40 protein-coding genes are annotated in these 50,073 nt (G+C 62.5%); 13 read left to right on the top strand and 27 right to left on the bottom strand.

What is annotated here, in order from left to right; translation table 11 throughout:
• The 10 genes from HMPREF2826_RS00755 to HMPREF2826_RS00805 all read right to left on the bottom strand — a co-directional run.
• A partial coding sequence (locus HMPREF2826_RS00755) for a helix-turn-helix domain-containing protein (RefSeq protein ID WP_148138287.1) occupies positions 1-211 on the bottom strand: 211 nt, incomplete at its 3' end.
• A gap of 674 nt (positions 212-885) precedes the next feature.
• A complete protein-coding gene (locus HMPREF2826_RS00765; protein WP_070638252.1) occupies positions 886-5,013 on the bottom strand; it encodes a Cna B-type domain-containing protein in 4,128 nt (1,375 codons plus the stop codon).
• A 601-nt stretch (positions 5,014-5,614) separates the two neighbouring features.
• The gene (locus tag HMPREF2826_RS00770; RefSeq protein WP_246824627.1) at positions 5,615-6,199 is read right to left on the bottom strand and encodes a hypothetical protein; all 585 of its coding nucleotides are present in this window, start codon (positions 6,197-6,199) and stop codon (positions 5,615-5,617) included.
• Positions 6,200-6,202: 3 nt separating this feature from the next.
• Positions 6,203-6,451, bottom strand: a complete 249-nt coding sequence (locus tag HMPREF2826_RS09525) for a hypothetical protein (protein ID WP_210388942.1) — start codon at positions 6,449-6,451, stop codon at positions 6,203-6,205.
• 396 nt (positions 6,452-6,847) lie between these two features.
• Positions 6,848-7,336, bottom strand: a complete 489-nt coding sequence (locus HMPREF2826_RS00780) for a DUF6998 domain-containing protein (protein WP_070638255.1) — start codon at positions 7,334-7,336, stop codon at positions 6,848-6,850.
• Entirely contained in the window at positions 7,324-8,637 is a 1,314-nt protein-coding gene (locus HMPREF2826_RS00785) for an McrC family protein (RefSeq protein WP_070638258.1), read from the bottom strand. Before HMPREF2826_RS00785 ends, HMPREF2826_RS00780 begins: the two co-directional genes overlap by 13 nt.
• A gap of 3 nt (positions 8,638-8,640) precedes the next feature.
• Complete coding sequence (locus tag HMPREF2826_RS09530; protein WP_083307156.1) at positions 8,641-11,997, bottom strand: AAA family ATPase; 3,357 nt, start codon at positions 11,995-11,997, stop codon at positions 8,641-8,643.
• Between the two features lie 54 nt (positions 11,998-12,051).
• Positions 12,052-12,759, bottom strand: a complete 708-nt coding sequence (locus HMPREF2826_RS00795; RefSeq protein WP_070638264.1) for a hypothetical protein — start codon at positions 12,757-12,759, stop codon at positions 12,052-12,054.
• A gap of 487 nt (positions 12,760-13,246) precedes the next feature.
• Positions 13,247-14,980, bottom strand: a complete 1,734-nt coding sequence (locus tag HMPREF2826_RS00800; protein ID WP_070638267.1) for an ABC transporter ATP-binding protein — start codon at positions 14,978-14,980, stop codon at positions 13,247-13,249.
• Positions 14,981-16,801 carry an ABC transporter ATP-binding protein gene (locus HMPREF2826_RS00805; protein WP_070638270.1) on the bottom strand — a complete coding sequence of 607 codons (1,821 nt, stop codon included), beginning with the start codon at positions 16,799-16,801 and terminating at the stop codon, positions 14,981-14,983.
• A 177-nt stretch (positions 16,802-16,978) separates the two neighbouring features.
• On the opposite strand from HMPREF2826_RS00805, the gene HMPREF2826_RS00810 reads away from it, so the two are divergent.
• Entirely contained in the window at positions 16,979-17,995 is a 1,017-nt protein-coding gene (locus tag HMPREF2826_RS00810; RefSeq protein WP_070638273.1) for a helix-turn-helix transcriptional regulator, read from the top strand.
• A 301-nt stretch (positions 17,996-18,296) separates the two neighbouring features.
• Here HMPREF2826_RS00810 and HMPREF2826_RS00815 read toward each other — a convergent pair whose 3' ends face one another.
• On the bottom strand, positions 18,297-19,658 hold the full coding sequence (locus HMPREF2826_RS00815) for a sensor histidine kinase (RefSeq protein ID WP_070638277.1): 1,362 nt from the start codon (positions 19,656-19,658) through the stop codon (positions 18,297-18,299).
• 4 nt (positions 19,659-19,662) lie between these two features.
• The gene (locus HMPREF2826_RS00820) at positions 19,663-20,364 is read right to left on the bottom strand and encodes a response regulator transcription factor (protein WP_070638279.1); all 702 of its coding nucleotides are present in this window, start codon (positions 20,362-20,364) and stop codon (positions 19,663-19,665) included.
• A gap of 131 nt (positions 20,365-20,495) precedes the next feature.
• Between HMPREF2826_RS00820 and HMPREF2826_RS00825 the strand changes: the two genes are divergently transcribed.
• The 3 genes from HMPREF2826_RS00825 (at position 20,496) to HMPREF2826_RS00835 (ending at position 22,788) form a co-directional block, all read left to right on the top strand.
• Positions 20,496-21,293 (top strand): ABC transporter ATP-binding protein, encoded by a 798-nt coding sequence (locus HMPREF2826_RS00825; RefSeq protein WP_070638282.1) that lies wholly within the window; start codon positions 20,496-20,498, stop codon positions 21,291-21,293.
• On the top strand, positions 21,290-22,015 hold the full coding sequence (locus HMPREF2826_RS00830) for an ABC transporter permease (protein ID WP_070638285.1): 726 nt from the start codon (positions 21,290-21,292) through the stop codon (positions 22,013-22,015). The genes HMPREF2826_RS00825 and HMPREF2826_RS00830 overlap by 4 nt, the downstream gene beginning before the upstream one ends.
• A gap of 65 nt (positions 22,016-22,080) precedes the next feature.
• On the top strand, positions 22,081-22,788 hold the full coding sequence (locus HMPREF2826_RS00835; protein ID WP_246824628.1) for an ABC transporter permease: 708 nt from the start codon (positions 22,081-22,083) through the stop codon (positions 22,786-22,788).
• Here HMPREF2826_RS00835 and HMPREF2826_RS00840 read toward each other — a convergent pair.
• The 4 genes from HMPREF2826_RS00840 to HMPREF2826_RS00850 form a co-directional block, all read right to left on the bottom strand.
• Positions 22,781-23,431: a restriction endonuclease subunit S gene (locus tag HMPREF2826_RS00840; protein ID WP_070638288.1), complete on the bottom strand. Its 651-nt coding sequence runs from the start codon at positions 23,429-23,431 to the stop codon at positions 22,781-22,783. The genes HMPREF2826_RS00835 and HMPREF2826_RS00840 overlap by 8 nt on opposite strands.
• Positions 23,389-23,709, bottom strand: a complete 321-nt coding sequence (locus HMPREF2826_RS09370) for a restriction endonuclease subunit S domain-containing protein (protein ID WP_168163956.1) — start codon at positions 23,707-23,709, stop codon at positions 23,389-23,391. Before HMPREF2826_RS09370 ends, HMPREF2826_RS00840 begins: the two co-directional genes overlap by 43 nt.
• A 1,060-nt stretch (positions 23,710-24,769) precedes the next feature.
• The gene (locus tag HMPREF2826_RS00845) at positions 24,770-25,900 is read right to left on the bottom strand and encodes a HAMP domain-containing sensor histidine kinase (RefSeq protein WP_070638290.1); all 1,131 of its coding nucleotides are present in this window, start codon (positions 25,898-25,900) and stop codon (positions 24,770-24,772) included.
• The gene (locus tag HMPREF2826_RS00850; protein WP_070638293.1) at positions 25,901-26,572 is read right to left on the bottom strand and encodes a response regulator transcription factor; all 672 of its coding nucleotides are present in this window, start codon (positions 26,570-26,572) and stop codon (positions 25,901-25,903) included.
• Positions 26,573-26,645: 73 nt separating this feature from the next.
• Here HMPREF2826_RS00850 and HMPREF2826_RS09760 point away from each other — a divergent pair, with 73 nt between their 5' ends.
• The 3 genes from HMPREF2826_RS09760 to HMPREF2826_RS00865 are packed head-to-tail and all read left to right on the top strand — an operon-like array spanning position 26,646 to position 28,731.
• Complete coding sequence (locus HMPREF2826_RS09760; protein ID WP_070638294.1) at positions 26,646-26,810, top strand: CD1871A family CXXC motif-containing protein; 165 nt, start codon at positions 26,646-26,648, stop codon at positions 26,808-26,810.
• Positions 26,803-27,705: a 4Fe-4S binding protein gene (locus HMPREF2826_RS00860; RefSeq protein WP_070638295.1), complete on the top strand. Its 903-nt coding sequence runs from the start codon at positions 26,803-26,805 to the stop codon at positions 27,703-27,705. The genes HMPREF2826_RS09760 and HMPREF2826_RS00860 overlap by 8 nt, the downstream gene beginning before the upstream one ends.
• Before the next feature lie 45 nt (positions 27,706-27,750).
• Complete coding sequence (locus HMPREF2826_RS00865; protein WP_070638297.1) at positions 27,751-28,731, top strand: TlpA family protein disulfide reductase; 981 nt, start codon at positions 27,751-27,753, stop codon at positions 28,729-28,731.
• 126 nt (positions 28,732-28,857) lie between these two features.
• On the opposite strand, the gene HMPREF2826_RS00870 is transcribed toward HMPREF2826_RS00865, so the two are convergent.
• The 4 genes from HMPREF2826_RS00870 to HMPREF2826_RS00885 all read right to left on the bottom strand — a co-directional run bounded on the left by HMPREF2826_RS00870 (position 28,858) and on the right by HMPREF2826_RS00885 (position 30,961).
• The gene (locus HMPREF2826_RS00870; protein WP_070638300.1) at positions 28,858-29,052 is read right to left on the bottom strand and encodes a helix-turn-helix transcriptional regulator; all 195 of its coding nucleotides are present in this window, start codon (positions 29,050-29,052) and stop codon (positions 28,858-28,860) included.
• A gap of 182 nt (positions 29,053-29,234) precedes the next feature.
• A complete protein-coding gene (locus HMPREF2826_RS00875; RefSeq protein WP_070638303.1) occupies positions 29,235-29,585 on the bottom strand; it encodes a cupin domain-containing protein in 351 nt (116 codons plus the stop codon).
• Positions 29,586-29,717: 132 nt separating this feature from the next.
• Positions 29,718-30,476 carry a hypothetical protein gene (locus HMPREF2826_RS00880; RefSeq protein WP_070638307.1) on the bottom strand — a complete coding sequence of 253 codons (759 nt, stop codon included), beginning with the start codon at positions 30,474-30,476 and terminating at the stop codon, positions 29,718-29,720.
• Positions 30,473-30,961, bottom strand: coding sequence for a flavodoxin family protein (locus HMPREF2826_RS00885; protein WP_070638310.1), 489 nt, complete (start codon positions 30,959-30,961; stop codon positions 30,473-30,475). Before HMPREF2826_RS00885 ends, HMPREF2826_RS00880 begins: the two co-directional genes overlap by 4 nt.
• A 322-nt stretch (positions 30,962-31,283) precedes the next feature.
• Between HMPREF2826_RS00885 and HMPREF2826_RS00890 the strand changes: the two genes are divergently transcribed.
• Complete coding sequence (locus HMPREF2826_RS00890; protein WP_070638313.1) at positions 31,284-31,793, top strand: PTS sugar transporter subunit IIA; 510 nt, start codon at positions 31,284-31,286, stop codon at positions 31,791-31,793.
• 57 nt (positions 31,794-31,850) lie between these two features.
• Here HMPREF2826_RS00890 and HMPREF2826_RS00895 read toward each other — a convergent pair whose 3' ends face one another.
• From HMPREF2826_RS00895 to HMPREF2826_RS09375, 3 genes are all read right to left on the bottom strand, one after another.
• On the bottom strand, positions 31,851-32,753 hold the full coding sequence (locus HMPREF2826_RS00895) for a diacylglycerol/lipid kinase family protein (protein WP_070638315.1): 903 nt from the start codon (positions 32,751-32,753) through the stop codon (positions 31,851-31,853).
• Positions 32,754-33,078: 325 nt separating this feature from the next.
• A complete protein-coding gene (locus HMPREF2826_RS00900) occupies positions 33,079-33,357 on the bottom strand; it encodes a (2Fe-2S)-binding protein (protein ID WP_070638317.1) in 279 nt (92 codons plus the stop codon).
• A 518-nt stretch (positions 33,358-33,875) separates the two neighbouring features.
• Positions 33,876-34,091: a hypothetical protein gene (locus HMPREF2826_RS09375; protein ID WP_168163955.1), complete on the bottom strand. Its 216-nt coding sequence runs from the start codon at positions 34,089-34,091 to the stop codon at positions 33,876-33,878.
• 118 nt (positions 34,092-34,209) lie between these two features.
• Here HMPREF2826_RS09375 and HMPREF2826_RS00905 point away from each other — a divergent pair, with 118 nt between their 5' ends.
• Both HMPREF2826_RS00905 and HMPREF2826_RS00910 read left to right on the top strand, forming a co-directional pair.
• On the top strand, positions 34,210-38,628 hold the full coding sequence (locus HMPREF2826_RS00905) for an InlB B-repeat-containing protein (protein ID WP_246824629.1): 4,419 nt from the start codon (positions 34,210-34,212) through the stop codon (positions 38,626-38,628).
• A gap of 3 nt (positions 38,629-38,631) precedes the next feature.
• On the top strand, positions 38,632-43,236 hold the full coding sequence (locus HMPREF2826_RS00910) for an MSCRAMM family protein (protein ID WP_070638320.1): 4,605 nt from the start codon (positions 38,632-38,634) through the stop codon (positions 43,234-43,236).
• 171 nt (positions 43,237-43,407) lie between these two features.
• On the opposite strand, the gene HMPREF2826_RS00915 is transcribed toward HMPREF2826_RS00910, so the two are convergent.
• The 3 genes from HMPREF2826_RS00915 to HMPREF2826_RS00925 form a co-directional block, all read right to left on the bottom strand.
• The gene (locus tag HMPREF2826_RS00915; protein WP_070638324.1) at positions 43,408-44,037 is read right to left on the bottom strand and encodes a lactate utilization protein; all 630 of its coding nucleotides are present in this window, start codon (positions 44,035-44,037) and stop codon (positions 43,408-43,410) included.
• Between the two features lie 144 nt (positions 44,038-44,181).
• Entirely contained in the window at positions 44,182-44,631 is a 450-nt protein-coding gene (locus HMPREF2826_RS00920) for a hypothetical protein (RefSeq protein WP_070638327.1), read from the bottom strand.
• Positions 44,632-44,688: 57 nt separating this feature from the next.
• Positions 44,689-45,141: a LytTR family DNA-binding domain-containing protein gene (locus tag HMPREF2826_RS00925; protein WP_070638331.1), complete on the bottom strand. Its 453-nt coding sequence runs from the start codon at positions 45,139-45,141 to the stop codon at positions 44,689-44,691.
• Positions 45,142-45,500: 359 nt separating this feature from the next.
• On the opposite strand from HMPREF2826_RS00925, the gene HMPREF2826_RS00930 reads away from it, so the two are divergent.
• The gene (locus HMPREF2826_RS00930) at positions 45,501-46,421 is read left to right on the top strand and encodes an SPFH domain-containing protein (RefSeq protein ID WP_070638332.1); all 921 of its coding nucleotides are present in this window, start codon (positions 45,501-45,503) and stop codon (positions 46,419-46,421) included.
• Positions 46,422-46,528: 107 nt separating this feature from the next.
• Positions 46,529-47,215, top strand: a complete 687-nt coding sequence (locus HMPREF2826_RS00935) for a class I SAM-dependent methyltransferase (RefSeq protein ID WP_070638335.1) — start codon at positions 46,529-46,531, stop codon at positions 47,213-47,215.
• Positions 47,216-47,326: 111 nt separating this feature from the next.
• On the opposite strand, the gene HMPREF2826_RS00940 is transcribed toward HMPREF2826_RS00935, so the two are convergent.
• Positions 47,327-49,381, bottom strand: coding sequence for a heavy metal translocating P-type ATPase (locus HMPREF2826_RS00940; RefSeq protein WP_083307184.1), 2,055 nt, complete (start codon positions 49,379-49,381; stop codon positions 47,327-47,329).
• Between the two features lie 241 nt (positions 49,382-49,622).
• On the opposite strand from HMPREF2826_RS00940, the gene HMPREF2826_RS00945 reads away from it, so the two are divergent.
• The coding region (locus tag HMPREF2826_RS00945) for a glycerate kinase (RefSeq protein WP_246824630.1) at positions 49,623-50,073 on the top strand (451 nt) is incomplete at its 3' end.

A 50,073-nucleotide genomic window follows, 5' to 3' on the forward strand; every position in this document is an offset into this window, starting at 1 on the left:
CGGGGGCCTCCTCAACGACGGCTTCGCCAAGCAGGGCGCTCACGGGAGTTTCAAGTGTTTCCGAGAGGGCGATGAGCATGTCGGCATCGGGCACCGACCTGCCCTGCTCCCACTTGGATACTGTTTGACGGACGACGTTTAGCCTGATGGCGAGCTCTTCCTGCGAAAGGCCCTTTGCCTTCCTGAAAGCCTTGATGTTCTCGTTCAACATACGAACGACCTCCTTTCCAGCTGTTCGCCGTCCTTTTTATATGCCGCACAGCCCCGTTGCCGCCAGCAACGGGTCTTAACATGCGTACATGTAACCGCACTACCAATATCCGCACGGCCTCGCCCGGGAGCGTCCCGATGCGAGGATCCACCGGGTCTCTCCCGATATCTACGAGCGCGGCATCGTCGAGGCGAAGTCCCCGGGAGGGGGCACCGTGAAGGCGTATTGCGCCGAGCGTGCGGTGGCCGACCTCATTTCCCAGAGGGCCTCCGAGGGGGGCGGATCCCCAGCTCGTCCGCGACGCGGTCGCGGGTTATTTCAAACGGAAAGACGCCGACCTGCCCGAGCTCGCCCAAAGGGTCACCATGGACATGGACACGACGGTGATCGGTATGATGCCTGCCTCGCGCTCGCATATGTCCTCGCCGGTGCCCGGGTGCATGAGGGCAAGGTGCGCGAGCTCGTGCGTGACGGTGAGGCGGGTGTGTTCCCGGTCCTGGCGGTCGTTGCGGAAAGTGACGGTCCTGGCGGGGTTGAAGTCGGGAGGGTAGGGGCCGGGCCCGATTGTGCCTCCTGACAATGTCCTGCTCGTAGTAAAAAAGGAGGGCCCTTGGGGCCCTCCCGGTCCTGCTTTTCTGTGGCGCTCGAGCCGTGTGGCGCCGGGTGCCTTGAGCCTATCTGATGCGCTTTGAGTTGAGGCGACGCCCCAGGAAGAGCGCACCCAGCGCGGCGGTGAGCGCCAATCCTGCCAGACCATAGGTGCTGGTGGTATCGCCCGTCTTGGGGAGGGGCGACTTCTCAGACTTCTTGGGCTGCTCAGGCGTACCGGGCTCATGAGGTTTGCCCGGCTCGGGAGGTTCGCCCGGCTTGGTATTGGTGATGGTAAAGCCCGCCCCCTGGTTGCCGACGATGGTGGATTCGTACCCTTCGACGGCGATCTCGTCCACCGTATAGACCACGGGGCTTCCGTCCTCATCGAGCACCGGGAGCTGCTCGAAGCTTCCCGTCCATCCGTGCTCGGCATCCAAAACCAGCGTCTTATCCGTGGGCTGGCCATTGCGGATCAGGGTGACGGTGATAGAGGAGGGGCGCTCTGCAGGGGTGTCGTTCTGCCACTGCTTGGTGACGGCGATGGTGGTCGTCGCGACCTTCTTGTTCTTCACCAGCAGTGGACTATCGAAGCTTCCCGTGCCTTCGGCGTCATCGGGCGCCTTCGTCACCTTGACGTCGTTGCCGGTCACCTCAAGCTGCAGCGGGTCCCTGAGCCTGAGGTACCCATCGGGAGCCGTCGTTTCGGTCACGGTGGTGGTGCCCTCGGCAAGTTTGATTACATAGAGCACGCCGTTGGCATCGCTCAACGAGTTGACGGTTTGTCCGGTGTTATCGGTGTACTGGAAGACGGCCCCTGCGAGCGGGTTGCCCTGCTCATCGACCTTCTTGATGACGGCGTAGGGATAATTCTGAATGGTGGCGAAGGCGGCGTATTTCTGCGTCTTCAGTTCCGCATGGCCGCTGGCGCCGGGCTTCTCCTGCTCGGCGCTGAGCTCGACGTGGTTGTTAATTACATCGGCGGTCAAATCGACCGGCTTGAGGATGGTCGCATACTCGAATCGGTAGGCATAGGGCAGCGCACCCTCGGGCGTCTCGGGCAGCGTGAAGGTGATGGTGTGCTCGTGCACGTCATAGCGAAGCCCAACCTCGCCGTCTTGCGGGGTGCCGGTCACCACGGTAACCGGGGTGTAGTTTTCATACTCGCCACTTGCGGCCAGCTGGTTGGATCGTTGAATGGTGAAATTCTCCAAGACGGCATTGCCCTTTTCGTCAATAGGAATGCCGATATTCTTGTCCAGCGTGTCCTTAATCACCACATCGTGAAGCGTGATGTCGAATGGCTTGTAATCGAAGCTCCACGCAAGGCGGTCTCCCACCACCTTTGGCGCCTGCTTGGAAAGCATAGTGGAGGTAACCGAGGCAGAGCCTGTTGCCGATGCGAGCTTTTGGTCGCCTGCAGTGAGGGTTACGCTGTTTTTGAAAGTAATCTCCTCGCCCTGAGGCGTGCTCTTCATAAGCTTCTCAAAGACGTCTTCCGACACCTTGGCGCGCATGACGATGAAGTAAGGCGTTCCGTCGTACTGATTGAACGTCCAAGTCATGTTCGCCTTGTCGAACGTAAGCTTGGCCTGGTCAGGCGTCAGCTTCTTAACAGCCTTTCCTGGAGGCATGAACGAGGCAAACGGCGCGCTGCCCGGGATAACGACACCGCCGTAGTCGATGAAGCCAGGTGTGCCCGGCTCGGCCTGATAGAGGTAGTAGTCAGGCCCGCCATCCTCGACAGGCAGCAGCGTGAGGCCGTCTTGCAGGGAGTCTTGAATCGTGAGCTTGGTGAAGTCGCCCGCAGGCTTGGTGCCCCCAAGCTGGGCGAGGTAATCGCTCAGGTTGAGCCCCTGTGGGTTCACGTCGATGCGAAAGAGGATGGTGCGGTCCTTGTGGTTGAAGGTCTTGGTAGGGTCCACCTCAGGTATCCCGGTGATGAAATCCCGCCACGAGCTCTTCCAGCCGTTCTTGCTGACATCGTCCATCTTGTCAAGCTTGGCGTCATATTCCATGGCGAACTTGTCGAGGAGATTGCCCGGCAGTTCGTATCTATCGACAGCGGAGAGGGTCTTGAGGGTCGCGCCGCTGCCCACGGCGAGCACGGCGGTGTTCTTATACCTGAGTTCAAAGGACCCATTCAGTGTCTTTTGCAGATGCTCGACGATGTTTTGTGCCCGCGTGTTGAGGGTAAAGGTGTACTTCTTGATGTGCGAGAACCCGCTGATTTTGACGATTTCACCCACCTTGGTGCCGCTGGCATTCACGATGGGAAGCACCGTCTCGGCAAGCTGTGCGCCCGGCTGGCCTGCTGTGGCGTTCTCGTCCTTGTAGCTCAGCGAGCCCGGCACATACGCCTGATTGAAGTTGAAGAAGGTCTCGTTCCGCTCGCCTGCAATCAGCTTTTTCAGCAGGTCCTGGTCAAATGAGCCCTGCACCTGGAGGGCGTTCTTCTCTGCATTGAAGGCGTCTTCGCTTCCGTAATAGAAGCATTCATAGGCAAAGCGCTCGTCAGACGGAAAGACGTTGGTGAAGTCCACCGTCACCGACCACGGCAGCAACCCCTGGTTTAGCACCGTGGATGTATAGCTTTTTGTGGCGTGCTTTTCGATGGTTGCCAGACCGCTGTAGACGGGCGGGTTCTTGGGATACACCACATCGGCGCAGGTGTGTATCTCGGCATCATTCTTGAGCGGTCCGATCTCAGTGTTTGCGTCATATATCTGTTTGACGGTGATGCGGTACAGGCCACTGAGACTCTTGATGAAGAACCAACGGTTCTCGATGGGCTTGTACTCATCGTTTGCTTGCTTTGGCTTGGTGGGCTCATGCCATCCGGTGCCGAGCTCATACAGTTCTGCGCTGTAGGCAGATAGGTCCGGACACGTCTTGTCTTCCCCCTCTGGAAACTTGGGAAATGACGTGGGATCAGCGGGCTTCTGTACATCGGTGACCTGCCTCCAGCTGCCGTCTTCCCCGGTCATGCTGTGTTCATAGGTGACGTCCACGCGCTTGGGTGCCGCCTGGTTGTCAAGCGACCCACTGAGGATGTCCCCGACCCAGGCCGGCCCGTAGCTCTCATATGGGGCGCCGGCAACGATGGTCCAGATGACCTCGCGCTCGCCGGTGTCCTTGTTGACGTCAATCTTCTGGAGGTTTTTCTTGAGTTCGAGCGGGTGATGCACGACAACCGTGGTCTTGTCCCGCTTTTCTTCGGTATTTGGAATCTTGAGCGTGGCCTCGTTGGTCACCGAGGCGGTGGTTGCAGGGTCGGGCACCTTGGTTTGAAAGCTAATCTTGGCGGTTGAGCCTTGGAAGTCATTGGGGAAGACGTACGTCACGGTCTTGGTCGCTGCGTCATAGACCAGGGCATCATCAATGGCCCGGTTATTCACGGTAAAGCTTCCCGCGACGTACTCACCAACAGCCGAGAGGTCGTCGGTAAACGTCTCTCCGCCAAGGCTGGTGGCTCCGGCGCTGGACGTCTTTTTTACAGTGCTTATCCAGGTGATGGACTCTTTGGTGGACGCATCGTCCAGGACGCCCGCTTTAGTGAGGTTGTACTGAATCTTCTCTTCTACGGTGGGGAAGTGGTAGGTCTTATCGAGCACTTTGACGAACCGGTTGTTGCTGCCGGGCGTTTGCGAGGACTGTTCGGAAGCTTGGTAATGGCCGGTAAAGTGGACCGTGAGGTCCCTTCTGCCATCGCTTTCGAACTCAAACTGCCCGTTGGGGTCATGGAAGGTCATGCGAGCCGTGACAGGGCCGTCCCCGTCCTGAGTGAGCGTGATGGTGCCAACCTGCTTGCCGTTATCAGGGCTGCCTGGCGCCTGCAGGTAGACGGGAACGGAGTGGCCGGACGCATCGGTCGCTTTAAAGTTCTCGCCCAAGCTGAATTCTGCATAGTCACCATCGTTGACCTGCTGGGATGCATCAGTGATGCCTCCTGCCGCAGGCGTCCCAATCATAGTATCTTTGATAATGGGGAAGCTGAAGGTGACGTTCACATCAAAGGGCTGTTTGGGGTCCACGGTGTCAGTGACCGGCTGACCGTTTTGCGAGACCACGCCCTTCAGCGTGGGGCTGATAAGTGCCGTTCTATCTTGTGAACCGGCAGCGCGTGCGTAGTTTGGTAGCACGATGGACACTGCGCCCACGAGCAGTGTCATCATCGCCATGGTGAGCATCGAGATGCGACGTTTGAGTTTCATTGCAGCTCCTTTTCAGGCAAATGATAGGCGCATTGTAACAAAAACCGCATCTCTCGGTGCTGAGCTGGGGGATGAGTCCCTGCACTTATTCGGCGAGGGCGAAGATGATGGGAACTATGAGACGCTTTGGGCGTCGCCGTTGGTGCGAGCGAACTATGACGCTATTTCCTACTTTGGAGCAGCTACGATGACTCTTATGCCAAATTTGCTCTGTGAGCTTTCCTGCAGATTGAGAGGGAATCACGCAGGCAAAATGACAATCTCAACCCAAGAATATTCGCTGTTAGACGCTGCATGTTGGTCGCGGGGGCAGGATTTGAACCTGCGACCTTCGGGTTATGAGCGGCATTTAACGACATGACAGAAGGCGACACGATACGTCACTAGTGCTCCTAGCAGGCGTTTCTTGATGACACTGGTACCGCTGGGGGACATTGGGCGTCACTGGTTTTTCTCCCAATGTCTTCCAGAAGTCTTCCAAGATTCACCCGCGACCTCCGGGTTTTGCACGGAGGGGGAAACGAAAGGATCGCCGATATGACCACCATGATGAACGACGAGAAATGGACCGAGTTCCAGCAGGCCGAGGACATGGCCTACTTTAAGGCCGACCTCTGTCTGTACTCGCCCGAGAGCTATTCGCTCGACGAGAAGCGCGACATCTGCAACTGATGAACAGGTAGCGGCTTCCCAGCGTCACCTGCTCCTCGTCCATGACGCTGGTGACCTCGCGGAGCTCGGCCAGCACGTCCGGTGCGGAGGCCTGCGAGAAGTCGTCGGTGGCGACCTCGACGCCGGCGTGCCCCGCGATCTGCGCGAAGGTGAAGGCGTCGGCCTCGGGCGCCACCTGCGTGCGCTGCAGCTCGGCGCCGGCCTCGACGAAGCAGTCGTTGACTCCGGCCTCCTCCACGTCCATCACGTCCGCGAACAGGCGGATGCCGCGGTCGTAGTTGAAGGTCTTGGTCTCGAACTCGTAGGTGATCGCGCCGGTCTTGTAGCCGACGTTTCTGGTGTAGTTCCCGAGGCCCGTCACGGAGATCTTCGGGATGAGGATCTCCTTTGCGTTGTGGCTTGCGCGCACCATGCGGCGGCCGCTGTTCAGGCAGCCGGACACGGATGCGCGCTGGTAGACCTCGTCGATTACGGATGTGTAGTTGCGTGCGAACGCGATGTTGTTGCTAGGCATCTCTTAGCCCTCCTTCTTGGTGTCGTCGTCATCGTCGGTGAGGCCCGCGATCTCGCGCCAGTGCTTGAGCGTCTTGCCTTCGTCGCTGGCCGCGCCCGCGTTGGGCAGCCCGGTCGTGCCGGAACCCGCAGAGCTGCCGCCCTTGGCGTGCTTGCCCGTGGCCTCGAAGAGCCAGGGCTCTGCCTCCTTGAGCTTGTCCACGTCGTTGCCGTGGTCGGAGAGCAGGGCGCGTGCCGCCTTCACGTTGCGCACGCCCGCGAGCTTCAGCCTGAAGTCGATCCGGTCGCTCTCGCCCTGGGCCTTGAGCTCGGCGATCTCGCCGCGCAGCTGCTCGGCGGTTTCGGCGTTCTTGGCTGCCTCGGCAACCTGAGCCTCCAGGGAGGCGATCTTCTCGTCGCGCTCGGCGATTTGCTTCTCGTAGTCGGTCTCGCTGCCGCTTACCTGCGACTGGCCCTATTGCGTTTCCTGCTGCTCTTGGCCCTGCTGTTGCGCCTGGTCCTGCGCGCCCTGCGTGGCTTCCTGACCGCCATTGGTCTCACCGTCCATGTTCTGTCCTGCCTTTCGTCTCGTAAGGCGGGCAGAGACGAACAATGCCCGCACCTTTATCGGTACGGGCATTGTCTTGGGGTGTCACAAGCTGGTGCGTATTTACGTCAGCGCGGGTATCCTGTCCCTCTCATCAACCGCTTTGTTCAGGGCTTTGAGCTTCGAGAGCGACACTTGGTATTGGCCGTTCTTCGGCCTTGCTCGGTTCTCGAACAAGTTCCAGACGGATTGACTGGGTCCGTTGTACACCTCGCTTATCTCGCCGTCCCCATCGATCTTGAGAACAATCAGGAAGTCCGGGTTCTCGTTCAAGGCCACGCTGCCGCGTTGAGTGGCCTTGACTTGCACGAGCCTCCCGTCCGGCGATGTTCCGTCATGTCTGGGCGTTGACGAGACGAAGAGGTCGATGCCGTACCTTTCGGCCGCGTAGACCTCGCCGGTGCTTCCGATCAGATGCCCGTCCAGCGTAAAGTGGCGGTGCTGGTCATGGTAGTCATGTTCCAACTCACCGACGATGCCGTACAAGCGTCGGATGATCTCGGCAAGCTTCTTGCTGCCTGCGGTTTCTCCCAGGGTGCCTACTCCCTGCATCCTGCAAGCGATTCGATCGTTTCGAGGAGTGACGTGATGTTATCTGCAGCGTTGGAAAGGTCGAAGAAGAAAATGTCCACCTGCACGCCGTCGCTGCTCACGTGCCTGCCCTCGGGCATCAGCCCAGGCTTCACGCCCTCATGCCATGGGTAGAGAAGGACGACGTGTTGCATACCCTCGTCCTCGGCGCGGTACCGCTGCCCGTAGGCGTACATCTGGTGCATGTCCGCCACCGACAAATCCCTTGGGCCGAAGACGTGCTTCCACTTGGTATCGAGCACGACGCGGCGCCCGTTGGCGCACCCACAGAGGATGTCGGGGCGCAGCGAGACGCGCCTGCCCTCGAAGAGCCACTGGCCGGTTGCCTGCAGCTCGACGCGCTCGACGAGCGGATCATGCAGGGCCCTGCGCTTGAGCAATCTGCCGACGTAGTCCTCGAAGACTCTCTCCATGGGGAACAGCAGCGCCGTGGCCACGCTTTCGCCCTTGAACATCATGAAGCTCTCGCCGCGCAGGAACACCCGGCACCAGACGATCAGCGTGCCGTACGCCCTGGTCGAGCGGTCGTCTATGCACCGTGCGAGGTCGGCATCGATGTTCGTGCAGCGTTCCACGCCCTCGAAGGCGGGCAAGAGCTGGATCACCCGCCTCACGTTGCCGTTGTCACGCGAGTTGCGGCGCAGATAAAGCAAGGTCGCCTTCACGAGCCTGTTCTCGGGCCGGTCGGGCAGTAGCTCGTCGTGAACGAGGTTGGTCATGTGCGCGCGCCCCGCGCCCTTCCTGGCCTCGCGGGAGAAGTCGATCTTGCCGCGCACGTACTTCTCCTCGGATTCCACGGCCACGTAGGCGGATCGTATGCCGCGCCTTACGAGGTCGGCCGCCTCGTCGAGGAACATGGAGACGAAGACCTCGAAGAGGGGCGCCTTGCCGGTGGTGAGGCCCGTGCGGTCGAACGAGCGGAACGACACATCGGTGCCGAGCTCCTCGAGCATGCGGGCGAACACCTCGCGGTCGCCCATGCCCGAACCCGGGGCGACGTCTATCTTGGGCAGGACCTCCACCTGCAGGCCGTCTCGGAGCTCTACCACGCCCACGTAGTTCTGCAGCTGGATCGCCTCGCCGATGCCCCTGGGCGAGCACAGGCGCATGAGCTCCAGCGGGCTGTCGCCCTCGCGGTTGGAGAGCGCGAACTCGCGCAGCGACGCGAAGCTGTCGGCCCCGACGTCGTGGCAGTTTGTCCTGCCCAGCTCGGCGGGTACCAGGTACTCGTACTCCCTGGCGACCACGTGCCTTAAGGCCATGGCCTAGCCCTCCCGTCCCGTCTTGTAGATGAGGGCGTACGCGTCGGCCTCGCGGGGCGCCCGCCTCACGCGGTAGGACCTCAGGCGGTCGTACTCGTCGGCGTCCTCCCCCCAGAACACGCTCGCGTCGTTGCCCTGCTCGATGAAGCGGTCGGCGGCGGCGCCGAGCACCGAGCGGATCTTGCCGTAGTCGTCGAAGAAGTACTCCTGCAGAAGCGGTATCAGCCTGGTCTCGAAGGCCCTGGCCAGCCGCTCGACGGATGGCTCCGCGGCGAGGTCCATGAGGTAGGCGTGCCCCAGCGTGTGCTCGCGGTCGTAGAGCAGCTCGATGCGCGCGTTCATCACGGCGAGCATGCGCGCCACGTCCACGCCCTCGACCTCGATGCCGGCGAGCAGCCCTGGCTCGGGCATGATCTCCACGAACTCGAAGCGGCGTCGCAACGCGGTGTCCATGAGCGCGATCGAGCGGTCGGCCGTGTTCATGGTGCCCAGCACGTGCACGTTGCCCGGCACGCCGAACATCTCGCCGGAGTACGGCAGCCTCGCCAAGGTCTCCTCGGGGGCACCCTTGCGCTTGCTCGGCTCGAGGAGCGTTATGAGCTCTCCGAAGACCTTGGACACGTTGCCTCTGTTGATCTCGTCGATCACGAACACGTAGGGCTTGCTTGCCTGGGGCGACGCCTTGGCCTCGTCGTTCATTCCCATGGCTTCGAGCAGCTTCGACGGGCTCACGCGCGTCAGCTCGTAGACCGTCTGCAGCGTCAGCGCCTTGCCGCCGTTGAGCGGCAGGAAGTCGTTCTTTGCCACGCCGTCGAGCCACTGCGCGTCCCTCTTGCGCCTGGCGCCGGGCACCGACTCGTCCCACTCGAAGTCGCCGGTCACGACGGCCACGTCGTAGCGGCTGCTCACGGCGCCGGGTATCACGACGAAGTCGCCCGGCTGCATCTCCTCCTGGAAGGCGTTTATGGCGCGCCTGTTCTGGTCGGAGAGGTCCTTGGAGTCGTCTACCTCGTCGGGGCTCACGTCGTCCCAGCCCATGCGCAGGCTGCCCTCGGTGCGGCACCTCTCCAGCAGGTCGGCAACGCCGCCCGTCTTGAGGCCCATCTTCCACACGCGCGGGCGCGGGTTGCCGGCAAACCTCGGCACGCCGTCCTCGGCGGAGGCCACGGCCACCACGTCCTCGGCTGCCTCGCAGAAGTCACGGAAGACGCCCTTGCGCAGCGGGTAGGTCACCACGCCCTTGTCCTCGTCGTACTCGGGACGTAGCCCCTCGATGAACTCCTCGTAGCCGTAGGACTGGTGGAAGGTGGTGAAGCCGATGCGCCCCTCCGTCACCAGCTTGTCGTAGCGCTCGGCCACCTCGGCGAACCCGTCGGGGTCTGCCATGGCATCCAGCACGTCCTCGACGCGCCGCCTGTCGCAGATCGCCACGGCGTAGGCGCGGGTCCGGTAGGTCTTGCCGGTGCCCGGGGGGCCGTACAGGATCATGTTCCTCGGGTAGGTGACGCCCTCGAACGCCATCTCGTCGTTGTCTTCCCCGGGGGTCTCTCCGTCGAGGAGATCGGCCCAGTCCGTGTGCCACGTCTTCATGTAGCGCGACGCGTAGTAGGCAACGTCCTGCAGCATCAGGTGGTGGGCAGGATCGGCGGCGCGCTCCTCCTCCGTGAGGGCGCTGTCGCTGAGGGCCACGAGCTCGGTGTCCTTCATCAGCTCGGGCAGGACTGCATCGGCCAGGCTCTCGTAGGTGAGGAACTTGGCGACCGGGTTTCCAGGCAGCTTCGCCCCGACGCACTTGGCGAAGTCGCTGCCCACGGTGGGCTTGAAGAAGTGGTACCTGTCGGGCATCTCGAAGGCGAGGTAAAGGCTCACGGCCGATGGCGTCTGGTGGCTGCCCTCCAGCGGCTTGTCGGCGGTCTCGTTGTGCTCCTGCAGCACCGCATCTACGGCGTCCACGAAGCCGGTGTAGGCGTCGCGCAGCGGGCGCTCGGGGTCGAAGAGCACCTTGAAGGCGTCCCGTATTCCGTCGGCGTCGAAGTCCACGAGCTTGGAGAGGCGCCCGAACGGGTAGGAGAACCCGTTGCCCAGAAGCTGCCCCTGCCCGGTGGCGGAGGGCTTGAGGGCCGCGCGAAGGTGCTCGGCGAAGTCTTCGCCCTCGGCCTCGATGTCCCAGTTGTCCTGGTAGGCCTTCGCGTCACGCCACTTGTAGGCTTCGTGGTCGCCCTCCTCGTCGCCGGGCACCCGGAAGCGCGGGAAGTCCTGCTTGTAGAGCGAGACGAGCCTCGCGAGCCTCTCGCTGCTGAAGGCGGCCCGCTCGCGCACCTCGGTCTCTACGAGCGGAGCGTCGCCCTCGCCGATCCTGCCGATGGCCTCGGCAAGCTCGGGGCGAAGCCGCCACTCGAAGGACCCGTGCCTCGACTTCCCGACGTAGCTGCCGACGCAGGTGACGGGCCAGTACTTCCCGGCACCATCAATCTCGCGGGGGCTTATGCCGAGCCTCTTGCAGACGTTCTCGCCATAGGTCGACACGTTGTTGCTGTAGAAGTTCGAGCCGCGCCCGTAGTCGTCGTCGAGTTCGGCGCACGTCACGCCCTTGGGGTGCTTTGCGAGGCACCGCAGCGCGGTGAGCGTGTTGGCGGACGTGAAGTCCTTGTCGCGCAGCAGCTCCTCCCACTTGTCAGCAGAGATCGCGGGATCGTACTCACTGGGCGCCGGCACCCAACCGCCCAGCTCCCACGCTTCGTGTGAAACGGTGGTGAAGTCGGCCTGCGCCTTCTCCCGCACCTCGTCGAGCAGCGCGAGGTAGGCGTCGCCCTTGAGCGGCGTGGGCACGGCTACGTCGTAGCAGTTCCAGAGGTAGGTGCGCGTGTTGTTGTCTATGGGCAGGAAGGTCCTCGGCCTCGCCCAGAAGAGGGCCATGGTCAGGTTCGCGTCGCCGACGTTGCCCTGCGCGTGAACGACGTCGAAGAGCCGCATGAGCTCCGCCCGTTCATCTGCCTTGCCGTCGGCGTAGGTCACGGCGCAGCGGAAGAGCTGCCAGTTGTGACGGATGGTGTCGGGCTTTCCGTCCCAGAAGCGCCAGCGCTGCGGGTTGGTTACGGGCAGACCGTCGAATTCGGTGGGCGCAGGCAATTTCAGCCCGAACCGCTCAATGATCGTCCTCACGGCCTCGACGCGCTTGTCAAAGTTCTTCCTCTTCCCGTTGAACATGGAGAAGAACGTGAGCGGATCCATCTGCTCGTAATGCTCTCCGAGGATTTCCTCGACGACACTGCAGAGTTCGTCCTGCCGCTCCTCGTATCCGAGAAGCGTGGTTGCGATCTCCTCGTAGGCTGGTATCCAGCTGAATTTTGGTTTGGCCATCAAGAGAACCGCCCTTTCTCGATGCGATAGACCCTTGCATCAGGCAATCAAGATTCAGTCTTTCTTTGATATGATCTTTAAATACCTTTGTTTTAGTGAATAGCTGTCAGGCAGCCTTGAAATGCGATGGTGGACGAGTTCGTCAAATAGGTCCGTTTGTTCTGACACATAATCAATGCCGCCAGCCTCTTCGAGTAGATCGTAGAAGGTCATGAAGCGGAACGTAAACGGGATGCTGCCAATCTCTTCGGCATGGCCGTCCTTGAATCGGATTAGCCTTGATACGTCGTGCGCAACATAAGCAACCTCGACATCGCGCTCGAATCTCTCTCCGCGATCTTCGGCCACGTTCTTGAAGTAGTCCACTGTTCCGACAAGCGAATTTATGTGGTCCTGCACATACTCGTCGCGCAGACCGCCTCCGTGTGCCTCGTAGACGTGCATCGCCCTCCTGTCCTCAAGGCTCAGGTACTCGACGTCGCCGAACTTCCTGCCCGATGCGTTCGTCTCGTTTACGGAAGAGCCGAGTCCGCGCGCAACCCACTTGTCGTAGTCATGGGCGCACATGGTGAGGAAGTCAACAAGGCGCTGGTCGAACATCCCGTTGGAGGCGGCGTCCTTGCGGTGCCAGACGTCGTAATCGAGGTTGAATGGCAGCCCCTCGACCTTGTTGTCGTGGCGGCTCATGTCGAGCCTGAGGCCATGGGTCTCAAAGAGCAGCATGATGGCGGCGTGCAGGTCGAACAGGTAGGCGGTATCCATCTCGCTTCCATAGCCGAGCACAGCATGTGCCTGGCGGCAGGTGGTGGTGTTGAAGCCCTCGGGTACCTGCTCAAGCGCGAAGAGAATCTTCTCGGCATCCAGCGAATCTTAGGGGCAATCGCCATCAGCTCGTCCAGTTCCTCCCTGTCCATATGCAGCCTCCCCCGCAATCGTTGTTGCCGATTCGTGCCATGCCGTCGGCATTTTATGGCAAACGGGCATGGTCGCCAACGAGCCTGAAACGTCGCGAACGGAACCGGCGCGAACCGAAGAACTCGCAAGCCAACGAAAGACGATGATGACGGAAGGCTTGCGAGCTCCTCGGCACCTTGGTGACGCTCGGTTTCGTGATGCCTGGGCGCTCGGCGATGTCGACGTTTCGGCACCATCCCCGCTCGGCGCGGACGACGAGGATGGCCTCAAGCTAGTCTTCGTATGACTCTCGGACGCGGGGACGGGCAACCCTCGTTAGCGCCCCGACGATTTCCTACAGCGTCCATTGGGCGCTTTCCCGCTGCAGGCGGACCATGCGGGCAAACAGGCCGTCCCGCTCCATAAGCCCGGCCGGGGCGCCCTGCTCGGCAACGCGTCTGGAGTCGAGCACCACCACCTTGTCAGCATTCGCCACCGTGCGCATGCGATGGGCTATTACGATGACGGTCTTGCCAGCGAGCAGCCTCGAGAGCGCCTGTTGTATCTCCGTCTCGTTCTCCACGTCAAGCGACGCGGTCGCCTCGTCGAGCAAGACGATAGGCGCACCCTTGAGCAGCGCTCGCGCAATTGAAATCCGCTGGCGCTCTCCGCCGGAAAGGCGCACGCCGTTCTCGCCGATCATCGTGGCGTAGCCCTGCGGCATGCGGGAGACGAACCCGTCGCAGTTGGCAGCCCGCGCTGCGGCGAGCACCTCCTCGTCGGATGCGCCGCGTCTGCCCAGGCGGATGTTGCCCATCACGGTGTCGTCGAACAGCACGACGTCCTGGAACACCATAGAAAAGTCCCCCAGCAGCACCTCGGGGTTGACCGTAGCCACGTCGACGCCGCCCACGGTCACGCGACCGGACGTTGCGTCCCAGAAGCGGCACGCGAGCTTCGCGCACGTCGACTTGCCGCTTCCGCTGGGTCCTACGAGAGCGGTAACCTCGCCCTCGCGCGCCGTGAATCCCACGTGCGCGAGAACCTGCTCGCCGCCCTCATAGGAAAACGACACGTCGTCGAATACGACGTCATGGCCCTGCGGCGCGTAGTCATTGCCTCCTTGCGCCAGAGGCTCCTCGAAGAAGCTCTTCATACGAAGGCTCGCCGTTTTGGCCGCGAACAGCTCGGCGATGAGCATGAGACACTGGTCGAACGGTGCATAGATGCGCGACACCACCAGCAAGAAGCAGAACAGCGTCATGAAGCCGCACGTGCCGTCAAGCACGAACGCTGCACCCGCCAAGATTGTGGTAGCAAGCCCCAGGCGCAGCATGATCTGCGCGCCGTTCACGAAGATGCCCATCATCAGCTCGCCCTTGATGGTCTGCTTTTCGGCGGCGTCCACGTCGGCGCGGATATGTTCAAGGTAGCGTTCCTCCTGGTTGGTGGCGCGCACTTCGCGCACGCATTCAAGCGCTTCCTGGATGTCGTCGGACACGGCAATGTTCTTCATACGCGTCTCGCGCATGAGCGGCGCCAGGATGCCCCGTGCGCCGAACAGCAGCCCCAGCGCCACCGGCGCGCTCCACAGCGCCGCGATGGTCAGTCGCCAGTCGAACACCAGCAACCCCGCCGCCGCCACGCCCAGCATGATGTAGGCGCCGTACAGCTCGGGCAGTACATGGCTGTAGGCATGCTCGATGGTCTTCACGTCGCCCATGATGGTCTCGGTGAGGTCGGCCAAATCACGCCGCCCGAAAAATGACAGTGGGAGTTTCCGCAGACGTTCTGCCAGCCCGATGCGCTGTCGGCCGCTCTCGTTGTATATGACGCCGTACTGGTAGTAGTAGGCGAAGTACTCGGTGACGAACAACACCACTATGAACACGACAAGCCCCGTCAGATACGGCAGAAGATCGGGCAGCGGTGCGCCACTTATCGCATGGTCGACAAATGCCCCCATCGCGAGGAATAGGATATCCACGCCCGCAAACACCGCAATGTTCGATACCGCCGTCCACGTGGCACCCAGCTTGACATTGCGCACGCCCTCGTCGGTGAGGCCGTATTTCTCTTTGATAGACATCTACGCCACCTCCTCGGACGTGATTTTCCAGCTGACGGCGCGCTCGTAGTCCGCCCACATACGTGCGTACAGGCCACCCGCCGCCAGCAGCTCGTCGTGGGTCCCCTGTTCCGCCACGCGTCCGGCGTCCAGCACCACGATCTTGTCGGCCTTGCGTACGGTGGAAAGTCGATGCGCCACCATCAACACGGTGCGCTTCTTGCCACCGCGCTCACTCGCCAGCTCGGAGAATGCCCTTTGTATCTTGGCCTCGTTTTCCGGATCGGCGAAGGCCGTTGCCTCGTCCAGCACCACAATGGGCGCATCTTTCATGATGGCGCGCGCCAGCATGAGCCGCTGCACCTCGCCGCCGGAGAAATGAGCGCCCGCCGCACCGTATACGGTGTCTACGCCGTTAGGCAGCTTCTCTATAATGTCGTCGCATTGGGCGGCGGAAAGCGCACGGGCGACCTCTTCGCGTGTGGCATCGGGCCGCACCGCGCGCACATTCTCAAGCACGCTCTGCTTGAACAGGCGGTTTGCCTGAAACACGAACGCCACGTGCTCCATCAGCCTGTGCGGGTCCATGCCCTGCACATCCACACCACCCACCAGCACGCGCCCCGCGCATACGTCCCAAAAACGAGGCACCAGGCTGGCCGCCGTGGTCTTGCCTCCGCCGGACGGTCCCACCAGCGCCACGGTTGACCCCGCCGGCACGCTGAAGCTCACATGGGACAGCGCGGGCTCGTCGGCTCCCTCGTACGTGAAGCTAACGTCGTCGAACACGATGGAGGTGTCGGCCGGCTCCTTCGGCGCGGTGGGTGTCTTTATCATCGGAGCCGCCAGCACCTCTTCCACGCGCCTCACCGCATCGGTGGCCGACTGCAGCGCATCCGACATGAACATCACGCGCGTCATGGCAGTGGGGATGACCGCCGAAAAGATGGCGTAGAACGCGAAGTTAGCCAGGAACGTGCCGAAATCGCCCTCGCCCGGCGCCAGAAGGATAGCCACCGGCACCAAGAGCAGCGCCACGCCGTTGATGATGGTCAGCGACAACGACTGCGGCGTGCGACACCATTTCACCGCGTAGTCCTGCGCAAGACGGGTGAACTCCTCGATGGCGTCATGGAACGCCTTGAACGAATGCACCGTCTGCTGGAACACCTTCACCACAGGGATGCCGCGCACGTATTCGGTGCCCGTCTTGTTCATCTTGACGAGCGATTCCATGTACCTCGTCATGAATCCCATGCCGCGTCCGCCCATCATGTAGAAGATGCAGACGAGCGAGAGAATCACCGGCACCAGACATGCAAGACCCAGCCGCCAGTCGAACACGAAAAACAGCACCAGCATGCCCACGATCATCGCCACCGAACCAGCGGTATCGGGCAGCTTGTGGGCAAGCATCCCCTCCGTCTCTGCTGCGCAGCCGTCCACCACGCGTCGCAGCGCACCGCTCGCATGCGTGTCGAAATACCCTAGGCTCGCGTGCATCAGATGCTCAGTCGCCCTCTTGCGCATGTTCGCCGCGCAACGGAACGCCGCCAGATGCGTGCACATGAGTCCTACGAAGTACAGCAGGATAGACGCGATGGAAAGCCCAAAGGCCCACCAGCCGTACACTGCGATACCCGTGGCCGCGCTCCAGTAGGGAGCCACGGCAATGAGGTCGCGCGCCACCAGCCAGATGCATACGTAGGGCCCAAACCCCACGACCATGGAGATCGCGGAGAGCGTGCAGCCCAGGTAGGTGAGTGCTTTGCGCGGCCCGGCGAAATCGAGCAGCCGCGACACGGCGCTGCGTCTGCGGGATGGCCCCTCCTTTTTGTCCATACGAAACCTCCGATCTTGATCTCGTGCGACGCTCCGATGAAAGCAGCGTCTTCGATGCACTTGATAGTTAGTTGCAGTTAACATACCATCATGCCTGGGTTCGCCATTTCCACGGCCTGGAAACGGGGACGTTCGCGAAACGAATCAAGACAATCGCGAAACCGCAGGAGATCGAGCATGAGCGCACTACGAGCAGCCATCCCACAGCATTTACGAACGTTCGTGGAACCGCAGATAGAGCAACTGTCCCTCAGGATGGAATCCGTTCGCAGCGGCTTGTACGCGACGCTTCCGGAATCGCTCGGGGAAGGGTTTCTCTGGACGGCGGCGCTCGGAGAGGACTGCCTCGTCAACATGCACTCGATTCGCCTGAAGAAGCCGCTCATCCTCGAGGAGCGCCCGACGGATTTCTTCTGCGTCTTCTCGGGGTCGTCGGCGACGCTTCGGTTGCTGCCGAACGCGCGCACCGAAGTGACTGCGGAACGCGAGAACGTCCTTTCGTTCTCCCAAGCGGGCGGGACCACGCGCTGCCTGATGCAGGCGGGAGACCTTTACAAGTCGACGAGCATCACCTACACACCCGGCTACTTTGAAGGTCTGAGGAAGAGGTTCCCCGACGATTTTGGGGACGCGGAGGCGACAATGCGCGCGTTCGGATCCGCAAGCCCTTCCGCCGAGGTTCGCGCCATTCTTAGGTCATTCAACCCTAAACGGGCCTCGTTGCCAGGAGCGGCGCCGTATTTTCACGCAAAAGCGCTCGAGGCGGCAACCGCCCTCTCGGCCTGTTCCCACACTGGATTCGAAGACGAAGCGGGACGGACGAATCGCGCGATCGTGGAGCGGGCGGAGGAGATCATCTCGGCGCGGTTTTCCGAGGGGCTTACCGCAAAGGCGATTGCAGATGAGCTTTTCGTGAGCCGCTCGCGCCTCTACGATGCTTTCAGGAGTGTACGCGGGGCGGGCGTGGCAGAGCGCCTTCGGACGGAGCGCATGAGCGCCGCCTGCAGCCTGCTCGGCTCCGGGGAGACGGACGTGGCGCGCGTAGCGCGCGCGGTGGGATACGCGCGCACCTCGGCGTTCGACGAGGCATTTCGTCGAATGTTCGGCTGCTCCCCCACGCAGTGGCGGTGTTGCCGTCTGGAGCGCCCACAAATCGAACCATCCCAAAAGCATTGCGAGTTTGCACAGAAGTAATGAGAGAGGCGCCGTGAACAGCTGAAACGCCCCTTTTGAGTTTCCCCAAGAATGGCACTTTTTCTGGCCAAACCAGCGGTCCTCAGAAATCGATTTGAGTTAGAGCGGTGAAAAATGGGAATGTTATTCCCAAATTTTACTAAAGGCGTGTGGCAGATGGATCTAGGCGGTCCATGATGTATCCAGCTATAAAACCTCAGGATTTTGCGGGGCGGGGCTGCGAAAGCGGTCCTGCCCCAGCTTTTGCCCACGGCCCGTTACGTAGCGACGACCGTACCAGGCCCCACGCTCGTACGCCTCCTCAACGGAGGGGAAGCGTCATCGTCGTCTTGAAACCACCGCCAGCGGCAGAGGAAAAGGATATCCTTCCGCCATGGGCCCTCACCACCCGTGAGGCAATCTGCAAGCCCAGCCCGTGTCTACGGTCGAGGCTCTCGTCAACTCTGCTTGAGCGCTTCTGCCTTTCAGAAAGGGTCTGCAGCTCGCGTGCCGCCATCCCGACCCCGTCGTCCTCGATGATGATACGAGCATCTGTATCGGTCGTGCTCAGATTGATGCGTACCCGGCAACCCTGCGGGTTGTGCACGATGCTGTTTTGGATGACATTGCCCATCGCCCGTCTGATCAGGCGTTCATCGCACTCGACGATCGCTCCCTCGGCCGCTCCGTCTGCCTCTATCTCTATCGAGAAATCTTTTCCCTTGGATGCGTTGATTGCGTCGGCGGCCGTCTTTCGGATGACCTCCGCCAGTCTCGATTGCGCCATGTGGAAAGGCTGCGCGTCATATTCCAGCCGTGAGGCCAAGTTGAGGTCGTTGACGAGGCCGTCAATCTTCGCGCTCTGAGCGCTGATGACGGAGGCGCGATCGGCTGTCTCAGAGGCGATGGAGCCGTCCTGGGCGATGAGCTGCGCATTCCCCATGATGAGGGTGAGCGGCGTCCGAATGTCATGGGATATTCCGGCTATCCAGTCGACTCGCGCCTCGTTCTGTTTGACGACGAGCTCGGATGCGCGAGCGACGCTTTCAGACAGGCTGGTAAGCACCCCTTTCGGCAGGGGGCCCGCCGCCTTGCCCGTCCCTAACGCCTCGACCGCATCCGCGATGGGCTCCAGGCCGGACAAGATGCGCCTCTTAGAGAACCAAAAGACAAGGAAGAGGCAGGTCACATCGAGGACGACCATCGTTGTCGCAAAGGCAGGAAGCGCCCTTACGGCCCAGATGGGGATGTAGTTACTAATGATCTTCATAAAGCTGTCTTGGGGATAGCCCACGACCAACAGACCATCGCTGGTAGTGCGCACAAAGACAGGGTAATCGGCGATATACCCCTTGGAGAAGCGCGCCACGTCTTGCAGGCCGTAATGGCGGGGGACCTCTTCGGGCAAGTCCACCGACCACGCGCAGTCCCCACCCGCCTCAATGAACATCGCCCATATCCTCCGGCTCCGCAGCTCCCTCTCGGCCTCTGCGGATACCCCCGAAGCATCGGAGGCGCCCTCGACGAAATCGAGCAGGGATGTCGGCGATGCCTCTCTCGTCTTGCCTCCGATCGCATCAAAGAAGAAGAGCCCAAAAACCAAGGCGTTCATCACGATCAGGCCGACTATGAGGGCGGCGAACGAGGCGAGGTTTCTCGCGATATACGAATGGAGGGTCTTCATGGCGTCACCCGCACGTATTCAGCTTGTATCCGAGGCCCTTGAAGGTAACGAGCGATACCGGATGCGAGGGGTCGCGCTCGATCTTCTCGCGCACGCGCCGAACGTGAGCGTTGAGGGGGTTCTCGTATCCGAAGGCGTTCCCTCCCCATAACGCCTCGCAAATCACGTCAGTCGTAACCACGTTGCCCTGGTTTCGAGCAAGGACTTCCAGCAGGGCGTACTCCTTTGCCGTAAGCGCAACCGGCCCGTCATCCCTGACAACCTCGGCCTTATCGAAGTCGATCACACAGAAGTCCAGCCGGACCCGGGCGGCGCCTGCAGGATACGTCCTTCTGAGCACCGCATAGACGCGCAGCAAAAGCTCTTGGGGAAGAAAGGGCTTGGGGATATAGTCGTCGGCTCCCAGCCCAAGCCCTGAGACCCTGTCGATGGGCTCGTCCTTTGCCGTGAGAAATATCACCGGAACATCCGACGTCTTGCGCACCTTCCGCATGAGCGAAAAGCCGTCGCCGTCGGGGAGCATCACATCCAGAACCAGCAGGTCCGGCCGTACTTCACCAAAGCGGTCGAGCGCATCTGCCACATTGGAGGCGACAAACACGTGCGTGAACCCGGCGTCGGTCAGTATGTCAGAAACAAATGCCAGCAGCTCTGGCTCGTCGTCGACGAGCAGCAGCCTTTTTCCATGCCAAGGAGAGTTGTCCATGCAAAGCCTCCCTTCGAACAGGATACAGGCCCTCGTTAGGGCCGTCGGCAAAAGTAAGGAAAAAGTCACGCGTCCGACCGCAGAATGTCAGATGGGGCGGATACCTTGTTTTTATGACGAAAGGAGCCGCGATGAAGCGCGCGCATTTCAAGCAGGCACATCATCCTCCCCTCATCATCGAGACGCGCGATCTGACGAAGCGCTATAAGGATTTCGTCGCCGTAGACGGCGTCTCCATGCATGTGAGGAAGGGAAGCGTCTACGGGTTTCTCGGACCCAACGGAGCGGGAAAGTCAACAACCATGAAGATGCTCCTTGGGCTCACCGCTCCTACGGCGGGAGAGTTCAAAATTGACGGCATGCGCTTTCCAGGCGACAAGACGGCAATCCTCAAGGAGACAGGCTCCTTCATCGAGTCGCCTTCCTTCTACGCGAACCTGACGGGCAGGGAGAATCTCGACGTCATTCGAAGGATATTGGGCCTACCCCAAAGCTCGATTGACGAGGCCTTGGAACTTGTCGGGTTGGCAGAGTTTGGAGGCCGTCTTGCAAAAAAGTACTCTCTTGGAATGAAGCAGCGGCTGGGGCTTGCCGGCGCGCTTCTCGGAAGGCCACCAATCCTCATCCTCGACGAGCCGACGAACGGGCTGGACCCGGTTGGCATCCACGAGATACGAAACCTCATAAAGTCCCTTCCGACGACGTACGACTGCACGATTCTTGTCTCGTCCCACATGCTGTCCGAGATAGAGCTCATGGCTGACGACATCGGCATCCTCAACCACGGAAAGATGCTCTACGAGGGAAGTCTTGACAATCTGAGGTCCCAAGCGCTCTCCTCGGGTTACGCGGCCGACAATCTGGAGGAGCTCTTTCTCGCGATAATCGAGCAGGATAACCTCGCGCGGAAGCAGAAGGCCCTCCTATGAGCGCGATATCGATCGAGCTGCGCAAGGAGCGCAGGACAGGGGCCGCCGTCGTGCTGCCGGCCGTCGGCCTCATGGGGAGCCTGTACGCATTCGCCAATTTTCTCGTGCGCGGGGAGACGCTGCTCAGCCTGCCACTTGACCCCATGGATATCTTGCTTACGCAGCTCTATGGAATGATAGTCGTTCTCAACATGTTTGGCGCCATCGTCGCAACGTGCACGGTCTATGGCCTGGAGTTCAGAGGTGGGGCCATCAAAAAAATGCTCGTGATGCCCCTGAGCATGGCCAAGGTATATGCGAGCAAGCTCCTCGTCCTCGCGGTAGGCCTTCTTCTCGCCGTCGCGATGCAGAACGGGGCGCTCGCCCTGATCGGCTCGAGCAGCCTGCCCCCTTCCTCTTGCGATATGGGCCAGGTGCTTGTGTTCGCCGGATACTCCCTCGCCACCTCCATGCCCGTGCTCACGCTCATGCTGCTCGTGTCGTCACGGTTTGAGAACATGTGGGTTCCCCTCGGACTGGGCGTGGCGGGCTTTCTGAGCGCCGTGGCGCTCGCCGGCGTCGATCTTCCGCTGACGCTGGTGCACCCCTTCGTCGTGATGTTGAAGCCGGCAATCGCCATGAGCGCTCAGCCGGACATCGCGGTCCTTGCGGCATCGGCGGTTCATACGGCCGTTTTTCTCGCGGCTGGCGTCTGGCTCTCTGGGCGTGGTCACTATGAGTAGGAGGCGGTCATGAGCCTTTGGGCCTTATCGGAATCGAGCTCGCTAAAGTGCGGAGATCAAAGATAGTGCCCCTCATCTTCATTGCGCCAATCCTCGTGATCATCTCGGGCGTGGCGAGCCTGGGCCGCTATCTCACGCCCGAGTACACGAACGCGTGGTCTGCCATGTTCGTCCAAAGCGCGCTCGTGTATGCATACTATCTGCTCCCACTCAGCATGATCGTCGTGTGCGTGATGATTGCGGGCTGCGAAACGTCGCACAACGGCATATTGAAAATGCTCGCGCTCCCCGTCAGTCGCCACAAGCTCTCCTTGGCGAAGTTCCTGGTGGTCGTCTTCTTCCTGCTGATGGAAGTCGCCGTCTTCTTTGCCGTCTTCGTGCTTGCCGGCCTTGCCGTCACTCAGGCGACGGGGGTCCGCGAAACGCTGCCCTTTGCGTACCTGTTAAAGTCATGCGCCGGGCTTTTCCTCACGATGCTCCCCTCCGTCGCCGCCATGTGGGCGATAACGGTGACGTTCGAGAAGCCCCTCTCTGCCATCGGGCTCAATCTTCTGCTCGTCATCCCAGGCGTCCTCGTCGCGAACACCCCGGCATGGATAGCCTATCCATACTGCTATAGCGGCTACCTCGTCTCCTGCTCGCTTCACGACTTCACCGCCGGGGCGACATCGACCTCATTTCAACCCTTCCCCTTTGTCCTGTGCGCAGCGCTGCTTCTTGTGGTCTTCCTCTCCCTGGCGGTATTCCGATTTGGCAAGAAGGAAGCTAGGTAGAGAAAACACGAAAGCCGTCGGCGAACTGGGTAAAGCCATTCTTGATCTCTTTCCAGCGTCGAACCTCGGAATGATATTTATTGCGAAAATCATCTTCAATTGCCGCCATCGGCAGAAAGCTGGCGGGTGTTTCGTCATCGACATCGTTCTTTGGATCAAGCGCGACAGGCGTAAGCAAACGACACCAGCTCCACCCCTCGGGGATCTCGAACGGGATCTCGCCCTCGATGCACCTCGACTCGCCCTTGCCGTCGGCGCGCTTCTCATAGCGCAGGCCATCGGAAGCGGTGAAGACCACGGTGTCGCCCTTTACGTCCTTCGGCTTGAGCTCGCCGCGCCCCACCATGGCGAGCTTCTCCTCGCGGATGCGGGCGAGCAGCTCGCATGCGGGCTCGTCTCCCGGGTCATGCTCGGCGAGCTCGCCGCGGACGGCGAGGTCGAGCACCTTGGACTTGAGCCTTGCGAACAGGCTGTCGAGTTCCGCCCAGTCCCGCTCGATCCCATCGACCAGGGCCAGGTATTTGTCGAGTGCGTCGACGATGCGGCGCTGCTCAGGCAGGGGCGGGACGGGGATTAGGAAGGACTTCAGTTTTCTAGCGTTTATATTCGATTGGTGACCCCATCGGTCTTTACGCTCGCACACCAGTTGCGCTCGTATTGCGTGCACATAGCGTAATTGATGTACTTTGGATTGATGAGAATTGCCCTGAAGCGAACGAGATAGCCTGCATAGATTGCGGGAATTGAGCCATCGTAATAGGCAACTTTGCCAACCCATTCTCGACTGTTTGTGCGGTTGAAAATCAAATCTCCTGGATGTAAGGCATATTTTGCGATGTCGTCTGCATCTGATGTATAGACAAGGTCCGAATAATCAATTGTGCCAACACGCGTTATGTTGCCCATTCGCAGAACAGGCATTGCTCCTTCTCTATCTGATTTTTTAGATGTGCCATATGATGGCTCATCGGAAATGCTTGCAACCCTTGCCCAGCTCCATCCTTCGGGTAGGTCGAATGGAACTTCCTCTTCGATGCACTTCGCCTCGCCCTTGCCGTCTGTCCGCTTCTCATAGGGCAGCCCATCGGAAATGGTGCTTGTGACGCAAGCATAGATTTTGCGTATGGCAAATCGAGACAGGTGTTTTTGCGCCGCCCCGCGTGGACGAAAGGCGGTCCAATGGATGGTGAGATCGATGGGGAGGGAGACGGTCGAAGAGCGGCTCGACGGGGCGCAGACTCAGGACATGACGTAGACCCGCCCACCTATGCAGAGCCTCGAAATGGCGCCGGGACTGTCACCCCGTAGGTTGGCAGGTTTTTCGCCTGCGGCTCTTGAGCATGAACGCGAGCTCGTCTCGCATGGGGTCAGGTGCCGGCGTCGCCGGGGTCACCCATCAGGAGGATGCTAGCTGCCAGGCCGTCTCGGGGCAGGCAGCCGTCGGCGCACGACGGCTGACCCGGCGTCGGTAGGGGGCGCGGGCTGAGCCCACCGCAAGCAAGGATGCGGGCTGTCGATAGTGTCTGTGGAAGGTCTCGCGCATCGGTGGCGACGCACACGGATTCCTATGGGTTTGAGGGCCTCTCCAGAGCAGAGCTATAAGTTTGAGAAAAAGGGGGAATTTCTACCTGGGCAAACGCCGCAGCAATTTCGCAAACTTATTAGTTTGTTCTTTTTGGACTCTCAAACCTATTGGTACGCGCCACCGGCCCCCTCAAACCTATCAGTCTGTGTCCTTCGGCCTCTCAAACCTATAGGTGAATGGTGATGCGGCTCTCAAACTTATACGTGCAGTATGCCGTAGCTCTCAAACCTATAGGCGTGATACGTCGCGGCGTCCGAGCCCATGGGACCGCCCGCGCGGCACGCGCCGACACGGCCTTCCCCCGACGTCGCGGTCATCGGTGTCGAATGCCCGGGGCAAGGTCGCGGGCGTGGTTGCCACGCAACGGCCCCACGTAATGGCCCCACGTAACGGCCCTTACCCGCGCGGGAGCGTCACAAGCATGGTGGTCCCGTCCTCGGAGCTCCTTTCAACCTCTATCGTGCCGCCGTGAAGGGAGACGATCTCCCAGACCAGCGAAAGGCCAAGGCCGACGCCGCCATATGCCCTGCTGCGCGACGTGTCGATACGAAAGAAGGGCTGAAAGACGCTCTTCTGGTACTGGCTGGGTATCCCATGCCCGCTGTCTTTCACCCGCACGCGCGCGCAATCGCCATCTGTGCGGACGGAGACGCTGACGGCGGTGTCGGCGCGGCTGTATCGTATGGCGTTTTCGGTCAGGTTGAACAGCATGCGATACAGCAGGGTGTCGCTGCCAAGTACCTGGGCATCTCCGTCGCACGCGAGGGCGATGCCCCTCTGCTCGGCAAGGGGCGCGAGGTCGGCGAGAACCTCCTCGACCATGGGCGCAAGCTCAATGAGGTCGTTGCAGGGGACGCTGCGAAGCTCGCTCATCTCGAGCAGCGTCCGTGTCATCTGAGACATTCGCTCGGTCTGCTCCTGCAGCAGGCCAAGCAGGCCGGCCGTGTCGGGCTGCGCGTCGGGATGCTCGGAGCAAAACAGTTCCATCTGTGCCTGCATCAGCGCCAGCGGCGTCCGCAGCTCGTGCGCGGCGTTGCCCGTGAACTGCCGCTGCGCGACAAAGCCCTCGTCAAGGCGGTCGATCATGTCGTTGAACGATGCGCTGCAACGCGCAAGCTCCAACGGCACGTCCTCGGTGATCTTCATGTCAGCCAGGTTGTCGGGCCGCACGTTTTCGACCTGGGCCGCAAAGGACCTCAGCGGCCTGAGCGCACACCCGCTCACGAAATACGCCAGGATGCCCCCGAGCAGCGTCATCGCTGCCGTTATGCACCAGCTGGCCGTGCCAAAGGACTCCTGCGCATCGCTCACGACGATTGTGAGCTCGTGGTCTATCTCCTCGCTCGCCGGGTCAAACGACGTGGGGTCGCCCCCGTTGACGTCGCCGTGGGCCGCCAGGCCGGTGCCGATCGACTCCATGGAGCGCATGCCCAAGTAGCCGATCAGGCAGTTCATGAGCACGCAGGTCAGGCACAGAAGCAGCGCCGTCATAAGCGTGATGCGCCATTGCAGCGAGAGTCGCCTCACTTAGGCCTCCTCCATTACATAGCCCTCTCCGATGCGGTTGCGGATGGGGTCGTGCCCCAAGGCGCCGCGCAGCTTCTTCCTGAGCGACGAGATGTGCACCCTCGCCGAATTGCTGAAGCTGTTCACGCTGCTGTCCCACACATGCTCAATGAGCTCCTCCTGACTTATCGGGCGCCCTTGGTTGAGCATGAGGTACTCCAGGATCCCCGTTTCCTTGCGGGTCAGAGACAGGACCTCATCGCCGACGGCCGCCGTGCGCAACTTGGTGTTGAAACTAAGACTTCCGCAGGTCAGCACGATATCGTCTTGCGTAAAGCGCCTGAGCGTCAGACTGCGGACCCGCGCCGCGAGCTCGTCCAGATGAAATGGCTTGGTCAGGTAGTCGTTTGCCCCCGCGTCCAGGCCCGCCACCTTGTCGGCAACCTCGCAGCGGGCCGACAAGATGAGCACCTTGGTTTCGCGGTCGTCCTTCCTGAGGGCCTTGAGCACCGTCATGCCGTCGGCATGGGGAAGGTTGAGGTCGAGCACGACGAGGTCAAAGCTATCGACGGCGAGCATGTCCAGGGCCTGGCGCCCATCGTGGCTGCAGTCAACGCTATAGGCAAGCTTTCGCAGGCTGCGCGCGATCGCATCGCACAGCGCCCGCTCGTCTTCGACGACCAAAATACGCATGGCACCCTCCTCGTGCGGACCCTCTCACGCTTAACACGGATTTTATGGCCGGTGTGGTCCAATGGGACGCGAGATGAAAGGAGCGAGCACATTGATCAAAGCGATAAAACCCATAGCCCAGTCTGCCCTGCTGGTCGTCGGGATAACCATGGTGTGCTTTGGCGCCCTGCGCGGCGAGGCAGACGCCGTGCTGGCCAAGGCGATCAGACTTTGCTTGGAGTGTATCGGAATTGGATAAGAGAAGAAACTCTGCCTCACATCGTTTGAGCCGCCTTCGCGGTTGGGTGCAGGCGGCGGCGACGCTGCTCACCAATGTCCACCTTCCCAACTTCGTCAAAGGCGGCATCTATCAAGGTGCGGGAAAGACGGTCTGCGTGCCTGGCCTCAACTGCTATTCGTGTCCGGCGGCCTCGGGCGCGTGCCCCATAGGCTCGTTCCAGGCGGTCGTGGGTTCCTCAAAGTTCAATTTTTCCTATTACGTGACCGGAACGCTGATCCTGATCGGCGTGCTGCTGGGGCGCTTCGTGTGCGGGTTTTTATGCCCGTTTGGCTGGCTGCAGGAGCTGCTGCACAAGATTCCCAGCAAGAAGCTGTCGACGAAACAGCTCAAGCCGCTCAGGTATGTGAAGTATGTCGTGCTGCTGCTTGCCGTCGTATTGCTTCCCGCGCTGGTCGTAAGCGACACGGGAATGGGCGACCCCTTCTTTTGCAAGTACGTTTGCCCGCAGGGGGTGCTCGAGGGCGCGATTCCGCTGGCCGTCGTCAACACCGGCATACGCTCCGCCCTCGGCCGGCTGTTTACCTGGAAGCTCATCATCTTGGTGACGGTGGTCGTGCTGAGCGTGCTCTTCTATCGCCCCTTCTGCAAATGGATCTGCCCGCTTGGCGCATGGTATGCGCTCATGAACAAGGTGTCTCTGCTGGGAATGCAGGTTGACCGGCACAGGTGCGTCTCGTGCGGTAGGTGCGCGAGGGCGTGCGAGATGGACGTCGACGTCACGCGCTCGCCCGACCATGCCGAGTGCATTCGCTGCGGCAAGTGCATAAGCGTCTGTCCCGTTGACGCCGTCAGGTTTCGCTACGGCTTTAGCTTGCCGGACAAGCAGCCTTCTCAGCCGTGTGAGGACAAGTAGTACGTAAGAGCAAGGATTTAGGATTCAGGAAAACGGAGGAATGGTATGAGCGTTACGAAGCTACCGAAGATTGCGAAGATTGCGGCCGCACTGATGATGTCCGCGCTGGTGCTCTGCCTCGCGGCCTGTTCGACGCCCGGGGGCGACAAGGAAAAGCCGGCGCCAGACGATGCGGGCATCGAGGCCTTGATTGCGGAGCAGCCCAAGAACGCCGAGGAGGCGACCGACCTGTACAACAGGCTCATGCAGAAGGAGAACGACATTCTTTCAAGCGACAAGAGCCTATGGGAAAAGGTGTTTGCTGGGGCAAACAAGGATTCTTCGATGATAGGGGACGGCTCAAACTACGGCGACTTCCTGCTTGCCACCGTGGAGGGCGCCAAGGACACGTTCTCGGCTGACGAGTTCAACGTGCTCAAGACGGGGGCCGAGAAGATCAAGAAGATCGAGGACAAGCTCGCGGCGCTCAAGAAGGAGTTTCCCGACTGCGCAAGCACGCCCGGCGCGGGCGAGAGCGTTGACGCCGCGAGCGCGGGCATGACGGGCGACGCAGGCAAGTCCACCAAGTTTCCCAGCTTCAAGGGCAAGGATCTTGATGGCAACGACGTGAGCAGCGACGAGCTTTTCTCAAAGAGCAAGGTGACCGTGATGAACTTCTGGTTCACGAGCTGCAAGCCGTGCGTGGAGGAGCTCGGGGAGCTGGAGGCGCTTAACAAGAAGCTTGCCGAAAAGGGTGGACAGGTCGTGGGAGTTAACTCCTTTACGCTCGACGGCAACCAGGGCGAGATATCGGATGCCAAGGACGTCCTGTCGAAGAAGGGCGTTACGTACAAAAACGTCTGGTTCAATACGGATGGCGACGCCGGCAAGCTCGTTTCGGGGCTGTTTTCCTTCCCGACCACCTACGTCATCGACAGCAACGGCAACGTTGTGGGAGATCCGATCGTGGGCGCGATCACGTCTGCCGCGCAGAGGGAGGCGCTGGACAGGCTGATTGATCAGGCGATCGCGAACAGCGCGAAGTAGGGTTCCACGACGACGCGTCGCAATGAGGCTACCGTCCGCGGCTGCGCGGCACGCCAGCGCGCGGCCGCCCTCAAGCGAGTCGGCCCGGCTCCCAGGAGCCGGGCCGATCGGCGCGAGCGCCCAGGGTCAGTTATCGGGGAAGAAGATCTCCTCCACTGGCATCCTAAACAGCCCCGCGATCTTGATTGCGAGGGCGAGGGAAGGGTCATACCTGTCGTTCTCTATGGCTATGACCGTCTGGCGGCTGACCCCCAGCATTGCTGCGAGGTCAGCCTGGCGAAGGCCGTCCTTCTTCCGGAGCTCCCTGGCGGCGTTTCTCATGCCTCATGCTCCGGAGACGAGGTAGGCCCCCGTCGCCACCAGTGCAGCGACGGTCGCCGTGATCGCGACGAGCATGAGGAGGAGCCGGTTTGGCTCATGGGGCTCCGCGTCCTCCGTCAGACCGTCAACGAAGGCGCGGGCAGGGCGAGGGGAGTTGCTGCTGTCACCCTTTGGGCTTTTCGTTACTCAGCAGGATGCTCATCTGACAGCCGAGGAATCACCGCCAAGACCACGAGGTCCTCGTCCCCGTCGTTGACGATCTGATGCTCCTTGCCGTTGGGGCAGTAGGTGAGCGCGCCGGGCGTCAGAGGGCGCTCGATCCCGTCGTCAATGATGCGCCCCGTGCCGGAGAGCACGTAGGCCACCTCGGCATCTCCCATATGACGATGCAAACCCAGCGACGAGTGGGGGTGCAGGGTCGCGCGCATCACGCGGACCGACCCGTCGTCAACCGCCTGCATGGTGACGCTGCCGGTGCCGCCCTTGAAGTTGGTGTGGCTGACTGCCTCGACGCTCGAAAAGTCGATCATCATCGTGCGACGCCCCTTCGCTCGTTCCAAATGGTGTCTTGAGTATACGTTTGCGGGGTGCCCAGAGTATGCGCGAGGGGCGTTCGACCCCTTCGACGAGACATGCGTTCGGACGCCTGTCTCGCGCCCGGGAACTCAGGCCTCGGGGTTGGGCTGGCCGATCTCCTTTGGCGCCAGCCAGCCCCTAAAGAGGCCTCCCTGAAACAGGGACACGATGACAAAGAACACGTTTGCCATGGGGATGAAAATGAATGACGGGATGAGGACACGGGTGTAGTGGGTCCCGGCATCTGCGCCCGCGCTGACGGCGCGCCCCTGACGCACCAAAAAGAACAGGATGGTCGAGCACAGGGCGAGAAGGACCAGCAGATTTATCGCCGTGTCCGCCAGGACGTCAAGCGGCGTGGACCCGTCTGGCAGCAGCCGGTTCAGCAGCAGGCTCACGGGAAGCAGGGCAAGCTTGAGACACATGAGCACGGCGTTCACGTTGAGCATGACGCCGCCGCCGACGCCAACGCCCCCGCACCAGTCAAGACCGGATCGCGCGCAGAAGTTCTCGAGCGTCCGCATGAGGGGCTCGCTCTGCCTGCCCTCGATGAAGCCGTTGTTCGCGATGCAGTAGAGCCGGGGATGGAGGTCGTTTTCCTTGCAGAACGTCTCTGCCTCCCTGAGAAACTCGAGAACGTGAGAGGGCACGCCGTCCACGTAGAGCGGCATGCTGAGGATGACGGCGTCTGCCTGGCAGAGGTGCTCAAGGACGGCCGGCAAGTCCCCGCGCCTCCTGAGCGCGAGGCGGCGCACCGTGCCGCGCACGCTCAGGCGTTGGACGCACGCCAGCAGCCCGGAGGCGCTCAGCCGCCTTTTGGGGCTGCAGCTGACGATGAGGGTCCTCATAGCGCGCCTCGCAGTTTCGAGAGGTCCTCAAGGAAGGCGACCTCGAACCGCTCAAAGCCTTCGTTGATGGCGTTGCGCCGGGCAAGCAGGCGGAAGGTCTCGCGCTCCTGCGCGGTGACGTCCCCATAGACGACGACCCTCCACAGGTCGTGGGGTCCGTAGCGCAGGCAGTGGTGCATCTGGCCCCCGCGATAGCAGCTCAGGGGCGTGGAGCTGCCGATGCTTCGGTCGAGCACCGCCTTGACCTGCGGGCTGTAGCTGCCGTAGAGGTTCTCCGTGATGATGGTAATCTTGTCCGCCTGGCCGATGACGCGGCAGACCGTGCGGAGCTTGTCCTTGATGAAGCACGCGGCAGGGTGCTTGGTCCAGCAGCCAAAGCAGCCCTGGCAGCCGGCATACCGGCCGTCCGCCTCAATGACGTGGTCGCAGTGGTTCGCGAGCATGGTGCTGTAATGCTTGCCGAGGTCATGCACGATGACGTCCAAGGACCCTCCAAGACGTTTGGCGCCGGCTCCGTCCGCGCGTCTCTCGGCAAGGCAGGCGGGGGCATGTCGAGGCGGGCAGGGGCGCGAAGTTGATACCTCAGCATAGCATTCCTTCACCAGGGCAACGTCTTCCTGATGTAATGGTTCTGTCAGACTGGACGCAACGGCCCCGCCGACGCCAACGGCTTCAACGGTCTCGGCGACATCGCGATCCTGGTGACGTCGGGCGTCGGCGGTGGGCGTCGGCGTTGCGATAATGAACCGAGGGCAAGGGGACGGGTGCACCCAAGGACGGATCACCCAAGCGGAAGGAAGCGGCTTCATGGGACTATGCGATGTGTTCACGGGCGCGCAACGCGCCGAGGAGCCCGACCCCCTGCAGATCCTGTCTCCCGCCACCGGGAGGGTCGTACGCATGGCGGATATACCCAACCCGGTGTTCTCGGAGGGAATGATGGGCGTCTCGGTGGGCGTCTGGCCGGATGACGACGAGGTGCGCTGTCCCGTGGACGGCACCGTCACGGTGGCGATGCCGCATGCCTACGGCATCTCGACCTCGGGCGGGGTCGAGGTCATCGTGCATGTGGGGGTTGACACGGTCGAGATGCGAGGCGAGGGCTTCGACGTGAGGGTCGCCAAGGGGCGCCGTGTGCTCGCCGGACAGACCCTCGTGCGGGTTGACAGGGGCAAGGTGGCCCAGGCCGGCTATCCCGACGTGGTCATCCTGGCCGTCTCAAACACGGACGAGCTGATCTCGTCGGGTCGTGCGGTGCGGGAGGTGGCGCCCGCGCAAGTGACGGCGGGCGACGTGCTGATGGAGGTCACGTTGTAGCGCCGGGAGGTTATGCCGCCCGCGAGCGCGGCGCGCGAGCGCCTGGACGCCCCCGCGTCATCCCCTCATGGCAAAGATTCTGACGCGCTGCGGCAGGACTCCCAGGTCAATAGGCAGCTCTGGTCCGTCGTCGCCGTCGCGTCCGCACCGCAGACTGCCGTCAAGGCACTCGACGCGGATGTTCTTTCCGCTCAGCAGGAGCACCTGGTCGCTCTCCTCGGCAGTTCTCGTCAAGATGCTCGGAAGGAGAGACATGAGCGAGGGGAGCGTCGCCTCCTTGAGCACGGCAAGATGAACGAGGCCGTCGCTCTCCCCGGAGCTTTCTTCCGTGGTGATCATGTTGACCATGGTATTGACCGAGAAGGCGACAAAGGAATTGACGTCCTCCACCGAGCGCTCCCCGTCGACGGTGATGCGCAGGCGGTGGCTCTCGTCGCCGCCAATGCGCTGAAGCTCGCTCGTCACATAGGCTAAAAATCCAAAGCGGCTCTTGTCCTCGGAGGAAACGTCGCGGATGCCCTCGGGCAGCGACCCTCCCGTCACCGTGTAGGTAAAGGGCGTTCCGTTGACGGTGCCGATGTCGATGGGGCGCGTGGACGTGAAGTCCATGGCCTCGATGGCGGACGTCACGTCGGAGGGAATGCCCAGGGTGCGGGCAAACCCATTGCCCGTGCCGCCGGGAAGGATGCCGAGGACGGGAAGCTCGTCAGCGTCTGCGGCGCCGTCAAGCAAGCCGCGGACCACCAGGCTCACGGTGCCGTCGCCCCCAAGGGAGAAGACGGCGTCAACGCCGCTGGTCCGAGCTTCGCGCGCCAGCTCCATGGCGTGCTCGGCACTGGTGCTTAGCTGAGCCGTCACCTCGTCGAAGTGCTCGCTGAGGAGCTTGCTGACGGCCGAGACCTCTTCCTTGGCATCAGCCTTGCCCGAGCTGGGATTTGCTATGAGAAGCGCCGTGCTCATGGGGACCTCCTTTTTTGGCCTGTCCCATTATGACGCAGCGGGCCGCCGGGGCGGCTGACAGTCAATGTTGAACGCCAAACGCGCGCCAGCCGGCCAAGAGCGTGGCGTTATGGATGAGTGAGGCGGCGGCATTCACTCGATACGCGTCGGGCGACGCATACGTCAGCATTACTCGGCCTTTTTTGGGCGAATGAGCCAAAAAAGGCCGAGTAATGCCGACTATATCCGACATACCCAGATAAGGGATGAATATCTATGCCTTTAATATGCATATCATGAAAGGGAGACGGCCTTCAGGCCGCCCCCCGACGACTCTATGGCGTCCCTAGTCCTTTTTGCCCTTCTTACCGGACGTATGCGCCTTGCCCTTCTTGCTGGATTTGCCCTTGTCCTTTTTGCCCTTCTTGCCGCCCGCGCTGCCCCCGCCCTTGGACAAGGCCTGTTCCAGATACGTTTCCACCTTCTTGGCGCACTTGCCGCATTTGGTGGATGCCTTGGTCATCTTCTTGATGTCGTGCATGTTCTGCGCGCCGTCCGCCACGGCGTCGATGACGTCCTGCCTTGAGACGTGCCGGCAGGGACAGATGATATCTGACTTGGACATTCGGGCATCCTCGCTTTCCGCCGTGCCGCGCGTCGCGGGCTCGCGCAAGCGTGCGGCCCTGACAGTCGAACTGCTTTCATGAGCTTGATGACACGGCATGGCGCATCGTCGTCGGGCTTGCATATCGTCCGTATACCCGCAAGCGACGATGTTGCCATGTCAGGACGGGCCTCTCCACCCAAGCGGCCATGACCCCTGCCTCCAAGCGGTGCATGGCCCGTGCCCCCAAGCGGCGCACGACCCGTGCCGCCCGGATGGTTTTTTGACCCTGCCGGTCGCTGGGACGACCTTGCCGTTTGGGGCGCCTTCCCTTGGGCGCTGGCCGAATCGTGCGCCACGACAAGGCATTTCCTAGCGGTTTACCTTGATTTTCAGGTAGAGGGGGGTCATACTTCAATGTATTTGTAGGTACCATACTGTCAGATATCAGACTGTATATCGGTGGGAGACATATGAAAACGAGCAATGGCGTGCGGCGGTTTGGGGCCGGACCAATCGGAAACGTGGTCAAGGGCCTGCTAGCTGCCGTGCTCGTGCTGTCCCTGTCCAGCCTCCTCGTGCCGGCGCTCGTCTACGGCGAGCAGGCGGCGAGCCTGGAGGGCGTCGCCGTCCAGCAGGACGACGGTGGGGCGGGCAGTGATTCCGCCAGGGAGGATGTGCTCGCGCCGGGCGTCCCGGACGCCTCGCACAGGGGCGACGACGGGTGTTCGACCCCGTCCAAAGGGGAGCGACAAGGCCGCCCCTGCCAGCGAGTCGCCCGACGCAGGCCCCGATGCTGGCGGGACGACCGCCCTTGCGACGGTCCTGACCAACGTGACCTCACAGGCGCGTGCTCATCGCGCTCCGGGTGCGATGAGCACCGTCTTTGTTGACGGGACAAACGGCAACGACGCCAACGACGGGTCGTCGTTTGACGGCAGGGCGGTCAAGACGCTCGCGAAGGCGCTCCAGATGCAGGCTGCCAACCCAACCATCACCACGCTGTGCGTCAAGGGCAACATCGCGCTGCCCGCCACGGCCAGCATACCCTCGGGCGTGACGCTCTCCGTTGCGGCCGACGGCGCGCAGGTCACCGGTAGCGGCAACAGCGTTGACGGCATCGTCCTCAAGAGCGGTGCCACCCTCACGGGCGCGGGCACGCTCACGATGACCGGCTTCAAGACCGCGCTCACCGCCGAGAGGGGCTCGACCATCACGGACGGCACCTACGTCCTCAAGGACAACGCAGCCGGCAGCGGCACGCACGGCCTGTTCCTTGCCGGCACCGTCAAGGGTTCCGCAGGCAAGGACAAGCTCACCATCACGGCGGACGACAAGAGCAACACCAACTTCTACGCGCCTGGCATCACGTTCGAGAACTGCACGATCAACGTGAACTCCCAGGCGCGCACCTGGTTTGACGCGTATGACCTCAACCTCAGGAATGCGTCGCTCACGGTCAAGGGCTTTGGCCAGACCTTCTATGTGGGCAAGCTGAACATGGAGGACTCCGACCTCACGATCAACCCGTCATTCTACGGTAGGACGGGCATGACCATTCAGGGAGCCTCCAACATCGTCAACTCGCGCATCACGGCAAACGCGGGCTCTACCGCGGGCATCTCGGTCGGCGTCAATAACGGCGCCGTCAACGTCACGAACTCCACGCTCGAGTTCACCAACGGCGGCGTGGGCGGCCTCAACGTGAACACCGGCACGGTCGTCCTCACCAACTCGACCATCAAGGGAGACGGGCGCAACAGCGGCGCCCTCTTTGGGGCGCAGGCCAAGGGCTCGATCGAGTTCAAGGAAGACTGCCTCGTCGAGACCCCGGCGGCGCGCGACGCCGATAACGGCGCCGGCCAGACGACGAAGAACTTCGTCGTGACGGGAGGCTCGTATCGCGTCAAGTACGCGCCGGGCTACAACAGCGGCATGGGCAGCACCATTCCCGCCAACGGTGCCGCCAACGGCGACGAGAGGCTCTCGCTGTTCACCCTCGCGGACCCGTCCACGGCCGCGCTCAAGCCCCTGAACAAGAGCGGCCAGCCCTACGACTACGCCGTCGCCAAGGCGTCGAGCGACGGCGAGAAGCACGTCTGGGTCCCCGCTGCCACCGTGACCTTCAAGCTCAATGCGGCCGGCGCGGCGCAGCAGGTCGCGGCGGCCTATCCCGATGGGTCCGCAGCCGACGTGACCGCGCTCGCGATGCGCGGCTATGCGCTTGAGACGGCCGCGTCCGTCGCGAGAGGCTCCACCAAGGCTCCGGAGGCGCCCGTGGCGGCGGGCTACAAGTTCCGTGGCTGGTTCTACAAGGACGCGACCGGCGCCGAGCGGCCGTTCTCTGCGAGCACCACAGTCTCCGCCGACATGACGGTCTATGCGACATGGGAGAGCGACGACTCGTCCTACGCCGTCAGGTATCACAACGGCGCCGCCACCGACGCGACGTATCTTTCCACGTCGAGCGACCCCGCCCGCACCATCAAGGTGCTCTCCGGGGATGACGTCATGAAGGCATCCCCCTCCTTTGCCGTCGCGGGCAAGGTCTTCAAGGGGTGGACCACCCAGCCTGACGGCGCGGGCGACGCCGTCGCCGCGGGCAGCACGCTTGCCGTCCCCGCCGGCACCAGCGTCATCGACCTATATGCCACGTGGGAGGACCGGCTGGTCAGCGTCAAGTTCTCCGCAAACGGCGGCGTCTTCTCCGCCGACAGCGTGTTCAAGAGGAACCCTGCCGTGTTTGACGTCACGACCGACGAGAACGGCGGCGAGGTCGCCGTCGTCAAGAGACGCCCCAAGGCCACCGACAAGACGACCCTCGACGTGCTGCTCGCATCCCTGGGCGACGGCTCCGTCTCGGCGAAGACCAAGGGCATCGCCAGCCCCACCGGCACCAACACCGACGCCGCCTACACGGGCATCGCGAGCCGCGCGCGACACGTGCTGGGCAACGAGGACGTCGAGCTCATCTTCTTTGGGGTCGTCTACGGGCATGAGTACTACTACTGGTTCACGGACGCCGCCGGCTCGTCCAAGGCCAAGATTGACGGGGCCGCCGAGCTGACGCAGGATGTGACCTACTACCTCAAGTGGAACGTCGACCCCGCGATTGAGCATGTCGAGGGCACGACCACGATTCCGAGTGACATGTGGAGCGGCTCCCAGGACAAGACCACGTCCGTCAAGGAAGCCGTCACGGGCGAGACCTTCAGCATGACCGGCGCCGTCGATGCCGCGGGCATCGTGAGCCAGATGAACGCGCTTGAGACTTCCATCGCGGGCGGCCTGGACGACCTCACCAAGATCGCTCTCTCTGACACCTCGTCCACCTTTACGGCAACCATCACGCTGCCCGACGGGGTCGTCGTGCCGCCCAATCCCACGGTCACGACGACGGGCCTCGGGGACTGCTTTGAGGTCACCGGCACGTCCGTCAACGGCCAGGACGTTACCGTGACCTTTGGCCTGAAGGGCAGCTATGCCAACTACCGGCAGCTCAAGGACGCCGTGGAGTCCACCGGCAAGGATGATGCGCCGAGCGCGGTGATCGCCAAGCCGATCACCGTCACCGTCGCGGGCCTCACGCTTGACGCCGACAACGTGACCAACGGCCAGGAGCTTGCCGCCACGGGCGTCGTGAGCGGCACGTTTTCCTCGTATGCGGAGAACACCGTCTCGGGCAAGGTCAAGAAGTTCGACTATGCATGGAACGGCGAGCAGGTCCAGGGGGGCAAGGATCCCCGGGGCGCGGGCATTCGGCAGACGATCCTGGTGGTGAAGCCCGCTCAACAGACGCTTCCCGCCGACATCCTGGTCGGAGGGGACACCGAGCACGAGAGCGTGTATCCCGTCCTTGCCGGCCAGACCGTCGATTTTACGGGCACCATCGAGGCGTCCGTGGTGAAGGCCCAGATGAGAGGCATAGAGGCCCTGTTCCCCAACACGACCGACTATGCCGGCATCAAGCTTTCGGACATGTCCTCCTCCTTCACGGCCACCTTCACCATTCCTGAGGGCATGACCCTGCCCGGGAACCTGACCAAGGACGCCATCAGGACCGACGGCTTTGCCGACACCTTCTCGGTGTCCGACGTCTTTGTCAGCGGCAAGACCGTCACCGTGACCATGACGCTCAAGGACGGCATCAAGACCTACAAGGACCTTCAGGAGGCCGTCGTCACCAACCTCGGCGACACCATGAAGATCACCCTCCCCGGCGTCAAGATCGACGACGACGTCCCGGGAGGAACGACCGCAACCGTCGTGGGCACCGTGAGCGGCAGCTTCAAGGCCCATGCGACGAAGGTCGCGACGGGCACCACGAAGGTATTCTCCTTCACGTGGGAGGGCGTGCAGACGCCCGAGGGCATGGATGCGACGGCCACGTCGGTCGACGACGGCATTCGGTTTACGGTCCAGGTTGTCACGCCCATGGCCTCCACGCTTCCCGGCGACATGCTGGTGGGCGCCAACACCGAGCACGACGCGCCCATTCAGGCCGCCCAGGGCTCCACGTTTGACCTGACGGGCGCCCTTTTGGCGGCGTCCATCCAAGAGCAGATGAACAACATCGAGGCGGCATATCCCAATGTCAGTCACGACGCCATCATGCTGGATGCCATGAGGTTCTCGTTCGAGGCCACGTTTACGGTTCCTGACGGCATGACGCTGCCGTCCGACCTTGACGCGAGCAAGGTCATCGCCGCCGACTTTGGCGACGGCTTTAAGGTGAGTGACGTGCGCGTGAGCGGCAGGACCGTGACGGTTTCCTTTGGCCTGAGCGACCCCTCCTCCATCAAGACCTATACGGACCTCGAGAGGGTCGTGGACGCCGCCGGCGCGAACGACGGGTGGATGCGACTCACGGTGCCCGGCGTCAAGATTGACGGTGATGCCCCGGCGGGGGAGAACCTCACCATGGTAGGCACGGTCAAGGGCTCCTTTGGCGCTGCGGCCACCTCCGCGTCGGGCACGCGCAGGGTGTTCTCGTTTGCCTGGGAGGCCGTCCAGTGGCCTGACGGCAAGGATGCTGTGGCGAGCGATGACGAGACGATTCAGCTGACCATGCGGGTCACCCAGGCAGAAGGTCCCAGCGACGATCATACCGCCGGTGGCACCACCGGTGGCAAGGATGCCAGGACGCTGCCACGGACCAATGACACGACGCTTCCTGTGGCCGTTGTCCTGGGCGTCGCGGCCCTTGGTGCCGCCGTCGTAGGTTTTGGCATGCGCATGCGGAGTCGCCGCCCGCATCATAAGGGTTCGCACACGGCACAGGATGAGAGATAGACGATGACGACCGCCACCAGACGGCTTCTGACCGCGCTCCTTGCGATTCTGCTTGTCGCGCAGCTCACCCTCTTCGTCGGCTCTTCCTGGGCGCGCGAGCAGCCTGTACCGTCATCTCCTGTCGAGGGGCAGGCCTCCCCTCAGGAGGGCGGCGATGTTGGCAAGAGTGGCGACGCCGGCACGTCCGCTGATGCGAGCAAGGCCACGCAGGACACTTCTGCGGGGCGCTCTGACGCAGCGTCCGAGGACGATGCGGCCAACGCAGCTGCGTCCGCTGCCGACTCGCCAGCGACGACGTCTGCACCCAAAGGCGCGCCGCTTCGCGCCCCTGCGACCCAGCCTGTTATCGAAGGCACGCTCGTCTCAAAGGATGGCAAGACTACCTACGGATTGCTGTCCGACCCCAAGGCTAGCCTGAGCCTTCCCAAAGGCAGGAGATTCAACCTGCGCGTTCATGCCGTCTTCCCCTCGGCAGGCGACAAGTCCATCGAGATCGCCCTGCCCTACGGCATGCAGTGGGACACCAACTTTGCCTTTGACAAAACGCTCGGCTGGGTGGGCGAGCTTCAGGCAAACGGTGTCGTCATGCCGCAGCAGCAGACCGATGCCGCCAAGAAGCCGTCCGTTGTGTATGGCAGGAGCTCTGGTGGCACGCTCACCCTGCGTTTTCAGGACACCACACAGGAGGTCACCTTTAACCTTCCTATGGGCCTTGCCTTTGGCTTCAATCCGGGCCTGGCAAATATTACGGATGCCATCACGCTCACGCAGGCCTACACCACAGCGGGCGAAGCTCCCACCACGCAGAAGGTGGGCGCAGACCTGTCCGTGACGCATCTGCCTGGGCTGGGAGATATTCGCTTTGCTAAGAATTACAGCAATCTCCTTAACGCCAACGGCAATGTGGAGATAGGAGCTGACGATCCCCAGGGAACAGGCCATGACATCGCCTGGATTGCAGGCCTTGGCCCGCAGTACACCGCCCCCTACGAGGCGCAGATGCTCGAGGACTACTACCTGGCCATGCTCGCGCCCGAGAAGGCCGAGTACCTGGGTCGCTACTCTCCTGATGGCAACAACGGCGTAAAGGAGAAGGATCTCAAGGTGTATGGCCCCGGGGAGCAGTTCACGCTCAGCACGGGCACTATCTATACCGTGCCGGCCGGCAAGAAGCTCTACGTGTGGCGGCGCACGAACGCAGCTACCGTTCCCATCACCGGCCATGAGACGGTCTTCAACCCCATGTGGCGCTTTCCTGTGGCTGACTTTCCGGTGGGAAGCGTGGCCGAGATTAGCCAGATTGATGTGGGTGCCAAGTTCTATAGCCCCTCAGGCACGAGTTCCTACCTGCCCTATGACGCCTCCAAGCTCAAGACCATGCGCTATGAGATTGCTGAGCCCAAAGAGGACGTGTACGTCAACACCACCATGTACAAGCAGAACGCCAATGACAAGGACTGGCCTCTGTGGGAGGGCTACATAGCCGACAACGAGGTCTATCTGGGCGCCCCCGGCTACGAGCACACGCAGAATCGCACGCTTGGCTACTTTACCCTGGGCAATCGCGGCACCGGCGACAGCAAGCCCAAGACCATCATCATCGACTACGACGTCAACGACACCAAGATTGCGGGCATTACGGCTCAGGCTCTGCCCTTCATCTCAAAGGAAAAGCCGGACGGCACCCAGCCCACCCAGGTGAGCGACTTTACGGTGACGTTCTGGAACAGTAAGACGGGCGAGACCTTCACGCGCACGGTGGATAGCCCCAAGCAGCGCTTTATCGTGGACGACGTGCTCGGCAAACATACCGAGGATGTCTACATCAAGCGCATCGAGTACAAGATCAACACCATACCTGCCAAGACCAAGTTCACCAGCTACGTGAATAATGATTGGGGATACGAGGGGACGAGCGAAAGTGCCAGCTTCCCCTTCCATGGCCGCGTGCTCACCAACGAGGTGCGCGAGAAGGGCAAGTGGGGCGATGACCCCACGCTCTTCAAGACGCGCATCCGCATTGAGAACACGGGCGAGGAGGAGCCAAACTGGAACTATCGCAACCAGGAAAAGTGGGACTTCAACGATGGCAAGGGCGAGGTGCTCCTGAAGTACCCCGGCCGCTCCTATGACCACGTGACCATTGGCGACACCTTCACGGCCTTTACGGGCAAGAGCTTCATCCAGGGCCATGGTCCGGTGTTTTCCTATCATGATGGCAACCCCATGGTCTTCACCGTTGGTGACACTATCAACGATTCGAGGTTCTCCTATTTTGATCCTGTGTGGGACGGCCGCGCCCAAGGCCAACAGACCTACAAGGCCATCTACTACGTGAGCCCCCTTGGCGACGACCTGAGCTTTCAGATGACGTATCGCTCAGTCTATGGCTCGAAGGACTCCTGGAACAAGGACGGCGCTGCAGGCGAGCACATCAGTTCCAAGCAGCCGAACGTGTATGAGGTACCCGCCTCGGACGCCCCCAAGGCCACCTATCCCAATGCCAAGGTGTACAAGCTTGACTTCTCTGCCTTCACGTCCGACCAGGACATCCACGACACGCGTGCGACGGGCCCCCTCGTGGCATGGCGCGAGGAGGCCGATCTGACACCCTACGCCATCATCCAGTCATATTGGGCGTATTCTGCTCCCTCCTTGGTGCGAGTGAGCTTTGCGTCCGACCCCGAGAAGGATGTGTCGGGCAAATATTCCCAGCTCATGTGGTATGAGTACGACACAGACACCACCGAAGACCTGGTGTATAGCAAGGGCGGGTTTGCCAAGGACAAGTGGGACCTCAACGGCAACGGCAGTACGGATGACCTTCTGGGTGCTCCCATGGGCGAGTGGATAATTAAAGCGCCCACGGATCTGGTGGTGACGTCGGCCGCCAAGATGGCCACCCAGCCCGACTCGCAATACATCACCTACGACGGCGTTGCCAAGACGGGCATTGGCGCCAACAGCACGGTGGACTATCGTCTGATTGCGAACAACCCCACCAACAACGATGCCAACGGCTTCAAGGTGTACTGGCCCGTGCCCAAGAAGGGGCAGGACTGGGGTAAGGCCATCCAGCCCAAGGGAGCATTCCAGTTTGACCTCTTTTTGAATGGCGGCATCAAGAGCGAGCTGCCAGCGGGCTACAAGGTCTTTTATGCCAAGAACGCCACGCCCACGAGCCAGGCGCTTGACTGGGACGGCTTTGCCTGGACCGAGGAGGCCGATACCGCCTCCTGGACGCAGAAGGACTGGGACGCCGTAAACTTTGTGCGCATCGAGTCTCCGGCAGACAGTGTCTTTGCGGCCAAGCAGCGCGAGCAGTTCAAGTTCAACCTCACCTTGCGCGACGTTCCCAAGGAGGACTTCGAGAAGGGCCTCCTCGATGTCTATATACCCATCTACCTGCGCGATTTGGGTTCGGGCAAGGGATATCGCTATGGTCAGCCCGTTGCCATGACGCCGCTTCCAGGCTTGCTGGCAGGCACCGCCTGGGTGGATGCCGACTACGACGGCAAGATGGATGCCACGGAGGCATCCAACGTGATTGCCGGCGTGCGCATGGAGCTTCTTGACGCGCGAGGCAAGGTCGTCGACACGGCAATCACAGACGACCAGGGTCATTATGAGTTCAAGGGACTCAAGGACTGGGCGGCAAGCGCCGTCGGTGCACTTGATGCCTATACCGTCAGGGCATACAACCCGACCGACCCCGGCTCAGCGGCCGCTGACCGTTTCGTGCGCTTCTCGCCCGTGGGCGAGAGCATGGTCATGACGGCCGCAAGCGACCAGACGTCCGCCTCGGTCGCCGGCGTGACCGTGGCCTCGTCCAATGCGCGTGCGCTCAACGTGGGCCTCACGCGCGTCACCAAGATAGACGTAAGCAAGCTCTGGGCCGAGGGTAAAAATGCCGACGGGTCAGACGGGCAAGATATGCGCCACGACGCAATCAGCGTGAAGCTTCTTGCCGACGGTGGCGCCGCCAAAGACATCGACGGCAAGGACATCGCAGCGCTCAGCCTTGCACCCGACTCAGCGACGCCGTGGAAGGGCAGCTTTGACAATCTTCTCGTGAACAACCCCGCGACGAGCAAGGTTGCACGCTATACCGTGGAAGAGGGCTCGGTTCCCACGGGGTACGTGGCGTCGTACGCGTACGAGACCAAAGATGGCCACCTCGTGGCGACCATCACTAATACGCGCATTCATGGCACCATCCAAGTGACCAAGGTGGACGCCGCCGATGGCAAAAAACTGCTGCCAGGTGCGGCTTTCCAGCTCAGGCAGGATGACGCCGTGGTACGTGAGGCTGTGACGGACGCAGACGGAAAAGTCGAGTTTGCTGACGTTCCCTATGGCGACTACAAGGTTGTGGAAACGGCGGCGCCGAAGGGCTATGAACTTAACTCCGATCCAGTGGAAGTCCAGATTCGTGAGGACGGCAAGGTAGTGGAGCTGACCGTCAAGGACAACGCCAAGCCGTCGGCTGCGGCGACCCCCCAGACGGGAGACGCCGCCCGGGGCCTGACGGGCCTCGTCGCCTCGGGTGCGCTCGCGTTGGCGGCGGGTCTTCTCTTCCGCCTGCGCCGCACGGGCCGTCAGGGATAGCGGGCCGTCAGGGATAGGCGCGAGACGCGCGTCTCGTATCTGCGGACGCGCGCCCTGGCCCACCCGTAGCGTGAGCGCGTGATAGCCAAGACGAGGCAGGGCCTCCCGCAATGGGTGGCCCTGCCCGTTATTGGCGCATGGTAGTGCGCGTATGAACGGTCGCGCGAACCCTCAGAATCCCAGGCTGTCGTTGACCAGGATGGCGCTCATGCGCCCTGGATGCTTGGAGTAGCGGGTGATGAGGAGGTTGCAGCAGATGGTGTCGGGCGCCTTGCAGTTGGCGCAGGCGCCCGTCGTGACGCAGGGCGTCGCCTTGCCAAAGCGCGCGGCGTTGATGGGCGCGGCGACGTTGCGGGCTCGCTTTATGGCGGACTCAACGTCGGGACACACCTTGTTCATGCCTATGATGAAGAGCACGCGTCGAGGTCCCTGGGCTATCGCGGACACGCGGTTGGAGTTGCCGTCAATGTTCACGATGACGCCGTCCTCGGTCAGCGCGTTTGCGCTCGACAGGTAGACGTCGGCGTCGTAGGCGGCGAGCATGGCGGCCCGCGCGTCCTCGAAGGCGTCGCGGTCTATGAAGGTGTACCTTCTCTGCTTCAAGGCGTCAACGAGCCCGATCTCGCGCGCGCTGGCGCAGCCGCCCATCGTGACGGAGCTGCCCTCGCCAATGAGCGACAGCGCCTTCTGGAGGGCCTCCTCCTTGGTGGCGGCATAGTGCCCCTCGATGTTGCGGGATGCCAGGCCCTTGATGACCGTGCGAGCGAGGCGCTCGTTGCGCAGCTTGATGGTGGGATTCATGACCGTCCTCTCGCGAAAGCCCGTGGGACGGCAGGTTGAGTCCCGCCGCCCCGTACGTCCTCTATGAGTGTAGTCCGATCGCCTGGCACCAGGGCAAGGGCGCGCAACTTGTAATGCCGCGCTCATTTGGCCTGTGCGTCGGCGTCAGCCCTGACGGCGGCGGGCGTGGTACTCGTCAAGCCGCGCCGTGTAGTCGGCGCCGCGCCGCTTGAACACCGCCCCCATCACAAGGGTCATGACGCCAAGGATGACCAGGTATATGATCACAAACACGACCCAGGCCATCGGCAGACGCACGGGGAGCCATGCGCCCCAGACGGCGCATCCCACAAGCACGATCAAGTAGGTGCTCCCAAAGCCAAAGATCCGCGTGGGATAGGAGAACCTCATCGCGCCCTGGCTCACGAACCAGAGCTGCTGAAGGATGCCTCCTGCAAGGCCGGCGGCCGCACAGCTCAGGATGATGGTTCCGCTGGCGGAGGGTCCGCTCATCGCCTGTTGGACGATGGCATAGATGACGAGCATGATGACCGCCTTGAGGCTTCCTGACAGGATGCCGTGGCCGACGGTCTTTCCAAGGGTGGTGTCTGACATGAAAACCCGCTCCTTTCGTTCCTGAGGCCGAGATGTCCTTCTGCAGCGCCCGGTGCGCTATCGTCTGATGCCGATCTTCTTCTTGATGCCGGGGGTATAGGTTCTGGTGGCAAGCACCCTGCGCCCCCCGTCCAGGGTGAGCATCAGCCTGCTTCCGGGCTCCGGTCTGATGGCACGCACATGGTCAAAGTTGACGAGGTCCTGTCGGGAGGCGCGTACGAACTCCGTGCCGTCCAGTGCCTCCTCAAGCTCAAAGAGGCGCAGCGGGCTTTCAAGCCGCGTTCCGTCAGTCAGGCAGAGCCAGGCTCGTTGGTTCTCAAACGCGACGCAGCTGACCTGGTCAATGGAGACGAGCCTTTGCGTCAGACCGCCACCCTCGTACCCCGCGAGCCTCCCCTGCGAGGCGCGGATGCGCTCTGCGAGCCGAGCGGCGCGTTCGTCTCCCGGTGCGCAGCGGATGGTGACCTCGATGTCGCCTTGTCCCTGTTGCTCCACAACGCGTACGTCCAAGTCTCTCGCCCCCTTCGTTGGGATGTCGTGACGACTCAACTGACAGGTACAGGGTAGTCTCACGCCGCGGCGGTCAGCGCCTTGTCGCGCCGACTTGCGACATCTGCCCCCTGACCTGACATGAGCTGCACGTAGGGGCAGGTCAGTTGCATGCCATGCGGCTCGCCGCCGCACCCGGCGCCTGCCACGGGGGGCGCCTGCGGCCGCCCTGCGCGCTCCCGCGTTGCGCCCGCCATGGGAATGTGGCACGACGATGAAGGTACGGTACGCTCCGAGTAAGGCCTTGGGCTGAGTTTTAATGGCGCCGCGCGTAACGGTACAATCACAGGAGGTGTACTGTCTGCCACGAAAGGAACCGCATGTTTGCCCTCTTGGTTGGAATCATGCCGCTATTGCCTCTCATCATCATCGCGGCCGCCATCATTCTGTCCCTCGCCTTCGTGGTGCGCCAGCAGCACGCGGCCATCGTGGAGCGTCTGGGCAAGTTCTCGCACATCGCGTACGCCGGGTTTCACATCAAGGCGCCGTTCATCGACACGGTTCACATGGTCGACCTCATGACCGAAGAGCAGCGCATGACCTTTGACGCCAAGACGAGCGACAACGTGACCATTGAGCTTGAGGTCTCGGTGCAGTATCACGTTGACTCGACCCCGTCCCAGGATGAGTCCAACTCGGGCATCTGGAGGAGCTATTACACCCTCAAGGACCCCATCGCCCAGATGCAGGACTACCTTGCCGACGCGCTGCGCTCCCAGATTCCCATGCGCTCACTTGACCAGGTCTTTGGTCAGAAGGACGAGATCGCCCAGTCCATTGACGAGATCGTCGCGCAGAAGATGCTGGGGTATGGATACGTGCTGGTGACGACCCTCATCACGTCCATCAGCCTGCCCAGGGAGGTCCAGGAGTCGATGAACCACATCATCGCCTCCAAGAATAACCTCGAGAGCGCGAAGAACGACGCCAACGCCGCTAAGGCAAAGACGGTCATCGCCGCCCAGGCCCGCGCCGAGGCCATGGCGGCCGAGGGCAAGGGCATCGCCGACCAGCGCGTCGCCATCGCCCGCGGCATCAAGGACTCCATCGACACCATCAAGGAGACGGGCGTCAGCGAGGAGCAGGCAGACCGCCTCTTTGAGTTCACGCAGTGGGTGGACATGATGAGCCAGTTTGCGCAGAAGGGGCCGTCAACGGTCGTGCTGCCCTCGGGCTTCGAGGAGTCCGCCTCCTCCTTTGACCAGTTCATCACAGCCAAGAAAGCCACGTTAGGCGAGTAGCGCGCGGGGCCTGCGGTCCTGCGGGAGGGTTCGCCATGTGCGGGGACAAAGGTCATGACAATCCGATGCGGCGGGAGGCGGCCGGCCGGCCATCCCCTACCGGGGGCATGGTCGCCAACGAGCCGTCCCTCCCCGCGGGCATGGAGCTGGTGAGGGAGCCTGCGGGCCTGACGCTGCGGGCGGGCGGCATGGGACTCAGGGGCGATTTTTTGCGTCTGCTTCCCCGGCTGAGGCAGGATCGTCTGTCCCGTGAGCTGCTGGTGCGCGCGGCACGGGTGAGGGGGGCGGACGCCCGACCGACGGCCGTTGACGCCACTGCCGGCCTGGGTGAGGACGCGCTGCTGCTGGCCGCCTCGGGCTTTGCCGTGACGCTCTGCGAGCGCAACCCCGTGGTGGCGCGGCTGCTTGCCGACGCGCTCGAGCGCGCCTCCGCGCTGGCTGGCCTGGCGGATGTGACGGCGCGCATGCGCCTGGTCGCGGGCGACGGCGCCGCGTACCTGCAAGAACTCGGGGACGCCGGCGACGCCCTCGTCCCTGACGTCGTCTACCTGGACCCCATGTTTCCCCAGAAGCGCAAGGACGCGGCCACCAAGAAGAAGCTCCAGCTGCTGCAGATGCTGGAGGACCCCGCGCACGACGAGGAGGGGCTCCTTGCGGCCGCCCTCGCCGCCCGCCCGCGCAAGGTGGTCATCAAACGCCCCCTCAAAGGCCCGTGGCTGGGGGGCGTCAAGCCCAGCTATGCGCTGGCGGGCAAGGTGGTGCGCTATGACGTGCTGGTCGTGCCACGGCCGTAGGCGCGCCCGTCGCCGAGGCGCCGCGCAGCCCGCCCGCGTGCGGGGCGACCGAACATCTCGGGCAACCTGACCCGCGACCCGGAGGCGCAGTCCGCCCGCGTGCGGGGCGACCTAGCGAATCGCCAGGGCGCGTGACGCGTTGAGCACGCAGAGCACCAGCACGCCCACGTCGCCAAAGACCGCCAGCCACAGCGGGGCCAGCCCGAGGGTCGCGAGGACGAGGATGACGACCTTCGCCCCAATGGCAAAGGCGATGTTCTCGCGCACGATGCGCAGGGTCCGACGGGCGACGCGCAGGGCGGTGACGACCTTGCTGGGGCTGTCGTCCATGAGCACGACGTCGGCTGCCTCTATGGCGGCGTCAGACCCCAGGGCTCCCATGGCGACGCCCACGTCGGCGCGGGCCAGGACCGGGGCGTCGTTGATGCCGTCTCCCACGAACACGACCGAGCCCCTGTTGCCTCCGGCGCCGGCACGGGCGGCGTCTTGGATGATGTCGTCAAGCCGCGCCACCTTGTCGGCGGGCAGGAGCCCGGCATGGTAGCCGTCGAGCCCCAGCTCGGCGGCGACGCCGCGAGCAACCTCGTCAACGTCTCCCGTCAGCATCTCGCAGCGTCGCACGCCCGCTCGCCTGAGCTCCGCGACGGTCGCGGCGCTGTCCGGGCGCAGCTGGTCGGCCACCAGCACGTGGCCCGCGTACGTCCCGTCAAGGGCAACGTGCAGCGTGGTGCATGCGTTGTCGCTGGTGCAGTCGTGCCAGTGCGCGCCCTCGTCCTCCATGAGGCGGGCGTTGCCCACGGCGACGCGCCTGCCGTTGACCAGGGCGACGACGCCCCTGCCGGCAAGCTCGTGCATGTCGGTGACGATACAGCCGTCCTCGTCGATGGGGCAGGCGTCCCTCAGCGCGGCGGCGATCGGGTGCAGGGAGCGGCTCTCCACGTGCGCCGCCACATGCAGCAGCTGGTCCTTGTCGATGAGCTGCGGGTGAACGGCCGTGACCGAGAAGGCCCCCTGGGTGAGGGTGCCGGTCTTGTCAAACACCACCGTGTCGGCACGAGCGAGGGTCTCAAGGTGGTCTGACCCCTTGATGAGGACGCCCACCCGGGAGGCCCCGCCGATGCCGCCGAAGAAGGTCAGGGGCACGGACAGCACCAGAGCGCAGGGACAGGACACCACCAGGAAGGTCAGCGCGCGCAGCAGCCAGGTGGCTGCCGACGCCTGGGGGTCGCCGCTCACGAGCGGAGGAACGACGGCGACCAGAACCGCCAGGGCCACCACGATGGGCGTGTACACCTTGGAGAACCGCTCGACCAGCCCCTCCGAGCGCGAACGACGTGCGTCGGCGCCGCGCACGAGCTCCAGGATCCTCGAGACGGTCGAATCGGCAAAGCTGCTGGTCGTGCGCACGCGAATGACCCCGGTGAGGTTCACGCAGCCCGAGGTCACCGCATCGTCGCATCGTGCCTCGCGGGGGGCCGACTCGCCGGTGAGGGCGGAGGTGTCCAGGCTCGTCGCCCCCTCGACGATGACGCCGTCAAGGGGCACCCTCTCGCCTGGTCGCACGACGATCGTCTCGCCGACGGTGACGTCGCCGGGGGAGAGCCTGACGATCTTGCCCTGGCGCTCGACGGCGGCCACGTCGGGACGGATGTCCATGAGCGCCTTGACGGACCGCTCGCTGCGCTGCTCCGCCAGCCCCTCCGCCAGCTCGCCCACCTGGAAGAACAGCATGACGAAGACGGCCTCGGCAAAGAGGGGCTCACCCTGAGGCACGAAGGCCATGAGCAGGGCCCCCAACGTTGCCACGGACATGAGGACGCTCTCGCCAAACGCCGCCCCCTCCCGTAGGTCTTGGGCGGCCTCGCGCAGGACGGGTAGGCCCGCCACGAGGTAGGAGGGAAGGAAGAGCGCAAGCTGCAGGACGAGGGGCAGCTCCATGAGGCGCGTGCCGAGCCATGCCGCCGCCAGCAGTGCGGTAGAGGCGCCGATCCGCCTGCCCAGCTGGCGCGGGCTCTCCTCCTCGTCGTCCTCGTCCTCGTCGTGCTCGACGCACCGTCCGCCAGCGCAGTCGTCGTCGGCAAGGCCGGCTGCTCCGTCAGGCTGCCTGCGAATGGCGTCGGTGTCCTTGCTGATGTCGTCGGTGTTCTTGCGGCAGTTGCAACCCATGTGCGTCACCCAGTCCCTCTCTGTTAATGAATACATGAGCAATAATTCATATTACAAGCGTAGCGTACTCACATGGGGCACCGCTGTCAACAGGTTTTCATTATATTCTTCAGTCGCCTTGACCAAGCCCCCTTTGCCAGCGCCATCTTTGAGCGGACGCAAGCGGCGAGGGCGCGGTCGCGCGGGCGACGGCGGGAGCATGCCGTATGATGGGAGCATGCAATGCAGGGAAGGAGCCACCGTGGCCTCACCATACAGGTTCGTCTTTGCCTCGGACAGCTTTCAGGGCACGCTCTCGTCCTCGCAGACGGCCAGCTTGCTCCAAAATGCCGCGCGGGACCAGTTTGCCGACTGCCAGTGCGTTGGGATCCCCATGGCCGACGGAGGCGAGGGCACGGCGGAGGCGCTCGTCGCCGCCTGCGGGGGCGAACTGCGCGGGGTGGACGTCCATGACCCCCTCGGCCGGCCCATCAGGGCCTCCTACGGCTTTCTGGGCGACAGGCGCGCGGTCATAGAGATGGCGGCGGCGTCGGGCCAGCAGCTCCTTATGCCTGAGGAGCGCGACCCCCTCATGACGTCCAGCTATGGCACGGGCGAGCTGATTTCGGACGCGCTGGCCCAGGGCTGCGATGACGTCACGATCGCGCTGGGAGGGTCCGCCGCCAACGACGGCGGCATGGGCTGCATGCGCG

This window comes from Olsenella sp. HMSC062G07, from assembly GCF_001811895.1.
GTDB lineage: Bacteria > Actinomycetota > Coriobacteriia > Coriobacteriales > Atopobiaceae > Olsenella_F > Olsenella_F massiliensis.

What these genes read in the sequence shown, in the direction of transcription:
- HMPREF2826_RS00765 (WP_070638252.1), bottom strand. Translation starts at nt 5,013, where the DNA reads ATGAAACTCAAACGTCGCATCTCGATGCTCACCATGGCGATGATGACA.
- HMPREF2826_RS00770 (WP_246824627.1), bottom strand. Translation starts at nt 6,199, where the DNA reads ATGCCTAGCAACAACATCGCGTTCGCACGCAACTACACATCCGTAATC.
- HMPREF2826_RS00780 (WP_070638255.1), bottom strand. Translation starts at nt 7,336, where the DNA reads ATGCAGGGAGTAGGCACCCTGGGAGAAACCGCAGGCAGCAAGAAGCTT.
- HMPREF2826_RS00785 (WP_070638258.1), bottom strand. Translation starts at nt 8,637, where the DNA reads ATGGCCTTAAGGCACGTGGTCGCCAGGGAGTACGAGTACCTGGTACCC.
- HMPREF2826_RS09530 (WP_083307156.1), bottom strand. Translation starts at nt 11,997, where the DNA reads ATGGCCAAACCAAAATTCAGCTGGATACCAGCCTACGAGGAGATCGCA.
- HMPREF2826_RS00795 (WP_070638264.1), bottom strand. Translation starts at nt 12,759, where the DNA reads ATGGATACCGCCTACCTGTTCGACCTGCACGCCGCCATCATGCTGCTC.
- HMPREF2826_RS00800 (WP_070638267.1), bottom strand. Translation starts at nt 14,980, where the DNA reads ATGTCTATCAAAGAGAAATACGGCCTCACCGACGAGGGCGTGCGCAAT.
- HMPREF2826_RS00805 (WP_070638270.1), bottom strand. Translation starts at nt 16,801, where the DNA reads ATGGACAAAAAGGAGGGGCCATCCCGCAGACGCAGCGCCGTGTCGCGG.
- HMPREF2826_RS00810 (WP_070638273.1), top strand. Translation starts at nt 16,979, where the DNA reads ATGAGCGCACTACGAGCAGCCATCCCACAGCATTTACGAACGTTCGTG.
- HMPREF2826_RS00815 (WP_070638277.1), bottom strand. Translation starts at nt 19,658, where the DNA reads ATGAAGACCCTCCATTCGTATATCGCGAGAAACCTCGCCTCGTTCGCC.
- HMPREF2826_RS00820 (WP_070638279.1), bottom strand. Translation starts at nt 20,364, where the DNA reads ATGGACAACTCTCCTTGGCATGGAAAAAGGCTGCTGCTCGTCGACGAC.
- HMPREF2826_RS00825 (WP_070638282.1), top strand. Translation starts at nt 20,496, where the DNA reads ATGAAGCGCGCGCATTTCAAGCAGGCACATCATCCTCCCCTCATCATC.
- HMPREF2826_RS00830 (WP_070638285.1), top strand. Translation starts at nt 21,290, where the DNA reads ATGAGCGCGATATCGATCGAGCTGCGCAAGGAGCGCAGGACAGGGGCC.
- HMPREF2826_RS09370 (WP_168163956.1), bottom strand. Translation starts at nt 23,709, where the DNA reads ATGCCTGTTCTGCGAATGGGCAACATAACGCGTGTTGGCACAATTGAT.
- HMPREF2826_RS00850 (WP_070638293.1), bottom strand. Translation starts at nt 26,572, where the DNA reads ATGCGTATTTTGGTCGTCGAAGACGAGCGGGCGCTGTGCGATGCGATC.
- HMPREF2826_RS09760 (WP_070638294.1), top strand. Translation starts at nt 26,646, where the DNA reads ATGAAAGGAGCGAGCACATTGATCAAAGCGATAAAACCCATAGCCCAG.
- HMPREF2826_RS00865 (WP_070638297.1), top strand. Translation starts at nt 27,751, where the DNA reads ATGAGCGTTACGAAGCTACCGAAGATTGCGAAGATTGCGGCCGCACTG.
- HMPREF2826_RS00870 (WP_070638300.1), bottom strand. Translation starts at nt 29,052, where the DNA reads ATGAGAAACGCCGCCAGGGAGCTCCGGAAGAAGGACGGCCTTCGCCAG.
- HMPREF2826_RS00875 (WP_070638303.1), bottom strand. Translation starts at nt 29,585, where the DNA reads ATGATGATCGACTTTTCGAGCGTCGAGGCAGTCAGCCACACCAACTTC.
- HMPREF2826_RS00880 (WP_070638307.1), bottom strand. Translation starts at nt 30,476, where the DNA reads ATGAGGACCCTCATCGTCAGCTGCAGCCCCAAAAGGCGGCTGAGCGCC.
- HMPREF2826_RS00890 (WP_070638313.1), top strand. Translation starts at nt 31,284, where the DNA reads ATGGGACTATGCGATGTGTTCACGGGCGCGCAACGCGCCGAGGAGCCC.
- HMPREF2826_RS00895 (WP_070638315.1), bottom strand. Translation starts at nt 32,753, where the DNA reads ATGAGCACGGCGCTTCTCATAGCAAATCCCAGCTCGGGCAAGGCTGAT.
- HMPREF2826_RS00900 (WP_070638317.1), bottom strand. Translation starts at nt 33,357, where the DNA reads ATGTCCAAGTCAGATATCATCTGTCCCTGCCGGCACGTCTCAAGGCAG.
- HMPREF2826_RS00905 (WP_246824629.1), top strand. Translation starts at nt 34,210, where the DNA reads ATGAGCACCGTCTTTGTTGACGGGACAAACGGCAACGACGCCAACGAC.
- HMPREF2826_RS00910 (WP_070638320.1), top strand. Translation starts at nt 38,632, where the DNA reads ATGACGACCGCCACCAGACGGCTTCTGACCGCGCTCCTTGCGATTCTG.
- HMPREF2826_RS00915 (WP_070638324.1), bottom strand. Translation starts at nt 44,037, where the DNA reads ATGAATCCCACCATCAAGCTGCGCAACGAGCGCCTCGCTCGCACGGTC.
- HMPREF2826_RS00920 (WP_070638327.1), bottom strand. Translation starts at nt 44,631, where the DNA reads ATGTCAGACACCACCCTTGGAAAGACCGTCGGCCACGGCATCCTGTCA.
- HMPREF2826_RS00930 (WP_070638332.1), top strand. Translation starts at nt 45,501, where the DNA reads ATGTTTGCCCTCTTGGTTGGAATCATGCCGCTATTGCCTCTCATCATC.
- HMPREF2826_RS00935 (WP_070638335.1), top strand. Translation starts at nt 46,529, where the DNA reads ATGGTCGCCAACGAGCCGTCCCTCCCCGCGGGCATGGAGCTGGTGAGG.
- HMPREF2826_RS00940 (WP_083307184.1), bottom strand. Translation starts at nt 49,381, where the DNA reads ATGGGTTGCAACTGCCGCAAGAACACCGACGACATCAGCAAGGACACC.